49 protein-coding genes (1 of these 49 cut by a window edge) are annotated in these 57,671 nt (G+C 71.0%); 13 read left to right on the top strand and 36 right to left on the bottom strand.

What is annotated here, in order from left to right; translation table 11 throughout:
- Positions 1–93: 93 nt before the first annotated feature.
- Positions 94–1,722 (bottom strand): FAD-dependent oxidoreductase, encoded by a 1,629-nt coding sequence (locus tag BLA60_RS07075; RefSeq protein ID WP_075131910.1) that lies wholly within the window; start codon positions 1,720–1,722, stop codon positions 94–96.
- Positions 1,719–2,249, bottom strand: a complete 531-nt coding sequence (locus BLA60_RS07070) for a DUF5987 family protein (protein WP_075131909.1) — start codon at positions 2,247–2,249, stop codon at positions 1,719–1,721. Before BLA60_RS07070 ends, BLA60_RS07075 begins: the two co-directional genes overlap by 4 nt.
- 371 nt (positions 2,250–2,620) lie before the next feature.
- Here BLA60_RS07070 and BLA60_RS07065 point away from each other — a divergent pair, with 371 nt between their 5' ends.
- On the top strand, positions 2,621–3,358 hold the full coding sequence (locus BLA60_RS07065) for a helix-turn-helix transcriptional regulator (protein WP_342744711.1): 738 nt from the start codon (positions 2,621–2,623) through the stop codon (positions 3,356–3,358).
- A 60-nt stretch (positions 3,359–3,418) separates the two neighbouring features.
- Here the strand turns inward: BLA60_RS07065 and BLA60_RS07060 are convergent, their stop codons facing one another.
- Both BLA60_RS07060 and BLA60_RS07055 read right to left on the bottom strand, forming a co-directional pair.
- On the bottom strand, positions 3,419–4,246 hold the full coding sequence (locus BLA60_RS07060) for an AfsR/SARP family transcriptional regulator (RefSeq protein WP_075131907.1): 828 nt from the start codon (positions 4,244–4,246) through the stop codon (positions 3,419–3,421).
- A 165-nt stretch (positions 4,247–4,411) separates the two neighbouring features.
- Positions 4,412–4,738, bottom strand: a complete 327-nt coding sequence (locus BLA60_RS07055) for a DUF6235 family protein (protein ID WP_075131906.1) — start codon at positions 4,736–4,738, stop codon at positions 4,412–4,414.
- Between the two features lie 67 nt (positions 4,739–4,805).
- On the opposite strand from BLA60_RS07055, the gene BLA60_RS07050 reads away from it, so the two are divergent.
- Positions 4,806–5,420, top strand: a complete 615-nt coding sequence (locus BLA60_RS07050) for a TetR/AcrR family transcriptional regulator (RefSeq protein WP_245811853.1) — start codon at positions 4,806–4,808, stop codon at positions 5,418–5,420.
- Between the two features lie 54 nt (positions 5,421–5,474).
- Here the strand turns inward: BLA60_RS07050 and BLA60_RS07045 are convergent, their stop codons facing one another.
- From BLA60_RS07045 to BLA60_RS07025, 5 genes are all read right to left on the bottom strand, one after another.
- The gene (locus BLA60_RS07045; RefSeq protein WP_075131904.1) at positions 5,475–6,452 is read right to left on the bottom strand and encodes an ABC transporter substrate-binding protein; all 978 of its coding nucleotides are present in this window, start codon (positions 6,450–6,452) and stop codon (positions 5,475–5,477) included.
- Positions 6,453–6,455: 3 nt separating this feature from the next.
- Positions 6,456–7,454: an ABC transporter permease gene (locus BLA60_RS07040; RefSeq protein WP_075131903.1), complete on the bottom strand. Its 999-nt coding sequence runs from the start codon at positions 7,452–7,454 to the stop codon at positions 6,456–6,458.
- Positions 7,451–9,127, bottom strand: a complete 1,677-nt coding sequence (locus BLA60_RS07035; protein ID WP_245811852.1) for a sugar ABC transporter ATP-binding protein — start codon at positions 9,125–9,127, stop codon at positions 7,451–7,453. Before BLA60_RS07035 ends, BLA60_RS07040 begins: the two co-directional genes overlap by 4 nt.
- Positions 9,128–9,366: 239 nt before the next feature.
- Positions 9,367–11,388 (bottom strand): amidohydrolase family protein, encoded by a 2,022-nt coding sequence (locus tag BLA60_RS07030; protein ID WP_075131902.1) that lies wholly within the window; start codon positions 11,386–11,388, stop codon positions 9,367–9,369.
- A gap of 75 nt (positions 11,389–11,463) precedes the next feature.
- Complete coding sequence (locus BLA60_RS07025; RefSeq protein WP_162292914.1) at positions 11,464–12,261, bottom strand: class I SAM-dependent methyltransferase; 798 nt, start codon at positions 12,259–12,261, stop codon at positions 11,464–11,466.
- Positions 12,262–12,331: 70 nt separating this feature from the next.
- Here BLA60_RS07025 and BLA60_RS07020 point away from each other — a divergent pair, with 70 nt between their 5' ends.
- Complete coding sequence (locus BLA60_RS07020; protein WP_075132112.1) at positions 12,332–13,273, top strand: glycoside hydrolase family 113 protein; 942 nt, start codon at positions 12,332–12,334, stop codon at positions 13,271–13,273.
- An 84-nt stretch (positions 13,274–13,357) separates the two neighbouring features.
- Positions 13,358–15,733 carry a hypothetical protein gene (locus tag BLA60_RS07015; protein WP_075131900.1) on the top strand — a complete coding sequence of 792 codons (2,376 nt, stop codon included), beginning with the start codon at positions 13,358–13,360 and terminating at the stop codon, positions 15,731–15,733.
- A gap of 47 nt (positions 15,734–15,780) precedes the next feature.
- On the opposite strand, the gene BLA60_RS07010 is transcribed toward BLA60_RS07015, so the two are convergent.
- The gene (locus tag BLA60_RS07010; protein WP_075131899.1) at positions 15,781–18,267 is read right to left on the bottom strand and encodes a DNA gyrase/topoisomerase IV subunit A; all 2,487 of its coding nucleotides are present in this window, start codon (positions 18,265–18,267) and stop codon (positions 15,781–15,783) included.
- A gap of 13 nt (positions 18,268–18,280) precedes the next feature.
- Positions 18,281–20,332 (bottom strand): DNA gyrase/topoisomerase IV subunit B, encoded by a 2,052-nt coding sequence (locus BLA60_RS07005; RefSeq protein WP_075131898.1) that lies wholly within the window; start codon positions 20,330–20,332, stop codon positions 18,281–18,283.
- Between the two features lie 130 nt (positions 20,333–20,462).
- Here BLA60_RS07005 and BLA60_RS07000 point away from each other — a divergent pair, with 130 nt between their 5' ends.
- Both BLA60_RS07000 and BLA60_RS06995 read left to right on the top strand, forming a co-directional pair.
- Positions 20,463–21,863 carry a 3' terminal RNA ribose 2'-O-methyltransferase Hen1 gene (locus tag BLA60_RS07000; protein ID WP_075131897.1) on the top strand — a complete coding sequence of 467 codons (1,401 nt, stop codon included), beginning with the start codon at positions 20,463–20,465 and terminating at the stop codon, positions 21,861–21,863.
- Between the two features lie 2 nt (positions 21,864–21,865).
- Positions 21,866–24,376 carry a polynucleotide kinase-phosphatase gene (locus BLA60_RS06995; protein ID WP_075131896.1) on the top strand — a complete coding sequence of 837 codons (2,511 nt, stop codon included), beginning with the start codon at positions 21,866–21,868 and terminating at the stop codon, positions 24,374–24,376.
- 1 nt (position 24,377) lies between these two features.
- Here BLA60_RS06995 and BLA60_RS06990 read toward each other — a convergent pair whose 3' ends face one another.
- The gene (locus BLA60_RS06990; RefSeq protein WP_075131895.1) at positions 24,378–25,109 is read right to left on the bottom strand and encodes an SDR family oxidoreductase; all 732 of its coding nucleotides are present in this window, start codon (positions 25,107–25,109) and stop codon (positions 24,378–24,380) included.
- 61 nt (positions 25,110–25,170) lie between these two features.
- Positions 25,171–25,986: a hypothetical protein gene (locus BLA60_RS06985; protein ID WP_075131894.1), complete on the bottom strand. Its 816-nt coding sequence runs from the start codon at positions 25,984–25,986 to the stop codon at positions 25,171–25,173.
- A 93-nt stretch (positions 25,987–26,079) separates the two neighbouring features.
- Between BLA60_RS06985 and BLA60_RS06980 the strand changes: the two genes are divergently transcribed.
- Entirely contained in the window at positions 26,080–26,871 is a 792-nt protein-coding gene (locus BLA60_RS06980; protein ID WP_075131893.1) for a hypothetical protein, read from the top strand.
- On the opposite strand, the gene BLA60_RS06975 is transcribed toward BLA60_RS06980, so the two are convergent.
- From BLA60_RS06975 to BLA60_RS06960, 4 genes are all read right to left on the bottom strand, one after another.
- Positions 26,832–27,695 (bottom strand): alpha/beta fold hydrolase, encoded by an 864-nt coding sequence (locus BLA60_RS06975; RefSeq protein WP_075131892.1) that lies wholly within the window; start codon positions 27,693–27,695, stop codon positions 26,832–26,834. The genes BLA60_RS06980 and BLA60_RS06975 overlap by 40 nt on opposite strands.
- On the bottom strand, positions 27,692–29,176 hold the full coding sequence (locus BLA60_RS06970; protein ID WP_075131891.1) for a flavin-containing monooxygenase: 1,485 nt from the start codon (positions 29,174–29,176) through the stop codon (positions 27,692–27,694). Before BLA60_RS06970 ends, BLA60_RS06975 begins: the two co-directional genes overlap by 4 nt.
- A 32-nt stretch (positions 29,177–29,208) precedes the next feature.
- On the bottom strand, positions 29,209–29,868 hold the full coding sequence (locus tag BLA60_RS06965) for a TetR/AcrR family transcriptional regulator (protein WP_245811851.1): 660 nt from the start codon (positions 29,866–29,868) through the stop codon (positions 29,209–29,211).
- 110 nt (positions 29,869–29,978) lie between these two features.
- Positions 29,979–31,589 carry an MFS transporter gene (locus tag BLA60_RS06960; RefSeq protein ID WP_245811850.1) on the bottom strand — a complete coding sequence of 537 codons (1,611 nt, stop codon included), beginning with the start codon at positions 31,587–31,589 and terminating at the stop codon, positions 29,979–29,981.
- A gap of 291 nt (positions 31,590–31,880) precedes the next feature.
- Here BLA60_RS06960 and BLA60_RS06955 point away from each other — a divergent pair, with 291 nt between their 5' ends.
- Positions 31,881–32,222: a DUF6235 family protein gene (locus tag BLA60_RS06955; protein WP_084734709.1), complete on the top strand. Its 342-nt coding sequence runs from the start codon at positions 31,881–31,883 to the stop codon at positions 32,220–32,222.
- Here the strand turns inward: BLA60_RS06955 and BLA60_RS06950 are convergent.
- The 8 genes from BLA60_RS06950 to BLA60_RS06915 form a co-directional block, all read right to left on the bottom strand.
- Positions 32,212–32,928 carry a maleylpyruvate isomerase family mycothiol-dependent enzyme gene (locus tag BLA60_RS06950; RefSeq protein ID WP_075131889.1) on the bottom strand — a complete coding sequence of 239 codons (717 nt, stop codon included), beginning with the start codon at positions 32,926–32,928 and terminating at the stop codon, positions 32,212–32,214. The genes BLA60_RS06955 and BLA60_RS06950 overlap by 11 nt on opposite strands.
- A 48-nt stretch (positions 32,929–32,976) precedes the next feature.
- The gene (locus BLA60_RS06945) at positions 32,977–34,008 is read right to left on the bottom strand and encodes an NAD-dependent epimerase/dehydratase family protein (protein ID WP_075131888.1); all 1,032 of its coding nucleotides are present in this window, start codon (positions 34,006–34,008) and stop codon (positions 32,977–32,979) included.
- Between the two features lie 11 nt (positions 34,009–34,019).
- Complete coding sequence (locus tag BLA60_RS06940; protein ID WP_075131887.1) at positions 34,020–34,568, bottom strand: flavin reductase family protein; 549 nt, start codon at positions 34,566–34,568, stop codon at positions 34,020–34,022.
- A 1-nt stretch (position 34,569) separates the two neighbouring features.
- Entirely contained in the window at positions 34,570–35,034 is a 465-nt protein-coding gene (locus BLA60_RS06935; protein WP_075131886.1) for an acyl-CoA thioesterase, read from the bottom strand.
- A gap of 8 nt (positions 35,035–35,042) precedes the next feature.
- Positions 35,043–35,873, bottom strand: a complete 831-nt coding sequence (locus BLA60_RS06930; protein ID WP_075131885.1) for a hypothetical protein — start codon at positions 35,871–35,873, stop codon at positions 35,043–35,045.
- Positions 35,874–36,034: 161 nt separating this feature from the next.
- The gene (locus tag BLA60_RS06925; protein ID WP_075131884.1) at positions 36,035–37,336 is read right to left on the bottom strand and encodes a PQQ-dependent sugar dehydrogenase; all 1,302 of its coding nucleotides are present in this window, start codon (positions 37,334–37,336) and stop codon (positions 36,035–36,037) included.
- 3 nt (positions 37,337–37,339) lie between these two features.
- On the bottom strand, positions 37,340–38,860 hold the full coding sequence (locus BLA60_RS06920; RefSeq protein WP_162292913.1) for an outer membrane protein assembly factor BamB family protein: 1,521 nt from the start codon (positions 38,858–38,860) through the stop codon (positions 37,340–37,342).
- A gap of 239 nt (positions 38,861–39,099) precedes the next feature.
- Positions 39,100–39,429: a YciI family protein gene (locus BLA60_RS06915; protein ID WP_075131882.1), complete on the bottom strand. Its 330-nt coding sequence runs from the start codon at positions 39,427–39,429 to the stop codon at positions 39,100–39,102.
- Positions 39,430–39,724: 295 nt separating this feature from the next.
- Between BLA60_RS06915 and BLA60_RS06910 the strand changes: the two genes are divergently transcribed.
- Genes BLA60_RS06910 through aroF form a run of 3 tightly spaced genes read left to right on the top strand, consistent with a single transcriptional unit; the run spans position 39,725 to position 42,110 of the window.
- Entirely contained in the window at positions 39,725–40,522 is a 798-nt protein-coding gene (locus BLA60_RS06910) for a TIGR03084 family metal-binding protein (RefSeq protein ID WP_075131881.1), read from the top strand.
- Positions 40,523–40,559: 37 nt separating this feature from the next.
- A complete protein-coding gene (gene aroH, locus BLA60_RS06905; RefSeq protein WP_170108385.1) occupies positions 40,560–40,973 on the top strand; it encodes a chorismate mutase in 414 nt (137 codons plus the stop codon).
- A gap of 45 nt (positions 40,974–41,018) precedes the next feature.
- Positions 41,019–42,110, top strand: coding sequence for a 3-deoxy-7-phosphoheptulonate synthase (gene aroF, locus BLA60_RS06900; RefSeq protein ID WP_075131880.1), 1,092 nt, complete (start codon positions 41,019–41,021; stop codon positions 42,108–42,110).
- A 64-nt stretch (positions 42,111–42,174) separates the two neighbouring features.
- On the opposite strand, the gene BLA60_RS06895 is transcribed toward aroF, so the two are convergent.
- The 8 genes from BLA60_RS06895 to BLA60_RS06860 form a co-directional block, all read right to left on the bottom strand.
- Positions 42,175–42,951 carry a tryptophan synthase subunit alpha gene (locus BLA60_RS06895; RefSeq protein WP_075131879.1) on the bottom strand — a complete coding sequence of 259 codons (777 nt, stop codon included), beginning with the start codon at positions 42,949–42,951 and terminating at the stop codon, positions 42,175–42,177.
- The gene (locus BLA60_RS06890; RefSeq protein WP_075131878.1) at positions 42,939–43,649 is read right to left on the bottom strand and encodes a beta/alpha barrel domain-containing protein; all 711 of its coding nucleotides are present in this window, start codon (positions 43,647–43,649) and stop codon (positions 42,939–42,941) included. Before BLA60_RS06890 ends, BLA60_RS06895 begins: the two co-directional genes overlap by 13 nt.
- 91 nt (positions 43,650–43,740) lie before the next feature.
- Complete coding sequence (locus BLA60_RS06885; RefSeq protein ID WP_075131877.1) at positions 43,741–44,640, bottom strand: hypothetical protein; 900 nt, start codon at positions 44,638–44,640, stop codon at positions 43,741–43,743.
- Positions 44,641–44,753: 113 nt separating this feature from the next.
- Positions 44,754–47,837 carry a non-ribosomal peptide synthetase gene (locus BLA60_RS06880; protein WP_075131876.1) on the bottom strand — a complete coding sequence of 1,028 codons (3,084 nt, stop codon included), beginning with the start codon at positions 47,835–47,837 and terminating at the stop codon, positions 44,754–44,756.
- On the bottom strand, positions 47,834–49,216 hold the full coding sequence (locus BLA60_RS06875) for an FAD-binding oxidoreductase (protein ID WP_075131875.1): 1,383 nt from the start codon (positions 49,214–49,216) through the stop codon (positions 47,834–47,836). Before BLA60_RS06875 ends, BLA60_RS06880 begins: the two co-directional genes overlap by 4 nt.
- 4 nt (positions 49,217–49,220) lie before the next feature.
- Positions 49,221–49,463, bottom strand: coding sequence for a phosphopantetheine-binding protein (locus BLA60_RS06870; protein ID WP_075131874.1), 243 nt, complete (start codon positions 49,461–49,463; stop codon positions 49,221–49,223).
- 21 nt (positions 49,464–49,484) lie between these two features.
- Entirely contained in the window at positions 49,485–50,879 is a 1,395-nt protein-coding gene (locus BLA60_RS06865; RefSeq protein WP_154814177.1) for an FAD-dependent oxidoreductase, read from the bottom strand.
- A 58-nt stretch (positions 50,880–50,937) separates the two neighbouring features.
- Entirely contained in the window at positions 50,938–52,188 is a 1,251-nt protein-coding gene (locus tag BLA60_RS06860; protein ID WP_075131873.1) for an acyl-CoA dehydrogenase family protein, read from the bottom strand.
- Between the two features lie 278 nt (positions 52,189–52,466).
- Here BLA60_RS06860 and BLA60_RS06855 point away from each other — a divergent pair, with 278 nt between their 5' ends.
- Positions 52,467–53,708, top strand: coding sequence for an extracellular solute-binding protein (locus BLA60_RS06855; RefSeq protein WP_162292912.1), 1,242 nt, complete (start codon positions 52,467–52,469; stop codon positions 53,706–53,708).
- Between the two features lie 57 nt (positions 53,709–53,765).
- Here BLA60_RS06855 and BLA60_RS06850 read toward each other — a convergent pair whose 3' ends face one another.
- The 3 genes from BLA60_RS06850 to BLA60_RS06840 all read right to left on the bottom strand — a co-directional run bounded on the left by BLA60_RS06850 (position 53,766) and on the right by BLA60_RS06840 (position 56,280).
- The gene (locus tag BLA60_RS06850; protein WP_075131871.1) at positions 53,766–54,491 is read right to left on the bottom strand and encodes a DUF2306 domain-containing protein; all 726 of its coding nucleotides are present in this window, start codon (positions 54,489–54,491) and stop codon (positions 53,766–53,768) included.
- 80 nt (positions 54,492–54,571) lie between these two features.
- Positions 54,572–55,462, bottom strand: a complete 891-nt coding sequence (locus BLA60_RS06845; protein ID WP_075131870.1) for a DUF2855 family protein — start codon at positions 55,460–55,462, stop codon at positions 54,572–54,574.
- Entirely contained in the window at positions 55,459–56,280 is an 822-nt protein-coding gene (locus BLA60_RS06840) for an SAM-dependent methyltransferase (RefSeq protein ID WP_162292911.1), read from the bottom strand. Before BLA60_RS06840 ends, BLA60_RS06845 begins: the two co-directional genes overlap by 4 nt.
- Before the next feature lie 198 nt (positions 56,281–56,478).
- Here BLA60_RS06840 and BLA60_RS06835 point away from each other — a divergent pair, with 198 nt between their 5' ends.
- On the top strand, positions 56,479–57,671 hold the 5' portion of the coding sequence (locus tag BLA60_RS06835) for an MFS transporter (protein WP_075131868.1). The gene runs 397 nt beyond the window's last position; the window shows 1,193 of its 1,590 coding nt (coding positions 1–1,193); the start codon lies at positions 56,479–56,481; its stop codon lies off the right edge, out of view.

Here is a 57,671-nt window from a genome sequence, read left to right as displayed (position 1 = left end):
CAAGAACAACGACAGACCGCGTTGAGCCCCTGATCAGAAAGCCTCAACCAGCGTGACATACGCAGGGCGGGTCCTCAATGCTCCATCCGCCGCTCATGCCGCCGGACGGGCGACGCTGTTCGTCACCGCCTTGGGCAGCGGTGCACCGTAAGTAACGTCGACGCCGCGGTCCCGCGCCGCCGCGACGATGCCCGGGATCGCCCGCTCGGCCAGCGCGGCGATGGTCAGCGCCGGGTTGACCGTCAGCGCGGTCGGCACCGCGGAACCGTCGGTGACGAAGATGCCGGGGTGGCCGCGCAGCTCGTGGCGGTCGTCGAGGGCCGAGGTCGCCGGGTCGTCCCCGATGCGGCAGGAGGAGAGGGGGTGCACGGTGTAGGCACCGACCACGTCGTTGGTCCACGGCATGACCGTCGCCAGGCCGTCCTTCTCCAGGATCTCCTTGACCTTGGCGTCGGCCTGGGCCCAGCCCCGCAGCGTGTTGGGGGTCGGGTCGTAGCGCAGCGGACCACGGCCGAGCATCTGCTGGGAGATACGGAAGGAGTTGCCGGTGGGCGGCGGGGCGCCGAACACGCCCTCGTTGTCGTCCTCGGTCATCAGGAAGATCGTCAGCCACGACTTCCAGCGGCGCAGCAGTTCCTTCTTCTCGCGGCCGAACCAGCTCGGCCCGGTGGCGTCCTGGACCTGGGTGAGGATCGTGCCGAGGCCGGGCGGGAAGAACAGTTGCTCCATGGAGAACCGGTCGTACTCCGGCAGGCCGGCGTCCAGGAAGTCCCAGCACGCGACGACCGGGCCCTTGCCGATCTGGTAGGCCTCGTAGGCCTTCCCGTTCGGCCGGCGGATGCCGAGCAGCTCGGCGGCCCGCTCCTCGTTGATGACCGCGTTGTTGAGCCGCTCGCCGTTGCCGGAGAAGTAGCGGCCGACCGCGTGCGGCATCGTGCCGAGGGTCTCCTCGGAGCGTTGCAGGATCGGCGGGGTCGCGCCGGCACCGGCGGCCACGATGACGATCTTGGCGTCGATCTCGCCGGAGCCGGTGGCCACCCGGTAGTCGACGTCGTCGAGGGTGTTGTAGTGCACCCGGTAGCGGCCGTCGCCGGCGTGCGAGATCTTCTGGACCTCGTGCAGCGGACGGATCTCGGCGCCGTGCTGCAACGCGGCCGGCAGGTAGTTCAGCAGCAGTGACTGCTTGGCGTCGAACCGGCAGCCGGCCATCATCCAGTTGCAGTTGGTGCACCGGCTGGCGTCCACGCCGACCGGGACCGGGTTGGCGGTGTGCCCACTGTGGTTGCACGCCGCGGCCCACAGCCCGCCCGAGTAGGTGATGTCGCCCCAGTCCTGCTGGGTCACCGGCAGCACCTCGGAAACCCTGTCGTACCAAGGGTTGAGCGCCTCACGGCTGATCGCGGCCGGCCACACCCGGCGCCCGATCGAGCCCTGCCTGTCGAAGACGAACCCCGGGGCCCGGGGCAGGGCGGCGAAGTAGACCACCGAGCCACCGCCGACGCAGTTGCCGCCGAGCAGGCTCATCCCGTCGCCGGCGACGAAGTCGAAGGCCCTGGTGTAGGAGGAACCGAGGAGGTAGTCGTGGTCGAAGTCCTTGGCGGACAACCATGGGCCGCGTTCGAGGACGGTCACCTTCGCGCCGCCGGCGGCCAGGTGGTAGGCGGCGATGGAGCCGCCGAACCCGCTGCCGATGATCAGGACGTCGGTGCTTTCCGTGGTCATTCGGGGCTCCCCGATTCGGTCGTGTTCGGGTGGCGCTTGGCGAGTTCCCGGTTGTAGCCGAAGTCCGGGAACCGCCACAGGCCGTCGGAGTCCGGCTTGGCGTAGCCCAGGGTGAGCAGGCTGGGAACACCTTCGGCCAGCACGTCCTCGGTCGGCCGGTGGGGAACGATGTCGTAGGCCATGTTGCTGAACATCACCAGCACGATCCAGCCGTCACGCTCCGGGTTGCCCGGGGCGGTCAGCTCGCTGATCAGCTCGGCGCGGTGCTCGTAGGGCAGCGCGACGAACGCGGGCACGTCGTCCTCCAGCGTCAGCCCGGTGCGTTCGGCGTAGGCGCCCGCGTGCGCGTTGAGCATGTCCGACAGCGGCGCGAGGCCCGCGGCCACCCCGGTCGCCGGGTCGACCAGCAGGTCAAGCGCACCGGCCGCGACGGCCCCCGGATCGTCCACGACACCGGCGATCGCCCGATCGTCGGGGAAACGTTTGACGCCCGGAACGATTGTGTCGGCGAATGCCTCCAGAGTCATTTTCTGAGATTCGTCAGAGAATATCGGGGTCGCATCCACGCGAACCTCCAACACGTCACCGAGAGAGTCGGCAGAGATTTCGACATACCGATTGTCGCAACGGCCTCCGAGGGCGGGCATCTCCATCGTTGCCGTCCTGAGCACCGGCTCTGAGCTGGGTCTACGCCACTTCTTGCGTGGACCTTCACTACTACTGACCCCTAGGTGACCCGTAGGTGGTGAGAAAATTGAGCCCATCAGGAGAACAGTTGTCAAGGCTTTCGGCCGAGCCTACCTTGGCATCGAATCGTACTCATGAGCAACCCTTACCTAAGTGGTGCCAGATAATGGGCGATGTAATCGAGAAGGCCGTCGAGCGTGTCATTTGCGCATTGCAGGAGAATCTGGGCGAACAGATCACGATGGACGACATGGCCCGCACGGCGATGTTCAGCAAGTTCCATTTCTCACGGATGTTCCTCCGGGTGACGGGCATCTCGCCCGGTCGTTTCCTGTCAGCCCTGCGCCTGCAGGAGGCCAAGCGGTTACTGCTGACGACCTCGATGACGGTGGCCGACATCAGCCACCTGGTCGGCTACAACAGCATCGGCACGTTCAGCTACCGCTTCCGGGGCAGCGTCGGCGTCTCGCCGACCGAGTACCGCCAGTGCCGGGGCATGGTCGCCCCGCTGGCCGCGCCCGAGCACGACGGCGACGCCGTGCTGCGCGGTCACGTCTGGCAGTCCCGCGGCGGGGCGCCGGGCCAGGTGGTGGTCGGACTGTTCCCCGGGCGGATCGCCCAGGGGCAGCCGGTGAGCCACGTGGTGCTCCCCGGCGCCGGTCCGTTCGAGCTGACCGGGGTGCCGGCCGGGAGCTGGCACGTGCTGGCGCACTCGGTGGACGTCGGCCACGACTCGCCGAACGCCGGTCAGCCCTACGTCGCCTCGTTCGGCCCGGTGGAGGTCTCCCCCACCGGTGGCCCGATCCGCGACATCGACATCTGGCTGCGGCCGAGGCGGATCTTCGATCCGCCGGCGCTGCTCGCCCAGCTCGACGTCGCGATGTGGGCCGCGCGCACCAGGACACGGGCTGCCGGCAGGACTGACCAGGCCGTCCTGCCGGGGGCCTGACCACTCTGCGCCCGGCGGGGTCGTTCGGGAGGTGTTCCCGAATGACCCCGCGTGAGCGTGTCAGCTGGCGATGGCGTCCGGCGCCCAGGTGTTCACCATGAAGCGGGGGTCGTCGACGATGGAGTCGCCGGTCAGGATGGCCCGGTGCAGCTGCTGGAGCCGCTGCGACGGGTCGACCCCGAGGTGGTCACGGATGTTGGCCGACATGTCGCGGTAGACCTGGAGGGCCTGACCCATCCGTCCGGAGCGGTACAGCGCGATCATGTACTGCGCCATGAAGTTCTCCATGTACGGGTGGCGTGCGCAGAGCGCGGCGAGGTCACCGAGCAGCTGGTGGTGGCGGCGCAGGTAGAGGTCGATGTCCACGCGCAGGGTGAGGTCGGTCAGCCGGCTCTCGGCCAGCCGCATCACCTCGATCTCCAGCTGCGGCCCGGCGGGGACGTCCACCAGGACCGGCCCACGCCACAGGGCGAGTGCCTCGGAGAGCAGACGTTCGGCCTCCTCGTACCTGCCGGCGGCCCCGGCGATCCGCCCGGCGGTGGCCAGTCGGCCGTACTGGACGAGATCGACGTGATCGGGGTCGATCTGCAGCACGTACCCGGTGTGCCGGGTCGCGACGATCTCGCGGGCCAGGTTCTGCTGGCCGGCGGGTAGCGCCTCGCGGATCAGCTTGCGGACCTGTAGGACGTAGGTCTGCAACGTGCCGGGGGCGCTGCGGGGCGAACCGGTGCCCCACAGCTCCTCCATCAGCGTCGTGCTCGTGACGACCCGACCGACGTTGATGGCCAACATGGCCAGCAGCTGACGCGGCTTGCTCGCCGACGGGACGACGGACCTGCCGTCGACCGTCACCTCGAGTGCGCCGAGTACCTTGATTTCAGCACGCATGCTCTACTCATTTCGCCGTGGGTATTCACGTCCCCGTTATGGCGCATTCCGTTACACGTCTCTGCACGCAGAGTACGGTGACCGCGAGCGATCACAAATCTCCTGGAATGCGCCTGAGCGGGGAAAACGGCGCGTGAGTGGCACTGGGGCACGACCGGAGAGGGGTTACGCGGCGTGCCAGGGGGCGGACTGGAGGTCGGAGAGCCGGCCGCAGGGCCCGATCCCGACGACCCCGAACGAGTCGTAGCAGTTGACCCGGATCTTCATCGCGAGGTCGTCCTTGACGATCACGAAGAACTCGTTGGGCCGGCGGTAGTCGTCCACGACCCGGTAACGGTTGAACAGCGACCGGTCGACCATGGCGAACAGCGCCTCGTAGACGACGTTGCGGCGCGCCTGGCTGGCGGTCTCGGCCCACCGCTCGATGACCTCGATCCCGGTCTCCAGCCGGAAGCAGGTGGGGTGGTTGACCTGGTTCGGTTCGTTCTGCATGACCCCTCCTGGATTCCATAACGATGTTCTGCTATTAAACATATCGGCGTTATGAAACACTGTCAAGGTGAGCACCCGGCATCAGAAGGACAGAGCACGCTCGGAGATGGTCGAGGTCGCGGCGCGACTGCTCGCCCAGGGAGACACCCTGACGGCGCGAAGACTGTGCTCGGAGATCGGCTCGTCGACCATCACGGTGTACACGCGCTTCGGCAGTATGGGCGGCGTCGTACGAGCCATCGTCCACGACGGCTTCGCCCGCCTGGCCGACATGCTCGCCCAGGTCGGGCGAACGTCGGACCCGGTGGCCGACCTGGCGCTCTACGGGCGGGTGTACCGGCACGCGGCCCTGACCAACCCGCACCTGTTCGCGGTGATGTTCGGCCGGGGCGCGGGGCGCGTGGAGGGGCGGTACGCGATGGGGCGGGTGGTGGAGTGCGTGTCCCGGTGCGTCACGGCGGGCCGGTTCCGCGAGGTTGACGCGGGGTTGTGCGCGCACCAGCTGTGGATATCGGTGCACGGGTTGGTGATGCTGGAGAACGGGGGGTACGTGGCCGGAGGGCTGGCCGAGCATCTGGTGTCGTTGCTGGTGGGCGCCGGCGACTCGTTCGAGTCCGCGTCGGAGTCGGTGCGGGTCTCCGGCGAACGGTTCGGTGCCCTTCAGTCGTCAGGCAACGGGTGACCCGAACGGGGAGAAGCGGCCGCGATCAACCACCGCGGCCGCCCCGAAAACCCTTTACTCGTAAAGAACCGCGGCGATCTCCTCGGAATCGACGTTCGTCTTGTCGTACCACCGGAACCCGGTGTCGACCGTCTTCGGCAACGACTCCCCGTCAATGGCCTTCATCGCCGCGATGACCAACTCACGACCCATGTTGACCGGGTCCTGGGTCACCGCCCCGGCCATCGCCCCGTCCCGGATGGCGTCGACCTGGGCCTTGCCGGAGTCGAACCCGACCAACTGGAGACCGGACTTGCCGCTCTCCTCGACACCCTTGATCACGCCGATGGCCGAACCCTCGTTGGACGCGTAGATCCCCACCAGATCGGGATTCGCCGAGATGATCGACTTCGTGATGTTGGCCGACTCCAGCTGGTCCCCGCCACCGTACTGCGGGTCCAGTACCTCGATGTCCGGGGCGTTGGCCGCCATCCACTCCGTGAACCCGTCCCGGCGGTCGATCCCGGAGCGGCTCGTCTGGTCGTGCACGACCATCGCGACCTTGCCCTTGTTGCCGACCAGCTCGGCCATCCGCTTGGCCGCTTCGGCCGCGGCCGCCTTGTTGTCGGTCGACACCGTGGTCAGGGGCACGTCACTGTCCACACCGGAGTCGAAGGCGATCACCGGGATGTCCTGGCTCTTGGCCTGCTGGAGCAGCGGCTCGGCGGCCTGGCTGTCGAGCGCGGCGAAGCCGATCGCGTCGGGGGACTTGGCCAGGTCGTTGGTGAGCATGTTGACCTGCTCCTCGACGTCGGCCTCGGTGGGCGGGCCGACGAAGGTCACCCTGGCGCCCTGCTTCTCGGCCTCTTCCTCAGCGCCCTTCTTCACCGCCTGCCAGAACTGGTGCTGGAAGCCCTTGGACACGATGGCGATGTACGGCTGCTCACCATCTCCACCACCGCCCCCACCGGCATCGCCGGACTCGCCGCAGGCGGTGAGTGAGACGGCCATGGCAGCGCCGGCCAGCAGCGCGCCAGCCCTGTGCATCTTCATCGATCAGGCCTCTTTCTTCCGGAGAATGTCGGTGTAGACGGCCACGAGGATCACGCAGCCGAGGATGACGCTCTGCCACTCCTGGGGAATGGACATGATCTGCAGCCCGTTGTTCAGCGTCGAGATGATCAGCGCGCCGATCAGCGTGCCCACGATCGAGCCCCGGCCGCCCGACAGTGACGTGCCGCCGATGACCACCGCCGCGATCGCCTGCAGTTCGTAGCCCATGCCGGTCGCCGGTTGGGCCGAGCCGAGCCTCGCGGAGATCATGATGCCGGCCAGGCCGATGAACAGGCCGGCGAACGCGTAGATGATGATCTTCCATTTCCGCACGTCGATGCCCGACAGTGCGGTGGCCTCCTCGTTGCTGCCGATCGAGTACGTGTACCGGCCGAGGACCGTCCTGGTCAGCAGGACCCCGGCGATGATCGCCACCACGATCAGCACCAGCACCGCGTTGGGGAGCTCGACGCCGGGAATCAGGTTGCCGGTGGAGATCTTGGTGTAGCCGGGCTCGTCGGAGAAGTAGATCGGCGCGCTGTCCGACAGCACCAGCGCCAGCCCCTCGGCCACCAGCATCATCGCCAGCGTCGCGATGAACGGTGGGATCTTCAGTACCGCGATCGCCACCCCGTTGACCAGTCCCATCAACCCTCCGAAGAGGACTGTCGCAACGAGACCGATGCCCAGCGGCAGGTCCAGCTTGACGATGAACACGCCGGACATGACCGCGCACAACGCCATCCCGGTGCCGATCGACAGGTCGATCCCACCGGTGATGATCACGAACGTGGTCCCGATCGCCAGCGTCCCGATCACCACGGTGGAGAACAGGATCACCACGAACCGGTCGTAGGTGAAGAAGTACGGGCTGGCGATGGAGAAGAACGCGAAGATCACGATCAGGCTCGCGAACGCCAGCAGCTGCTGCAGACGCCCCTTCGCCGCCGTCACGAACCCGCTGCCGAGCGACCCCCGCGCAGGCGTCCTCGTCGAGGTCATGCCCCACCCTCCCTGTCAGCCAACCGCTCGTCCGCGCCGGTCTCCGCGCCGGTTTCCGCGCCGGTCTCCGCGCCGGTCTCCGCGCCGGTCTCTGCGGGATCGAGGCCGAGCTCGACGGCGTCCCGCGCGTTCTCGTCGGGACGCAACGTCGCGAAGTGCATGATGTTCTCCTGGGTCGCCTCGTCGGCGTCGAGGACCGTGGTCACCCGGCCCTCGCTCATCACCACCACGCGGTGGGACATCCGCAGCACCTCGGGCAGCTCCGAGGAGATCATGATGATCGACTTGCCCTGCTCGGCCAGTTCGTTGAGCAGGGCGTAGATCTCCTCCTTGGCGCCGACGTCGATGCCCCGCGTCGGCTCGTCGAAGATCAGGATGTCGCAGTCACGCGCCAGCCACTTCGCGATCACGACCTTCTGCTGGTTGCCGCCGGAGAGGAACTTCGTCGTCTGGTCCACCGACGGGGTCTTGATCCGCAACGACTCGGTGTAGGAGCGGGCGGTGGCGCGCACCGCCCGGTCGTTGACGAACCCGCCCCTGGCGAAGCGGCTGCGCAGCGCGCTCAACGTCACGTTGGTCTTGACGTCCTTGTCCAGCAGCAGCCCGTAGCGCTTGCGGTCCTCAGACAGGTACCCGATGCCGTGGGCCACCGCGTCGGCCGGGTTGGCGATCCGCACCGGCCGCCCCCGCAGCGTGAGCACGCCGCCGGTCACCGCGTCGGCGCCGACGATCGCCCGCGCGGTCTCGGTGCGCCCGGCGCCCATCAGCCCGGCGAAGCCGAGGATCTCGCCGGCGCGCAGGTCGAAGGTGACGTCCTTGAGCTGGGTGGTGTTGCGCGCCGCCCGCGTCGACAGCCCGGTGACCTCCAGCAGCACCTCGCGGCCCGACCGCACGCCCTGCGGGCCGGCGTTCTCGGCCAGGGTGCGGCCGACCATCATCGAGATGATCTCGCTGGTGGTCGTGGACCCGACGTCGACGGTGTCCACGTAGTTGCCGTCGCGGATGACGGTGACCCGGTCGGCGATCCGGCGGATCTCCTCCATGCGGTGGGAGATGTAGATGGCCCCGGTGTCCGGCAGCACGAAACGTCGGATCAGTTCGTGGAGGGTGGCGACCTCGGCGTCGTTGAGCGCCGCGGTCGGCTCGTCCATGATCAGGACCTTGGGGTCGTAGGAGAGCGCCTTGGCGATCTCCACCATCTGCTGGTGGGCCACGGTCAGCTTGCCGACCACGGCGTTGGGGTCCAGCGGCAGCGACAGCCGCTCGATCAGCTCGCTGGCCCGGCGCACCAGCCGGCGCTCGTCGAGCAGCATCCCCCGGCGCGGTTCGCGGCCGAGGTAGATGTTCTGCGCGACGCTCAGGTGCGGCACCAGGTTGAACTCCTGGTGGATGATGCTGATGCCCAGCTCGGTGGCGTGCCTGGGTCCTGTGATCCGCAGCGGCTGCCCGGCCAGCGCGAACGTGCCGGAGTCCGCGGTGTGGATGCCGCTGAGCAGCTTCATCAGCGTCGACTTGCCGGCGCCGTTCTCGCCGACGAGCGCGAGCACCTCGCCGGCGCGTAACTCCAGGCGCATGTCCTCCAGCGCCCGCACGCCGGGGAAGGACTTGTTGACCCCCGCCACCTCCAGCAACGGCGGCCGGTCGGCGCTGGACTCCGTCGTCTGGGTCAGCACCCCGCCTCCCTTCGGTCGACGCCGGCGACGGGCGCACGGTATCGCCCGGCGGTGACCGGTGGTAGGACGCGGTGGGGCTCGAACCTGGCGAGCCGGAGCGCGACGATGCGAGCCACGTCGGGGAGGTTAGACATCGGATGTATTAACCGTCAAGGTTATCGCTGGCTCTGACAGCACACTGCAACGCAGTGCGCCGAGCCCGTCACCCAGCCCACAGATTCGTCAGATGTCTGCGGTGATCAGAACGCCTCCGCGCGCTCCCAGGTTCGCAGGTACGTTTCCGCGCCCCGCGTCAGGTCGTCCATGATGGCGTCCGCGTCGGACCCGGCCGCGATCCGCAGGTCGGCCAGCCAGTCGGGCAGCAGACCGTAGTGGGCCATGCCGTCGACGTTGAGGTCGTAGGTCCGCTCCCCGGTGCGCTGACGGTCCACCGTGGACCCGCCGTCGAAGGTCGGGAACGGGTACTCCAGCGGATGCGCCGCCGCGTCACCCCGCGGTGGCGGCTGGTGACCGAACCCGCCGGTGTCGAACCCGGCCCCGGTGCCGAAGTCGGCGTTCGGCCCGGCCGCGTCGCGGACCTTGCGCCACTCACCGACGAACTGGCTGGTGCCGTGACCGTACGGGCCGGCGATACCGCCGAGCGCGAGCACCCTCGGGTAGTAGCTGGGGTCCAGCCACGAGTGGCTGGACACGACACCCGGGTAGTCCCTGGCCTCCAGCACGTCCAGCGCCTGGTCCATGGCCTTGACGCCCATGTGGTCGATGTCGATCAGCATGCCTCTGGACATCATGCCGTCCATCGCGTAGCGACCCAGGTCGGTCAGGCCGTTGATGTTGCAGTGCGGCGCGCTCGGGTACACCGGCAGCGTCACCCCGGGTGGCAGCAGCGCGGCCAGCGGCCCGGCGAGGATGTCGCTCTCCACCGAGATCGTGTTGTCGTGCGCCGGCCCGGTGCAGGTTTCGGCCTCCCAGAACCGTCCGGTGGAGTAGAAGTTGGCGGCGTTGACGACCACCCCGGCGGTGCCGCCGTCGAAACGCACCCCGCACAGCGCATTGTCGAACTTGTGGCAGACGAACATCCGCCGCACGCCCAGCCCGTACAGTTCGTCGAGCCCCGCGTCGATGTCGGCCCGGTCGCACAGCGGCGTGCCGTTGCGGACCCCGCAGCCGAACGGCTGGGACACCTCCACCCCGAGCACCACCGCGAGCTTGCCCTGCTCGATCACCGTCCGCGCCTGCGCCGGATCGGTCACGATCCGGAACCAGCCGCGGCCGGGGCCGCCGTTCTGGTCGTCGATGAACCGTTCCAGCTCCCGGATGCGCTGGGACTGCAGGCGCACGGAGGACATGTCGTCACAGGCGTTGCGCTTGAGCGGGTAGATCTCGCACAGGGCGGCGTTGTTGACGAACAGGTTGGTGTAGACACGCAGGCCGCCGCGCCAGGCGCGCTCCAGCCAGCGGTAGTAGGAGGCCTCGTGGGTCCAGGAGTTGTGCTTGGGCCAGTCGGTGAACGTCGGCCAGCCGGTGGTGTCGTGGGTGAAGGAGGGGTAGCCGCCGCCGGCGATGTTCTCCCACCACGCGCCGAGGCCGTTGGGTTCGTGGTCGGGACAGTCGGTCAACGCGTCGGTGATCCCGTACCTGCTCCACGGCTGTCCACAGTGGATCTCCCCGCCGATGAACTCGAACGAGGTCAGGTGGTTGTGCAGGTCGACGATCCCACGCACCTGGCCGTCGGGCGTGGTGCCGGACAACGGGGTCCCCTCGATGTTGAGCTGCGCCTCCGGGGCGGGCGCGCAGTTCGTGGCCGGCACCAGCGCGAACCGCGTGCCCGACGAGCGCAGCGCGAGCGTGCGCAGGATCGGGTCGACCGCGACCTCCCGCCCGTCGGCGACCGCGGCGACCCGCGCCCCGTCCCCGTCGGCCACCAGACGCCAGTCGGTGCGCGGCCCGGCGGCCGGCGCGGCCAGCACCCCGAGGACACCGAGCCCGGTGCCGAGGAAGTCCTGGCCGGTGCCGTAGAGCAGGAAGGTCTGGTCCCCGGTCCGCTGGAGCCGGAAGGGCTGGCCGGCGTCGCCGCCGGTGGCCTGGTAGCCGCCGAGCGCGTTGCGCACCACGAACTTGCCCGACGGTGCGCGTAGCGCGACACAGTCCCCGTCGGCGGCGGACAACTCGGGCGCGGCCGCTGTCGCGGCGGGCGTACTCCCCGCCACGAGGGCGACGATCGCCACCAGAACCAGACCCACGAACCGGCTGCGCACCATTGCTACTCCCGGGTAAAGGTGAGGTCTTATCACCTTCGCCGGTCCGGGCCGGCCCGTCAAGCACTCCCCGGTACGTCAGGCCCGCGCCGTGCCCGCCAGGATCTCCCGACGGTCGACGAACGCGTCCGGCGGAAACGACGCCAGCCGTGCCCGCACCGCCCGGACGCACTCCGCCCTGGCCGCCCCGTCCAACCCGGCGAGCCGCCGCGACGACGAGCCGACCGTCCGATGCTGCTCGACGAAGTCCTCGACACCGGGCCGATGCGACCACGCCACCGGCCCGACCCGGATGTCGCCGAACCCGGCGGCGGCGAGCACACCGGTCAGCTTGTCGACCGTGTTGACGTCGACGTGCCGACTGACCAGCGTGTCCTTCGGCGCGCCTGCCCGGTCCAACTCCTCGGTCCACACGTCGACCGCCGGCACCGGCGGATCGGCCCCCCAGACCGCGACCCCGACCGTCCCGCCCGACGCCAGCAGCCGGTACACCTCCCGCGCCCCCGCCGCCGGCTCGGGCAGGTGGAACAACATGAACGCCGCCACCACCACATCGAACACCCCACCGCCGAACGGCAACCGCGCCCCATCAGCGACCACCCGGGGGAAATCGCCGGGCGCCCGCCGCAACATCCCCACCGCCCGATCCGCCCCCACGACCACCGCGTCCGGCGCGTGCCGGCGCAACGCCGGCAACAACGTCCCCACCCCCGACCCCAGATCGAGCACCGACCCCGCCGACCGCAACGGCAACCGCTCCAGCAGAGCGAGGCTCACCGGGTGCAGCACCCCCGCCCACCGCCGCTCGTAGTGCTCCGCACTCCTGGAGTAGTGCGCGGCCAACGCCCGCACCGCGTCCTGCGACGTACCGGTCATACCGATACCGTAACGCCGCACCGGCCCCGACTCGATGGGAGCGCTGATCAGGGCGGGTAGCGTCGGCGGCATGCGTGCGCTCGGGATCAACTACGACACCGGTTTCCTCCCCGGGGACGAGCTGTCCCGGACGGTGTTCACCGCCGACGGTGTTCGGCATGACCTGGCGGTGATCGCCGGGGAGTTGCACTGTGACGCCGTGCGGATCTCCGGGCGCGAACCCGATCGGCTCGATGCCGCCGCCTGGCAGGCCGCGGACGCCGGCCTGGAGGTGTGGTACGCGCCCTTCCCGGTCGACCTGGCGGAGGACGACCTTGTCCCCTACCTCACCGAGTGTGCCCGGCGGGCCGAGGTTCACCGGCGGCGCGGCACGGACGTCGTGTTCGTCGCGGGGTGTGAGTTGTCGGCGTTCGGGAAGGGGTTCATTCCCGGACGGACCTACGGCGACCGGATGACGGCGATGGCCAACGCCGACCTGGAGTGGTGGTCGACGCTCGGGCCGGTTCAGGACAGGCTCAACACCGTTCTGGCAACGGCCGTGGCCGCGATACGTCCGGTTTTCGGCGGCCGGATCAGTTACGCGTCCGCGCCGTGGGAGTTCGTCGACTGGGAACCGTTCGACGTCGTCGGGGTGGACGCCTACCGGGCCGAGTACAACCTCGACTCCTTCCGGGACGAGCTGCGCCGCCACCGCTCGCACGGCAAACCCGTCGCGGTGACCGAGTTCGGCACCTGCCCCTACCGGGGCGCGGGGCTGCGCGGCGGAATGGCGTGGGACGTCCCGGCCGACGCCGTCCCCGACGAGGACGAGCAGGTCCGCTACCTCACCGAACTCCTCGACCTGTTCGACGAGGAAGGTGTCGACACCGCGCTGTGGTTCACCTTCGCCGGGTTCAGCCGCCTCGGGGACGCCGCCCTCGGCTCCTACGGTGTGGTCCGCATGCTCGACGACACCCACTGGGAACCCCGGCGCGTCTTCGACGCCATGGCCTCCCGGTACCGCCGCAGCTGACCAGGGAACTCGGCCGTTCGGACGCGTGGTTCGTCCATCTGGGATCAGTAAAATCGGGGGAAAACGCCATCCTGGGGGCACGTCATGCGAAGATCGCTGAGATCCGTCCTGATCGCCACGCTCGTGGCACCGCTCGTCCTCGTCGGCCAGTCGGCCACCGCGCACCAGCCCGCGCCGGCCGCCACCGCCTCCCTCTACCAACCCACGACACCGACCCGGGTCCTCGACACCCGCACCGGCGTCGGCGCGCCGACCGGCAAGGTCGGCCCGGTCTCCACCCTCACCGTGGACCTCTCCACACACCTCCCGACCGACGCCACCGCCGTCGTTCTCAACGTCACCGGGATCTCCCCGGGCGCCGCCACCCTCGTCACGGCCCACCAGGCCGGCACCGCCCGGCCGTCGGTGCCCAACCTGGTCCTCACCGGCACCGAGATCCGCAGCAACCTGGTCACCGTGCCCGTCGGCGCCGACCGGCGGATCAGCCTCTACAACAACGCCGGCAACCTCGACCTGACCGGCGACCTGTTCGGCTACTACCGCACCGGCGGCGGCCACCTGTTCCAACCGCAGGACGGTGAGCGGGTCACCACCCTCACCCTCGGCCCCCGCCAGACGACCACCGTCGACCTCACCGAGTACGTCGACCAGACCGCCACCGCCGCCACCCTCAGCCTGACCGCCGCGCCCAGCGCGTCGACCTTCCTGACGGTCTGGGACGGCGGCCCCCGGCCCGAGGTGTCCAGCCTCAACACCGCCCAACGGGCCACCAACCAGGCGACCGTCGTCCTCAACGCCGGCCGCCTCGTGTCGATCTACAACCACGCCGGCACCGTCACCCTCGACATCGACCTCGTCGGCTTCCACGGCGTCCGCTTCGGCGCCAAGTACGTCCCCGTCACCCCGACCGTCGTGTTCGACACCCGGTCCGGCGTCGGCACCCGCGACCACCGCGTCGGCCCGGTCACCTCCGCCGCCCCGGCCGAGATCCTGCCCGGCACCGCGCTGCCGGACACCGCCATCGCCGCCCAGCTGACCCTGGCCACCCTGGACCCGACCGGCTCGACGGCCGTGACCCTCGACGAACGCGACACCGACCCCGGCACGACGGACCTGACCGCGCAGCCCGGCCGGGTCACCCCCGGTCCGGTCACGACCACCGTCCTGCGCGAACACCCGAACCAGCGCGCCTACGTCCACACCCGCGACAGCAGCACCCACGTCGTCGCCGCCCTCACCGGCTACTTCACCGGCTGGGTCCCCGGCTGCGTCGACCACTGCGCCTACGCCGAGGGCCCCAACCTGGGCGAACTGGGCATCGGCACCACCACCACGTCCGCCCCGCCGAGCAACACCGGCCTGTACTTCCCGGTGACCGACGCCGGTGACGGCTGGGCGCTGACCTCCGTCGGGCAGCTGTGGCAGTGGGGCTCCGACAGCCGCACCGGACCCGTCGGCTGGCGCGACGGCCGCAGCACCATGCCGGTGCCCACCGCGCCGTTCCGCGACGTCGAACAGGTCTGGTACCAGGAGGACGAACAGCGCGACAGCATCATCCTCCGGCGCGCCGACGGCACCCTGTGGGGCTGGGGCCAGCAGGGCTACTACCGGTTCAACGACAGCACCGACTACAACCACATCCACCGCACCCCCGTCCGGGTGCACGACCTGACCGACGTCGTCGCCCTGGACTCCAGCCGCCAGACGACCTTCGTGGCGAAGAGCGACGGCACGGTCTGGTCCTGGGGCGTCAACTACGGCGGCCAACTCGGCTTCCCGGACAACGAGGTCCCCCTGCGGCGGACACCCCTCCAGATCCCCGGCCCGGCCGGCGTCGTCGACCTGCACGCCGCCCGCGCGATCTACGCCAGGACCGCCGAGGGCACCGTGTGGTCGTGGGGCCTCAACACCGACGGCGAACTCGGCACCGGATCGACGGCGGTGACCGGCACCCCCGCCCAGATCCCCGGCCTGACCGGCGTGACCTCGGTGACCACCGCCGACTACGGCACCGCCTACGCGGTCGCCGCCGACGGCGCGCTGTGGGCGTGGGGCGACAACAGCCGAGGGCTGCTCGGCAACGGCACCGTCGGCGGATCGTCGAACGTGCCGGTCCGGGTCACCGCGATCGACAAGCCGGTCGCCGAGATCGTGACGAAGGACCAGCGGGTGTTCGCGCGCACCACCGACGGCGACGTGTGGGCGTGGGGCGACAACCGCGACGGCGGCCTGGGCAACGGCGAACTGTGCACCGACTCGTGCACCGTGCCCACCCCGCGGCGCATCGCGCTCACCGGCATCACGCAGGTCACGGCCGGTCAGGCGGTCGCCCCCGACGGCTCGGTGTGGCGCTGGGGACACCTCGACGCGGAAGGCCAGCGGGTCACCGTGCCGACCCGGCGCACCGACGTGTCCGATGTGGTCGCCCTGCGCGGCGGCCTGTTCGTGATCCGACCCTGACGATCGGGCGGTCGGTGCCGTTCCCCCGGCACCGGCCGCCCGACCAGCTAACCCCGCTCGACCAGCCGGCCGACCATGTCCGGCCCGGGATGCGCCGTCCCCGACCCGTCCCGCCGCACATCCGGCTCCGGCAGCTCCACCGACGACCCGTTCTTCGCCACCCCGGCCGGCCGAGGACCGACCCAGCCCAGCACCAGCCGCGACTCGCCCTTGAGGAACCGGTGGGTCCGCACCCCGCCGGTCGCCCGCCCCTTCGCCGGGTACTTCGCGAACGGCGTCACCTTCACGCTCTGCCCCGTCGCCGTGACCACCATCGGCTCGCCGTGCTCGTCGTCGTCGGTGCGCAGCGCCCCGAAGAACACCGCCTCCGAGCCCGCCGTCAGGTTGATGCCGGCCATCCCGCCGCCCTTGAGGCCCTGCGGGCGCACCAGCGACGCCGGGAACCGCAGCAGCGACGAGTCCGAGGACAGGAACACGCACGTCTCCGTGCCGTCGGCCAGCCAGACCGCGCCCAGAACCTCGTCGCCGTCCCGCAGCCCGATCACGTCGAACTCGTCGGAACGCACCGGCCAGTCCGGCGCACACACCTTCACCACCCCCGAGCGGGTGCCCAACGCCAGCCCCGGCGACCCCGCCGCACGCTCGCCCAGCGGCGCGATGCCCACGACCCGCTCGCCCTTCTCCAGCGGCACCAGCTCGCTGGCCGCCATCCCGCCGCCCAGCGACACCGTGCCGGCGTGCTCGGGCAGCACCGGCAGCGGCAGCACGTCGGTCTTGAACGCGCGGCCCCGGCTGGTCACCACCAGGATCTGGCCGCGCGCCGTGCTGTGCACCAGCGCGGCGACCGCGTCGTGCCTGGCGCGCCCGCTGCGCCGGCGCGCCTCGGTCGCCTCCTCGGACTCGGCCGCCGTGCGCGCCACCAGCCCGGTGGCCGACAGGATGACCTGGCACGGGTCGTCGGCGACCTCCAGCGGGCCGGCCGGCTTCGACGCGGCCAGCACCTCCTTGAGGTCGCCGTCGATCAGCGCGGTCCGCCGCTCCCCGGCGAGGTCCTTGGCGACCTTGGCCAGTTCGGTGGACACGACCTTGCGCAGCACCGAGTCGTCGTCGAGGATCGTGGACAGCTCGGCGATCTCGGCGCGCAGCCGCTCCTGCTCGTCCTCCAGCTCCAGCCGGTCGTACTTGGTGAGCCGGCGCAGCGGGGTGTCGAGGATGTAGGTGGCCTGGACCTCGGTGAGCTTGAACCGCTTCATCAGGCCTTCCTTGGCCTCGGCGGCGTTCTCACTGGTGCGGATCAGCCGGATCACCTTGTCGATGTCCACCAGGGCGATCAGCAGACCCTCGACCAGGTGCAGCCGCTCCTCCCGCTTGCGGCGCCGGTACCGGGTGCGGCGGGTGACGACGTCGTAGCGGTGCCGCAGGAACACTTCGAGCAGCGCCTTGAGGCCAAGGGTGCGGGGCTGCCCGTCGACGAGCACGAGGTTGTTGATGCCGAAGGACTGCTCCAGCGGCGTGAGCCGGTAGAGGTCGGCCAGTAACGCCTGCGGGTTCACCCCGACCTTGCACTCGATGACCAGCCGGGTGCCGTTCTCACCGTCGGTCAGGTCCTTGACGTCGGCGATCCCGGTGAGCCGCTTGGACTTCGTCACCTCGTCGGTGATCTTCTCGATGATCTTCTCGGGGCCCACGGCGTAGGGCAGCTCGACGACGGTGATCGCCTGCCGGCCGCGGCTGCCCTCCAACAGCCCGATCTCCACCTTGGCGCGCATCCGGACCACGCCGCGCCCGGTCTCGTAGGCGCGCCGCACCTCGTCCAGGCCCAGCAGCATGCCGCCGGTCGGCAGATCGGGGCCGGGGATGAACTCCATCAGCTTGTCGAGAGTCGCGTTGGGATGGTTGATCAGCCACCGCGCCGCCCCGATGACCTCACCGAGGTTGTGCGGGATCATGTTCGTCGCCATCCCGACCGCGATCCCGGACGTCCCGTTCACCAACAGGTTCGGGAACGCCGCCGGCAGCACAACCGGCTCCTCCAACGACCCGTCGTAGTTGGGCCGGAAGTCCACGGTGTCCTCACCGAGCTCCCCGACCAGCAACATCGCCTCCCGCGACAACCGGGATTCCGTGTACCTGCTCGCGGCCGGTCCATCGTCTGGGGAACCAAAATTTCCGTGCCCGTCGATGAGCGGGGCGTTCATCGAGAAGTCCTGGGCGAGGCGGACCATGGCGTCGTAGATGGCCATGTCGCCGTGCGGGTGGTAGCGGCCCATGACGTCACCGACGACGCGGGAGGACTTCACGTAGGGGTGGGTCGGCCGGTACCCGTTGTCGTTCATGGAGTACAGGATCCGGCGGTGGACGGGTTTGAGGCCGTCGCGCGCGTCGGGCAGGGCGCGGGAGTGGATGACCGAGTAGGCGTACTCCAGGTAGGAGTCCTCGATCTCGGTCTTGAGCGAGTTGTCGAAGACCTGGGCGCCCGCGCGGTCGAAGGCGGCAGGGTCGACCCGGGTCGTGCGGGCCTTGCGGCGTGCCATGTCGTTCCTGTCCTCAGATGTCGATCGCCGACTGGTCCACCCTGGCGGAGGACTCGACCAGCCACGCCCGCCTCGGTTCGACCTTCTCCCCCATCAACAACTCCAGTGCCGCCTCCGCGGCCTCGGCGTCGTCGAGGGTGATCCGGCGGACCGACCTGGTCGCCGGGTTCATCGTGGTCTCCCAGAGCTCGTCGGCGTCCATCTCGCCGAGCCCCTTGAACCGGGGCACCGGCGTGATGATCTGCCGCCCGGCCTTCTCCAGCCGGGCGACCGTGGTCTCCATCTCCCGCTGGGTGAAGGTGAAGATGGTCTCCGCGTTGCGCCCCTTGGTGGTGATCTTGTGCAACGGCGGCATCGCGGCGTACAGCCGCCCGTCCTCGATCACCGGCCGCATGTACCGGGCGAACAACGTGATCAGCAGCGTCCGGATGTGCGAACCGTCCACATCGGCGTCCGCCATCAGGATCACCCTGCCGTAGCGCATGGTCGACAGGTCGAACGTGCGCCCACTGCCCGCCCCGAGCACCTGCACGATCGACGCGATCTCCGCATTGCGCAACGTGTCGGCGAGACTCGCCTTCTGCACGTTGAGAATCTTGCCCCGTAACGGAAGCAGCGCCTGGTACTCGGACACCCGCGCATGCCGCGCGCTGCCCAGGGCGCTGTCGCCCTCGACGAGGAACAGCTCGCTGCGGGCGATGCCGGTGGCGCGGCAGTCGACGAGTTTCGGGGGCATGGCGGCGCCCTCGAGGGCGGTCTTGCGGCGGGCGGCGTCCTTCTGTTGTTTCTGGGTGAGGCGCACGCGGGAGGCGTCGACGACCTTCTGCAGGACCGTTTTGGCCTCGGTCTTGGTTCGGCGGTTCTCGGTCCACGCCTTGATGTGTTGTTCGACGATGCCCTGCAGGACCTTGGTGATGCCGGCGGTGGACAGCTCGTCCTTGGTCTGGGAGGTGAACTGGGGTTCGGGCAGGCGCACGTGCACCACCGCGGTCATGCCCTCCTGGACGTCCTCCAGGGTGGGTGGGTCCTCCTTGGGTTTGAGCAGGCCCCTGGTCCGGCCGATGGCGTCCTGGACGGACTTGAGGACGGCGCGGTCGAAGCCGCGCCGGTGGGTGCCGCCGTGGACGTTGCGGATGGTGTTGGTGAAGCATTCGACGGTGCGGTCGTAGCCGGTTCCCCAGCGCAGCGCGACCTCGACCTCGGCCCGGCGTTCCACTTTGGACTGCATGACGCCGTTCTCGTCGGCGGCGTTCTCGCGGTAGGTGCCCTCGCCGGTGATCATCAGGGTGCCGGAGACGGCTTTCTCGTCGCCGGGGGCGAGGAAGTCGACCATGTCGGCGATGCCGTTGGGGTAGGAGAACGTCTCCTCCTCGATGGCGCCGTCGGTGGCGTTGCGCAGCACGTAGGTGACGCCGGGGACGAGGAACGCGGTGTTGCGCAGCTTGCTGCGCACGGCCTCGATGTCGAGCGTGGCGTTGTTCTCGAAGTAGCGCGTGTCGTGCCAGTAGCGGGTGGACGTGCCGGTCGGCTCGCCGCGTTTCATCCGGCGTTCGACCTGGAGGCCGGACTGCTTCTTGAACTTGGCCTTGGGGCCAGGCCCGTCGAACACACCGGGGACGCCGCGCGCGAACGACATCTGGTGGACCTTGCCCTCGCGGCGCACGGTGATGTCGTAGCGGTGGGACAGCGCGTTCACCGCGGAAGCGCCGACGCCGTGCAGGCCGCCGGAGGTCTTGTAGCCGGTGCCGCCGAACTTGCCGCCGGCGTGCAGGCGGGTGAGCACCAGTTCGACGCCGGAGAGTTTGGACTTGGCGTGCGTGCCGGTGGGGATGCCCCGGCCGTCGTCGTCGACCTGGACGCTGCCGTCGGCGTGCAGGGTGACCACGATCTTGGTGGCGTGGCCGGCGACGCCCTCGTCCGTCGAGTTGTCGACGATCTCGTTGACGAGGTGGTTGATGCCGCGGCTGTCGGTGGACCCGATGTACATGCCGGGGCGTTTACGCACCGCCTCGAGTCCCTCGAGATGCGTCAGATCGTCGGCCCCGTAGAAGGTCTCCGCAGTCACCCTCAGCTCCTGTGTCCCATTGCCGCGCCATGATCGACCAACCCGGTCCGCGGCGCGCACCACCGTAGATGAGGGTATCCGCAGGCCCCGACAAGACTACGCATTTGCTCTGGCGGCCATACTGATCACCATGCTGGTGACCCTGTCGACAACCCACCGCCCCGCCAGTGACCTGGGCTTTCTACTGCACAAACACCCCGACCGGGTTCAGTGTTTCGACGTGGCCGCCGGGGTGGCGCACGTCATGTACCCGGAGGCTGACCAGTCGCGGTGCACGGCGGCGCTGGTGCTGGAGGTCGACCCGGTGGAGCTGGTGCGCTCGGCCAGGGGAACGGCCGGTGAGGGGTTCTCGCTCGGCCAGTACGTCAACGACCGGCCCTACGCTGCGTCCTCGCTGCTGGCGGTCACGCTGGGCAAGGTGTTCGCCACGGCGATGAAGGGCCGCTGCGACGCGCGCCCGGAACTGGCGGCGACGGCGATCCCGCTGGAGATCCGGGTCCCGGTGCTGCCCTGCCCCGGCGGCCCCGACCTGGTGCGGCGGCTGTTCGCCCCGCTGGGCTGGGCGGTCATCGCGACCCCGGTCGAGCTGGACCCGGCGTTCCCGGAGTGGGGCGTGTCCCGCTACGTCGACCTGCGGCTGGCCGGGACGCTGCGGCTGGCCGAGGCGCTGTCCCAGCTGTACGTGCTGCTGCCGGTGCTCGACGACGCCAAGCACTACTGGGTCTCCGGCGACGAGGTCGACAAGCTGATCCGCGCGGGTGGCGCGTGGCTGCCGGGCCACCCGGAGCGGGAGCTGATCACCGCCCGCTACCTGGCCCACCAGCGCGGCTACGCCGCCGAGGCGCTGGCCAGGCTCGACGCGCTGGACGACCGGCCGGGGGAACCGGACGAGCGGGAACCGGACGGGCACGACTCCGCTGACCGGCGGGTGCCGACGCTGGCGCAGGCGCGGCGGGCGGCGATCCTGGCCGAGCTGGCCTCGGCCGGCGCGACCCGGGTGGTGGATCTGGGCTGTGGGGAGGGAAACCTGCTGCGTGAGCTGGTCGCCGACCGGTCGTTCACCGAGATCGTCGGGGTGGACGTGGCGGCGCGGGTGTTGCGTGCGGCGAACCGGCGGCTGCGCCTGGACGAGCTGCCCGACCAGCGGCGGGTGCGGTTGTTGCAGGGCTCGGTGACCTACGCCGACGACCGGCTCGCCGGGTTCGACGCGGTCGTGCTGTCCGAAGTGGTCGAACACGTCGACCCGCCGAGGCTGGGGGCGCTGGCGGCGGCGGTGTTCGGCACGGCCGCGCCGACGGCGGTGATCGTCACCACACCGAACGCCGAGTACAACGCGTGCTGGGAGTCGCTGCCGGCGGGCCGGTTCCGGCATCCGGACCACCGTTTCGAGTGGACCAGGGCGGAGTTCGCGGCCTGGTCGGACGGGGTGGGCGCCGAGTTCGGCTACCGGGTGCGGCGGGTGCCGGTCGGGCCGGTGGACGAGCGGGTCGGGGCGCCGACGCAGCTGGCCGTGTTCACGAGGGGGGCGTAGCGATGCCGACGCTGGCGATTCCGGAGTTGAGCCTGGTGGCGCTGGTCGGCGTGTCCGGGTCGGGCAAGTCGACGTTCGCGGCGCGGCACTTCGCGCCGACCCAGGTGCTGTCCTCGGACTTCTTCCGCGGCCTGGTCGCCGACGACGAGAACGACCAGTCGGCCAGCGCCGACGCGTTCGCGGCGCTGTACCAGGTGGCCGCGCTCCGGCTGCGGGCCGGGCGGCTGACGGTGGTCGACGCGACCCACCTGCACCGGGAGGACCGGGCGCGGCTGGTGGCGGCGGCCCGCGAGCAGGACGTACTGCCGGTGGCGGTGGTGTTCGACCTGCCGCCGTCGGTGGCCAGGGAGCGCAACGCGGGACACCGGGCGCTGCCCGACCAGGTACTGCGCCGCCAGCAGGACGCGCTGCGGCGGTCGGTCCGGGGGCTGGGCCGGGAGGGCTTCCGCAAGGTCCACGTTCTGTCCTCTGTGGACGATGTGGCGGCGGCGCGGGTCGAGTGGGAGAAGGCCTACAACGACCGCCGGGAGCTGACCGGCCCGTTCGACGTGATCGGCGACGTGCACGGTTGCCTGATCGAGCTGCGGGCGCTGCTGACCAGGCTGGGCTACGTGGTGTCCGACGATGGCGCGTACCACCCGGGCGGTCGTACGGCGGTGTTCGTCGGCGACCTGGTCGACCGGGGACCGGCGACCCCCGGGGTGTTACGCCTGGTGATGGGCATGGTCGAGGCCGGAACGGCGCTGTGCGTGGCCGGCAACCACGAGGCGAAGCTGGTCCAGGCGCTGGACGGGCGGAAGGTGCGGATCGCGCACGGCCGGGCGGAGTCGCTGGCGCAGCTGGCGGCCGAGCCGGCGGAGTTCCGGGCGCGGGCGCGGGAGTTCATGTATGGCCTGATCAGCCATTACCGGCTGGACGGCGGGCGACTGGTGGTGGCGCACGCGGGGTTGAAGGAGCAGTACCAGGGGCGGTCGTCCGGCCGGGTGCGCGCGTTCTGCCTGTACGGCGACACCACCGGCGAGACCGACGAGTACGGCCTGCCGGTGCGGCTGCCGTGGGCGCAGGACTACCGGGGTGCGGCGGCCGTGGTTTACGGGCACACCACCACGACCGAGGCGGAGTGGGTGAACAACACGATCTGCCTGGACACGGGGTGTGTGTTCGGCGGGGAGCTGACGGCGTTGCGCTGGCCGGAGCGCGAGCTGGTGTCGGTGCCGGCGGAGCGCGAGTACTACGCGCCGGTGCGTCCGCTGGCGCCGCTGGTACCGCAGCGCCCGCCGGGCCTGCTGCGCCTGGACGACGTGCTGGGAGCGCGCACGGTCGAGACGCGGCTGCTCGGCCACCTGAAGGTGCCGGAGGAGAACGCGGCCGGGGCGCTGGAGGTGATGAGCCGCTTCGCCGTCGACCCGCGCTGGCTGGTGTACCTGCCGCCGACGATGGCCCCGCCCCAAACCTCCACTGTGGACGGAATGCTGGAGCACCCGGCGGAGGCGTTCACGAGCTACCGGTCGGCCGGCGTGGCGAAGGTCGTCTGCGAGGAGAAGCACATGGGCTCGCGGGCGGTGGCCGTCGTGTGCCGCACCCCGGACGCGGCCCGCACCCGGTTCGCCGTCGACGACGGCACCGCCGGCGCCCTGTACACCCGCACCGGCCGCCCCTTCTTCGACGAGGCGACGACCGCCAGCCTGCTGGACCGCGTCCGCCGGGCCGCCGAGCCCCTGTGGTCGGACCTGGACACCGACTGGCTCGCGCTGGACCTGGAACTGCTCCCCTGGTCGGCCAAGGCCGGCGCCCTGCTGCGCGACCAGTACGCCCCCGTCGGCGCGGCAGCCAGGACGGTGTTACCGCAGGTCAACGAGGTCCTGGCGGCCACAGCCAAGCGGCTGGGGCCCGGTGTCGTGGACGACCTCGCGGCCCGCCAGAGCCGGCGACTGCACAATGCGCAGGTTTACACGCGGGCCTACGGCCGGTACTGCTGGCCGGTCGACGGCCTGGACGGGATCGCGCTGGCCCCGTTCGCCGTCCTGGCCGGTGCCGGCGGCGCGTACGCCGGACAGGACCGGGACTGGCACCACCGCGTGCTGGACACGCTGGTCGCCGCCGACCCCGAGCTGTTCCGCCCGACCAGACGCCTGTCCGTGGACGTGACCGACGAGACGTCCGTCGCCGCCGGCATCGACTGGTGGACCGAACTCACCGCGACCGGCGGCGAGGGGATGGTCGTCAAGCCGTTCGAGGGGCTGGCGCGGGGGAAGCGGGGGCTGGTGCAACCGGGCGTGAAGTGCCGGGGGCCGGAGTACCTGCGGATCATCTACGGGCCGGACTATCCCGACCACCTGGACCGGCTGCGTCAACGGTCGCTGGGGCGCAAACGTTCGCTGGCGTTGCGGGAGTACGCCCTCGGTCTGGAAGCCCTGGACCGGTTCGTCGACGGCGAACCGTTGTGGCGCGTCCACGAGCCCGTGTTCGCCGTCCTGGCACTGGAATCCGAGGCGGTGGACCCCCGCCTGTGACCTAGCCCCGGCCGATGTAGGGCATGGTGGTGGCCATCAGCGTCAGGAACTGGATGTTGGCCGACAGTGGCAGTTCGGCCATGTGCAGCACCGCGTCGGCGACGTGTTGGGGGTCCATGACCGGTTCGGCGCGCACCGTGCCGTCGGCCTGGGGGACTCCGGTGGAGAAGTCGGCGGTCATGGCGCTGGCGGCGTTGCCGATGTCGATCTGGCCGCAGGCGATGTCGTGGGCCCTGCCCTCCAGCGACAGCGCTTTCGTCAGGCCGGTGACGGCGTGTTTCGTCGCCGTGTAGGCGACCGCGCCGGGGCGGGGGACGTGCGCGGACACCGAGCCGTTGTTGATGATGCGGCCGCCGCGCGGAACCTGGGTGCTCATCAGGCGGAACGCTGCCTGGGCGCAGCGGAACGTCCCGGTCAGGTTGGTGTCGACGACCTGTTGCCAGTCCTGTTCGGACACGTCGGTCAGGGGGCCGCCGGTGCCGAAGACGCCGGCGTTGTTCACCAGGACGTCCAGTCGGCCGTGGATGGTGGCGACGTGGTCGAACAGCGCTCGTACCGACGACCCGGACGTCACGTCGGCGACGAACGGTGTGGTGCCGGGCACGGCGGCCAGGGTCTCGACGTGGCGGCCGGCCACCACCACCTCGTAGCCGGCCTCGGCCAGGGTGGTGGCGATCCGGCGGCCAAGACCGCTGCCGCCGCCGGTCACCAGTGCGATCCTGGGTGTCGACATGGGTCATCGATACCACACGGGCCGGTGCGGCCCCGGGAGAAACGGGGCCGCACCGGGGTGCTCAGCCCGGGATGAGCCGGCGCGGGCCGATGATGGCGGCGACGCCGCTGATCACGTAGCCCAGCGCGGGCCCGTAGGCGCCGATGCTCAGCGACTCGGACTCGGGCGCGAAGTCCTGCACGGCGTAGATGTGCACGCCGGCGATCACCAGCAGCACGATCCCGGCGATCCGCCGGAACCACACCATCGCCGTGCGCAGCATGAAGATCACCAGCACCAGCACGGCGACCGCGACGACCACGGTGGTGAGTTCCTGGCGGGACAGGTCGACCCCGCCCTCGCCGAACATCTCCAGCAGGCCGTAGCGCAGCACCAGGTAGCCGACCCCGACGATCGCCAGCCCGGCCCACACGAACTTCATCGCCACCGACTCGAGGACCGAGACGAGGGCGAGCAGCACGCCGAGCGCCGCCAGCGGGTAGGTGAACAGCACGACGTACCAGCCGCCGAAGCCGCTGGCGCCGGCGTCGGTGACCGCGTCCCACAGTTCGGGCAGCGAGATCGGCTCGCCACCGGCGGCCGAGGCCGACACCCACGGCAGGATCAGCAGGCACAGCACCTGCACGACCAGCCCGAGCACCGTGAGAACCAGGCCGATACCCGGGATCCGGAAGCCACCGCCGCGCTCGTCGTCGTAGGACGGCGGCGGCCCCGCCGCTGGTCTCTGCGGCGGCTGGCGGTAGGGGTCCTGCTGCTGGTAGGGCTCGCGGTAGCCGGGCTCCTGGTACCCCCCGTACTGCTGCTGCGGAGGGTACGCCGGCGGCCGGCCGTACGGCTGCCGCCCTGGTTCGCCCTGGTACGGGCCGGATGGGGACATGCGGGCACCGTACCCGCCGAACGCCGCGAGGAATACCGTCGGTATCGCCGAACCGTCCGCGAGCGGCCCGGTCGCGCGTTACCGTCGGCCGGCATGGGGTGGTTCCGTCGCAAGTGCCCGATCGACGCGGAGGTCGGCACCTGGATCGAGGAGTCGTTCGCCTGGTTCCGCAAGGAGTTCGGCGACGATCCGTTACACGCGGACCCGCTGTTGCCGACACCTGCCGTGATCCCGAGGGACTATTCGGGCACAGCGGACGAGGTCCGCACACTGTTCGACGCGTTGCGCGAACGGCTGTCCGTCGATCCGTCCGTGGTGCGGTTGACGTTCCAGGACGAGGACCTGGCCGCGCTGATCTCGACGGTCGGGGTGACCCGCCCACCGGTGGAGTGCTATCGGCGGGAGCAGGGCCTGGTCCTGGTTCAGGTCGACAGCTACTACGCCGCCGACCCGTTCCGGATCGTCGCGCGCCTGGCCCACCAGTTGGCACACGTGCGGCTACTCGGTGAGGAGCGCGTCACCACCCGGCGCCGCGACCACGAACAACTCGCCGATCTGCTCACCGTCTACTACGGCGCCGGAGTCTTCAGTGTCAACGCCAGCTTCGAGGCCAGGTCGATCATCCAGTTCACCGACCGCGACAACCCGAACAGGGCAGGGCAGTACGTCAACGTCTTCCCCCAGTACATCGACGTCAGACGCCAGATCGACCGCATCGGCTTCCTGTCGGAACCCCAGTTCTGCTACGCCCTGGCCTGCTACGCCTGGCTCCGGGAAGAAGGCTGGCCCGACTGGGCCAGCCACCTCCAACGCGACCCGGCCAACTCGCTCAACGACGGCCTGCGCTACCTGGACGACACCGCGCGACCAGGCGAACTCCCCTGACCGACGTCCTCGACCCAGAACGTCCGGACCAGCTCGGCGAACTCCTCGGCCCGCTCGATCTGCGGCATGTGCCCGGTATCGGCGAACAGCTGGGTCCTCACGTGGGGCAACGCGGCGTGCGCGTGGTCCAGGTGACTGGCCGGAAGGATCAGATCGTCGGATCCCCACACCACCAGCGTGGGCACCGGCGCCGCGGCGACCGCCCGGAGGACCGCGTCACGCCACAACCGCCGCACGCCCCGGATCGTGCCGAGGGAACGGCTGAGTTCGAGCATGACCCGCGCCCCGTGCGGTCGACCGGCCAGCGTGTATCCACGCGTGACACGTTCGTCGGTCACGTACCGGCGGTCGCGGAAGATCGCCCGCTCGGCCCGGTAGGCCGCCGTGCGGGAGGGCCGCAGCAGCAGACGTCCCAGTGGCCGCACCGCCAGGATCCGCAACGCGACGGTCACCTCGCGCCCGAAGCCCGCGCTGGCCACCAGGACCAGGCTGCGTACCCGGTCCGGCCGGCGCAGCGACAGCAGCATCGCGACGGCCCCGCCCAGCGAGTTGCCGATGACGTGCATCGGCCGGGTCTCCCCCAGTGCGTCGAGGAAGGCCAGGACGTGGTCGGCCAGCGGCGGCAGGGTGGTGCGCCCGGGCAGCGGGTCGGACTCGCCGAAGCCGGCCAGGTCGAGGCTGATCACCCGGTGGCCGGCGAGCAGCGCGTGCTGTTCGGTCCAGTCGTCGAGGCTGCGCATGATCCCGTGCAGCAGCAGCACCGGCGGGCCGTCACCGGTGTCCCGGTAGTGCACGGTCCGGCCGTCGACCTGGAGCGTGCTCACCGCGTCTGTCCACTCAGGACACGGGCGGGGGTCTGGTCGAACACCATCTGGTCGTCGACCGGTCCGTACCGCATCAGCAGCACGTCGCGGGGGTAGTTCTGGTAGAGGCGCCACGGCGCCGAGCGGCCCTGTTTGGGCAGTGCGTCGATGCTGCGCAGCACGTAGCCGGAGTGCAGGTCGACCAACGGAACCTCGGCCGACGTGCCGGGCGGCGGTGCCGGTGTCGCGCTGCGGTGGCCGGTGGCCGCCAGGTGGTTGAGCAGCCGGCACACGTACCGGGCCACCAGGTCCGCCTTGAGCGTCCACGACGCGTTCGTGTACCCGATCGTCAGCGCGAAGTTCGGCACGCCGGAGAGCATCATCCCCTTGTACGCCAACGTGTCTCCCAGCTCCACCGGCTGGCCGTCGACGGTCAGCGACATCCCGCCGATGGCCAGCAGGTTCAGGCCGGTGGCGGTGACGACGACGTCGGCCGGCAACTCGTCGCCGGACTCCAGGGTGATGCCGCCGGCGGTGAAGCCGGCGATGCGGTCGGTCACGATCGACGCCCGGCCCTCGCGCACCGCGCGGAACAGGTCGCCGTCGGGGACGAAGCACATGCGCTGGTCCCACGGGTCGTAGCGCGGCCGGAAGTGGGTGTCGACGTCGTAGCCGGCCGGCAGCACCCGCTGGGCTGCCTTGCGCAGCAACGACTTCATCACCTTCGGGGCGCGCCGGGAGAGCTGGAACGCGGCCTGCGCGGACAGCACGTTCTTCCACCGCACGATCGGGTACAGCACGTTCAGCGGCAGCCGGCCGCGCAGCAGCCTGGCGATCGGGTCGACCGCCGGCAGTGACAGTACGTAGCTGGGCGAGCGTTGGAGCATCGTGACGTGGGCGGCGGTGTCGGCCATCGACGGCACCAGGGTCACGGCCGTCGCGCCGCTGCCGATCACCACGACCCGCTGGCCGGTGTAGTCGAGGTCGGCGGGCCAGTGCTGGGGGTGCACGACCGGGCCGGCGAACCGGTCGAGGCCGGGCAGGTCGGGGGTGTAGCCCTTGTCGTAGCGGTAGTAGCCGGAGCAGACGAACAGGAACGTGCAGGTCAGGACGACGTCACGGTCGCCTTCGGGGGTGTGGTGGACCGCGTGCACGGTCCACCGGTTGTCCTCGGAGGACCAGTGCGCGGCGACGACCTTGTGGCCGAAGCGGATCCGGCGGTCGACGCCGTACTCGTGGGCCGTGTCCCGAACGTACTCGCGGATCGACGGACCGTCGGCCATCGACTTGGACTTGGTCCACGGCCGGAAGGAGTAACCGAGGGTGAACATGTCGGAGTCGGAGCGCACCCCGGGGTAACGGAACAGGTCCCAGGTGCCGCCGATCGCGTCCCGGGCCTCCAGCACCGCGTAGCTGCGGTCGGGGCACTCGCGGGACAGGTGACAGGCGGCGCCGATGCCGGAGAGCCCGGCACCCACGATCAGCACGTCGACGTCGTTCACTACTCCACAGTAGCCCGCGACGGGCCGCGATTCTACGCCCTGATCCCCAGCTCCGCGTCCAGCCGCTGCGCCGACTCGGCGACCGAACGGGTCGCCAGGTCAAGGCCGTCACCAGCGCCGACGACCAGCGTGACGAGCTGGCTCTCGAAGCACTCCTGGGCCCCCCACGGCTCGATCAGGTAGTCCCCCAGCTCCAGGTTGACCAGCCCGTGCATGGCGAACCACATGTGGTGGGCGACCATCCCCGGGTCGGCCTGGCGGAAGCGCCCCTGCTCGACGCAGCGGCCGACGCAGCCGACGATGCTGGCCAGCACGTACCGGCCGTGCTGGCGGTCCTCCTCGCTGAGCTCGAAGCCCGACAGCGACTCGCCGCCGAACATCACCGCGTACAGGTGGGGGTTGGCCAGCGCGTTGCGCCGGTAGGCCCGGCCGTGCACGCACAGGTCCGAGACCGGGTCGTCGGTCTCCTTGATCTGGCTGAAGTAGTCCTGGAGCCGGGCGAAGCCCTCGTAGACGATCTCCCGCACCAGCCCGCTCATGCTGCCGAAATGGGTGTACACGGCCATGGTGGAGGTGTCCGCGTCGGCCGCCACCCGCCTGGTCGACAGCGCCTGCGGGCCGTCCTCGGCGAGCAGGCGCGCGGCGACCTCGATGAGCGTCGAACGAACGTTCGGATCCGGTTTCCTCGGCACGTTTTTACGGTACATAACGGTGCTATCACCTCGCTATCGGTCCACCCAGGCCACCCGGAACAGCCGAACGCCGGGCCCCCACCAGGGCCCGGCGTCGACGACCAGCGCTCCTACTTGACCTGGTCCGATGCCCCGACGGCCGCACCCTCGGCCGCCTGCGCACCATCCGGATCCTGGTCCTGGCCCTGCTCCTCGACCTCGCTCATCGGTGGCACGTGCTTGAGCGTGCCGATGATGAACACGGCCGCGGCCACCACCACGACCGCCGCGACCCAGCCGAAGACGTTCACCCCGGAGGTGAAGGCGTCCCTGGCCACGTCGAGCAGGTCGGTGCGGGCCGGTTCGGCGAGCTGGCCGGCCTCGGCGACCGCGCCGGCGACGTTCTCCCGGGCGGCGTCGGCGGCCGCGGCCGGGACGTCGGCGGGCATCGTGGCATCGAGCTGGCTGATGTAGACCAGGGAGCCGACGCTGCCGAGCAGGGCGACGCCCAGCGCGGCGCCGGCCTCGTTGGACACCTGGGCCATCGACGAGGACTGGCCGGCCTTCTCCGGCGGGGCCGCGCTGATGACCAGCCCAGTGCCCAGCGACACCAGCGGCCCGTCGCACAGCCCGATGATGGCGTAGCCGATGATCAGCGGCAGCGGCCCGGAGGTCGCGTCGATCTGGGAGAACCAGATGAACGCGGCCGCGACGCCGAACAGGCCGTAGCCGATGAGGTAGGCCGGGCGGACCCGGCGGGCGACCAGCGGCGCGATCATGGAGCTGGCGACGGCGACGACCATGCCCGGCAGCAGGCACAGCGCGGCCTGCAGGGGGCTCAGGTTGGACACCGAGGTGAAGAACTGGGTCATGAACAGCAGGCAGGACGCGCCGACGATGCCGTAGAGCAGCAACCCGACCAGCATGGTGCTGAACTTGCGGTTGCGGAACATGCTCAGGTCCAGCATCGGGTTGGCCAGGCGCAGCTGGCGTTTGGCGAACACGATGCCCAGCGCGACACCGGCGAGGCCGATGGCGGTGGACAGCGGTTCGAGGCCGTAGCGGGACAGCTCCTTGATGAAGTAGATGAACCCGAGCATCGCGCCGAGGGACAGTGCCGCGCTGGCGAGGTCGAGTTTGGGCGCGTCGGGACTCTTGAACTCCGGCACGAGGATCGGCAGCAGCACCAGCAGCACCACCATGACCGGCACGGCGATCAGGAACACCGAGCCCCACCAGAAGTGCGCGAGCATGAACCCGCCGACGACCGGGCCGAGGATCGAGCCGAGGGCGAACGAGCCGGCCCAGATGCCGATCGCCTGGCCCATCTGCGCCGGGTCGCGGAACATGTTGCTGATCAGCGCGAGCGTCGAGGGCGCGAGGGTGGCGCCGGCGAGGCCGAGCAGCGCGCGGGCGGCGATGAGCAGTTCGGCGGTGGGCGCGTAGGCGGCGATGATCGAGGCGACGGCGAAGAAGATCGCGCCCAGCTGCAGCAGCCGGCGCCGGCCGATGCGGTCACCCAGTGTTCCCATGGTGACCAGGAAGCCGCCGACGACGAAGCCGTAGATGTCCAGGATCCAGAGTTGTTCGACGGTGCTCGGCCGCAGGTCGGCGCTGAGGTCGGGGAGCGCCAGCAACAACACGAACATGTCGAAGGTCATCAGCATGGCGGCCAGGGACAGTACGGCCAGTGCAGCCCATTCCCGTCGGCCGGCCCGTGCCGGGATGTCGATTGTGCTCACGTTCCGATTCCTCTCCCTGCTCAGTCCTGGTCGCTGGTCAGCCGATCGGCCGACTGGATAACGGTTCCGCCAATGGGGACCGCACGACAAACTGACCGGTCTCGAACGTGGTCATCGCGTCTCTCCGTAATTACTTCTCCGTTCTGGACATGCTCGCAGTAGTCGGACGGAACGGGCTTCTCCGAGGATGCTCAGGCATCTTGACAATGGTTATATAACGGCGCTATGTTCTTGTTGAACACTGTTATGCATACGGATTCGCCCGTGAGGCAGGCAGGGAAAGTAGGCGTCATGAACCGCCCGACCGACGGTGCCGAGCCGATGAGTTTCCGCCTCGACACCGGGATCGACGTGCTGGAGACGTGGACCGCCCACTCCGAGGAGGACGACCGGTCGCTGGTCTACCAGGCACTGTTCGCCATGACCGACCAGTCGCTGTTCCGCACCCACCGCATCGTCGACGACTTCCAACGGCTCAACGAGTTCTTCGTCCTGCTGCGCGAGGACCTCGTACTCAAACTGCGCGTGCACTGCTTCGACTCGTTCGGCGTCGTCTACGTCGGACCGTCCGCCAAGGCCCCCGGCCTGGTCATCCCCCAGCGCGAACGCCGGGGCCGCCGCGTCACGCCGTGACCGGGTCCTCCACCGGCTGGCTGGGCGGGGTGAACGGGCCCCAGGTGAACGCCGGCAGCCAGCGGTGGGACTCCCGGCTCCAGCCGAGCCGGGTGATCTGCTCGTGGGTGCGGCGCCCGGCCAGCGAGCGGTAGATGTCGTACCGGGCGCCGCTCAGCGTCGCCACCGGCTCACCGATCCCGGCCTGCCACTGCCGGCCGTCCACCTCGACCAGGATCGCCGGCAGGTCGTGCGCGGCGACCTCGGCGGAGAAACCACTCAGCAACACCTCGAACGCCCGCAGGAACGCCGGGTGCTCCTCGGGCAGCGGCGCGCCCAACGCGTAGCGCAGGTCCAGCTCGTGGGTGAAGGCGTCGAGCACCATGAGGCTGCCCCGGCGCCCGCCGCGCTCCTCGATCAGGTACTCGGCGTGCTCGCCCATCCGGCCCCACTCGGCCACCAGCCCGGCGACGTCGGTGTCGGCCGAGGACCGCTCGGGTTTGACCCAGCCCGACATCCGGCCGATCGCCAGCGAGGAGATGCCGACCAGGTGCGCCACCAGGTCCCGCACGGTCCACTCAGGACACGATGGGATCCGCAGGTCCTCCGGCACCGAACGGCCGGCGAACAGCGAGGTGACGCCGAGGCGGGCGGCGCGGTAGGCGACGTGGTTGGGCACGCGCCCGTCCGTCAGCTGCTGCGCGGCGCGATCCAGGTTGGTGTCCATCGGACTCCCCGTAGGTTTCGGCTCAAGGTGTCGGCTCAAGGTGTCGGCTCAGATGGGTTGGGTCGGCTCCAGCTCGGTGACGGCCGCCCCGGCGGCCCTGGCCGAGAGCAGGCCGTCGCGGTGCAGCCAGCGCACGGTGTCGGCGAAGGTCCGCGCCACCGGGCGCGCGGCGATCCCGTTGGTACCGGCCGAGTCCGCGACCCGCGTGGCACACGCGCAGGTGTAGACGGCGCCGTACTCGGCCGGGATGTGCCAGGGCCACACCCGCTGCACCAGGTCGGTGAGCAGGCCCAGCGGCAGCATCGCCCGCGCCGGGAGGTAGGCCGTGGGCAGCGCCCGTCCGGTCACCTCACGCAGGACCCGCACGTACTGCCGGGTCGTCAGGTAGGTACCCGGTCCGAAATGGCGGTTGGCGCCCGGCCGGTCGAACAGCGAGGCGTGCAACGCGGCGGTGTCCCGCACGTCGCCGATGGGCATCCCGCCGGTCGGCCAGATCGGCATCAGCCCGCGCAGGGCGTTGCGCAGCCGGGTGGCCTGGTCGCCGAGCTTCGGGTCGTGCGGCCCGAGCAGCGCCGGCGGATAGCTGATGACGACCGGCGCGCCGTCGTCCTGGTGGCCCCGCGCGACGGCCTCGGCACTCGCCTTGCTGGCCAGGTAGGCCTCGCGCGGACGGCCCACCGGCGAGGTCTCGTCGATCACCCTGGACCCGGCGCCGAACAACGCGCCGACGGTCGACACGTGCACCGTCGGCCCGACCCCGGCGCGGCGGGCGGCGTCCAGCACGATCGTGGTGCCGGCCACGTTGGTGCGCCGGGTCGCGGCCCGCGAGCGGCTGTCGAACGAGTACACCGACGCGGCGTGCAGCACCGCGTCCGTGCCGCGCACCAGCCGCTCGACCGCCGCCCGGTCGAGCACGTCGCCCACGACCAGGTCCACGTCCACCACGCCGAGCGGGCCCAGGGCACGCTCCACCGTGGACTCGTCGCGGACCAGCAGGCGGACCCGGTGGCCGGCGTGGCGCAGCGCGGCCACCGAGTGCGAGCCGACGAAACCGGTGCCGCCGGTGACGCTGACCAGCATGGGAGCTCCCTTCAGGCGGTACGCGGTGCCGGCACTCCCTGGTGGAACCCGCCGCCGAAGAACAGCAGCGCGTCGCCGGTGCGCCGCGCGGCGTCCAGCACGGTGCCGAGGAAGATCGAGTGGTCGCCGCCGTGGTAGACCTCGGTCAGCTCGCACTCCAGCCAGGCCAGCGCCCCCGCCAGCAGCGGCGAACCGGTCACCCGGCCGGGGAACCAGTCGACGTCGTCGAACTGCGCGCGGCCCTTGGGCCGGCTGCGGCTGGCGAAGTAGCGGGCCAGCCGCTCCTGGTCGGCCGACAGCACGTTCACCCCGAAGTGCTTGGTGCGCAGGATGACCTCGTGCATCTGGGTCGTGCGGGCGATGCAGCACAGCACCAGCGGCGGGTCCAGCGACACCGAGCTGAACGCGTTGGCGGTCATGCCGTGGCAGTGCTCCCCGCCGGCGGTGAGCACGGTGATTCCCGTGGCGTAGTGGGACATCACGTCCCGCAGCACCTGCGGCGACGGGGTGGCCGGCAGGTCGGGTGACGGCACGGGGGTCAGGTGGCGTTCGGATGTCATGTCAGCCTCCCGCCGACTGCCGGACCGGGGCGCCCTGGGTCTCGGTGAACGGTGCCAGCGCGTCACGTAGTTGGGCCGGGACGCGGGCGGGAACCGTCTCGTTGTTGGGTCCGCGCATACAGGCGATGCGCTGTCTCCCACGGGCGACCAGGCTCTCGTGGTCGTTCCTGAGCAGGTAGTAGTCGAACACGAACTGGATCTGGGTCTGGGTCAGTTCGTCCAGACTCATCCGGATCGACAGGTCGTCGAAGGCGGTGATCTCGGCGAAGAACTCGCACTCGGCCTTGAGGGTGAACAACTTCAGGTCGTCGTGCATGATCTCGGCGAGCACGTCCGGCGCCACCTCCAGGAGGAACTTCTCCCGGCAGTGTCCCTGCCAGCGCAGGTAGTTCACGTAGTACACGTTGCCGACGAAGTTCGTCTCCTCGAACCCGACGGTGTGGCGGACCTCGTAGTATCCGGCCATGGGGTCGATCACTCCTCTCCCGACAGGACAGCGACGACCACCGGGTCTGGAACGTCGTTGACGGTGGTCACCCAGGTGGCGATCCGCGCGTCTCCCGCGGACAGCACCGCCCAGCCGTTCTGCTCGACCCGGTCGAGCGTGAGGGCCTGGGTTGTCGAACCGGTCTTGCGCAGGCATTCCAGCGCGCACCACACCCGCGTGCCGGCTGTTGACTCGGACTCGCCGGCCTCGACGGTCAGCAGGTCCCGTACCGGGAGCTGGTCGCGGCCCAGCAGGCCCGCCCAGGTCAGCCGGTCACGTTCGACCACGGTCTCCAGGTCGCACCCCAGCCGCCCGGTGCCGGTGACCACGACCAGCGTCAGCCCGGCGCAGTGCGACGCGGACACGCTGGCGCCGTCGATCTCCGGTTTGCCGTCTGGCCGGTGACGCACCCGCACCGGCCGGCCAAGGGCACGGCTGGCGGCGAGGTCGGTCTGGGCCCGGCGACCGGCCGGCCCGACCGCGTCCACCGGGTCGGGTTCGACGGCGACGGCGCGGGTGCCGCCGAGGATGGTCTCCAGGGCGCGTTCGAGGTGGCCGCCGAGCGCGGTGGGGGCCCAGGGCCCGGTGACCGGCAGCCCGTCGATGATCCCGGCCAGCTCGCCCAGGGTGACGGTCGCGAGGTTCGTGGTGGCCGGCAGCGGGCGACCGAGCAGGCGGGCGGTCTCGGTGGCGATCCGGCCGACGGTGATCGGGCCGAGGTGCAGATCGTCCCGCGGAAGGGTGGTGGCGCCGACCGACTCGACCGGCAGTTCCATCCGTTCGGCCACCAGCCGCCGCAGGATGTCCAGAGTGGACACCTGATGATCCACTGTGGACGCAGGGGTACTCACACGTCACCGCCCGTTTCGCCGACTCGCGTAAATACTGCACTCAGCGTGCATCACCGGCCCACGGCGCGCCTACTTCGGCAATGCTGTGGGCCGGCGAAAACACCAGGTGTGGCACTGCGGAAGAACCCTCAACCCGCCCAGTGCTCGACGCGCCACAGACAACCCGACGCCGCCGTCGCCACCACCCCGTCGTCGGACATCTCGAACTCGCCGAAATCCAACACGTACAGGGCGCCGTCCGGCCCGAACGCCACGTCGATCGGCCGGTTCAACGGCAGGCCCGTCGGGATCCGGTGCGCCGACCAGTCCCGAGGATCCACCCGCAGCAGGTCACGGCCGACCGGTGGACCGCCCGCCGGCAGACACATCGGCGCCTCGTCACCGAACAACGCCATCACCAGCTGACCGGCGTGGGCCGGGGCGTCCTGCGGGACCACGGCGAACTTCGTGGCCGCCACGTGCGGCTCGAAGGTCACCACCGGCTGCTCCGGCGGCGGCAACTCGTCGTGGTTGGCCAGCACGAAACTCGGCTGCGGCCCCCGCTCCGGGCGGAACTCCGGATCGGTGACCGGCCGCCCGCCGATATAGTCCGGCCAGCCGTACCAGGCGCCGTCGCGCACCTCGAACAGGAAGTCCGGTGCGTTGCCGATCGGCCGGCTGCCCCGGTCGTCGGCCCCCTGGTCCAGCGCCAACAGCCGGCCGTCGGGCAGGAACCCGAGACCGAACGCGTTGCGCAGGCCCCACGCCACCAACTCCAGCCCGCTGCCGTCCAGCTCACAGCGCATCACCGCCGCCGTGCACGGCAACGTCGCCGGGATCCGCATACCGGCCTCGGTCGGCGTGCCGAACTGGACGAACGCGCCGGTCGTGGCGCGGTCGCCGTCCAGGTCCGGCAACGGGTTGTCGGTCTCCACATCCGTCCCGGCGAGCACGACGTCCATCCCCGGCAGGTCGTGCGCGTGCGGCAGCCGCCGCAACCAGCCCATCTCGTAGGCGTCCAGACCGATGATCCCGAGGTTGGCCATCGCGCCCTGCGAGAAGTACAGCTTGCGGTCGGCACCCACGACCGGGGAGTTGGTGTGGTAGTTCCCCGGCCCCGGCATCCCCTCGACGATCGTGGTCGCACCGCCGTACGGGTCGAGCCGGCTGATCCGCCCGGCGCCGCCCTCGGACACGTAGAGCCGTTCCTCGTGCCAGGACAGGCCGGTCAGCGGGCCGGCGAGCCCTTCGGCGACCAGCGTGCGGCGCGACCGGCCCCGGTCGGTGTCCAACCGCCACACCCGGCCGCCGACCGGGGCGCCCCCGAAGGGCAACCCCGACTCGGCGACGTAGATCCGGCCGCCCGGGTCGAAGGCGAGGCTGGTCGGGAACTGGAGCCCGGCGGCGACGACCGCCGGCGCCGGCCTGGTCCATCCTTCGGTGGCGGCCATGACCTACCGTCCCTTCCGGTCCAGCTCGTAGGCGACGATCTCCGCCCGCTCCCCCGGACCCTGCGGCCAGCCAGAACCGGTGAGCACGTACCGGTCGTGGATCGCCACGGCCGAGTTCGTGTGCGCCGGCAGCTTCGCCTGCCAGGCCGTCCTGCCGGTGCGGGTGTTGACCGCGTGCAGGGTGCCGTCGAAGGTCGTGGTGAACACCAGGTCGTTGGTGACCGACGCGGCGCCGTAGGGCGAGGCCGGCAGCGGGTGGCTCCACTTGATCCGGCCGGTGGCCAGGTCCAGCGCCACCAGCTCACCGGTGCCCTCGGTGAACGCGGCCATCTCCGCCGGCGGGGCCTGGGTCACCCAGGTCGCGCCGTAGTTGTTGACCGACGCGTAGATCGTGTCCCGGTCCACCGCGATCGGGGAGATCACGCCGCCGAGCACACCCGGGAACACCTCGAACGGCATCTGCGGCAACTTGTCGGTCTCGCCGTTGAGCGCGTACAGGTTGTCGTCGTCGTGCCCGTTGTGCCTGCCGACCGGGGTCTTCCACAGGGTCTTGCCGGTGCGCGGGTCCATCTGGAAGATGTAGCCCATCTTGCCGGACGCGATCAGCACCTCCCGGCCGCGGACCTTGGTCAGCACCGGCGAGTTCTGCAGGTCCCAGTCGTAGAGGTCGTGCGGCAGGACCTGGTTGTGCCACATCACCTCGCCGGTGCGCCGGTCCAGCTTGACCACCGAGTTGGTGTACAGGTTCGGGCCGGGCCGGCTGCTCGCCCACGGGTACTCGTCGGTGCCGACGAACGGCGCCGGGTTGCCGACCGCGATGAACACGTTGCCCTGCGAGTCGTAGGTCGGCGGGAACCACACGCCGCCGCCGGAGTTCATCTCCGGGTGGCCCCACAGGTCCAGCGGAACCGTGTTGAACTTCCACTTGGTCGCGCCGGTCCTGGCGTCCAGCGCCCACAGCACCCCCGCGCCGCCGCCACCGAAGAACGCGTCGGCGTTACCGGGGCCGGTCGACACGTACACGGTGCCCCGGTCCACGCCCGGGGTCATGTTGATGCCCTCCACGTCACTGCGGATGAGCTTGCGGCTCCACAGTTGACGGCCAGTGCGGGCGTCCAGGGCGAACGCGTGCGAGGTCGTCGCGGCGTGCACCCGACCGTCGACCACGTTCACCCCGTTGGGGCCGTTGATCGGCGAGTTGAACTTGGTCGTCCACCGGACCTTGCCGGTGCGCAGTTCGATGCTGTAGACGTTCGAGTCGAGGTCCTGGGTGTACATGGTGTCGCCGACCACGACCGGTGTGGTGGCGTAGACGCCGGGCCAGCGCTCCGGCGGGGCCGGCACCTGCACCGGTGTGCTCCAGGCGACCGTGAGGGAGCCGACGTTGCGCGAGTTGATCGGGCCGCGCACGTGGCGGGTGTTGGCCTTGTCGGCGTTGGGCGCCGACCAGCCCCGCGCGGCCGGCCGGTGCGATTCCGAGCCGGCATTCGGGGCGGGAACGGAGTATCCGGTGAGAACCACCATCAGGCCCACCACCAACACACTGAGAAATAATCGAGTCACCGGCCGGCGGGAACGGATCCGACTGAGGCGCATGGCAACCCCTTTAATGGTCGTTTGGGTTCTCATGCAGGACGGTACCCATGCGCATAGATTCGGTGTTCTCCCCGCGTGCGCGGTTCCCACCCTCCACAAGGGAGCAGCCCGGTCGACCCGCCGTCAGGCGGATCAACCGGGCTGCTCTAAGGCGCCGGTGGGGACGGTCACTCCTCCCCGAGCAGCGGACGAACCTCCACCGCACCGTCCATGATCGGGACGAACCCGGCCACCTCGGCGGCGTGGTCGATGTCCCGAGCCTCGATCACGAAGACGCCGGTGAGCTGGGACTTCCCGGACTGGAACGGGCCCTCGCTCACCTTGTCGCCACGGACGGTCCTTGCCGTCGCCGACGGCTGGGTCGCGTAGGCGGTCACGATCTTGGCGCCGGCCCCGTCGACCTTGCCCTCGACCGCCTCGTGCCCCGCGAGAATCTCCGGCGGAAATTCCTCGAACGGAATCTCCTTGTCGTAAATCAGCACGGCGAACTGCGGCATTCTGAATCTCCTCGTTGTGTGGTTTCACACCCGGCTGGGTACTCTAACATCAGCGAGGGCGATCAGCACGACGAATGCCGAGCACCCCCTCATCAACCGTATGGCCGGCGCACCCGACTCCATTGATATCCGCGCCGCCGGCGGCCGCGCATCTTCCATCGTGCGGTCCTCGCCCCGGATGGTCTTCGCACCGGGAGAGAAGACACCGGCGGAATGGCGGAGGCATCCTGATTTTCGCCGTCCCAAGGTCACCGGACGTGGCGCGGGCGTGAATCGTGGTGAGAGGACAGACGCAATGACCGAGCAGCGAGACGTCTTTTCCGATCTGACGGCCGAGGCCGGGGTCGTCGACCAGCTGGTGTCCGAACTGGACGAGGCCGGCTGGGCACTGCCCACACCGGCTCCGGGCTGGACGGTCGCCCACCAGATCGCCCACCTCGCCTTCATCTTCCGCCTCGCCGGCACCGCGGCGTCGGACGCGGAACTGTTCACGGCCATGACCGCCTCGGCCGCCGACGACTTCGAGGGCGCGGTCAACGCCGCGCTCAACCTGTACCTGCCCGACCAGCCCGAGGTGCTGCTCACCCGGTGGCGCGACGAGCGGGACACCGCCATCAAGGCGCTGGCCGCGGTGCCGGGCGACCAGGTCGTCCCGTGGCTGGTGCGCCCGCTGCCCCCGTACGTGCTGGCCTGCGCCGGCCTGATGGAGGTCTTCGGGCACGGCCAGGACATCGCCGACACCCTCGGCGTGACCCGTGAGCCGACCGACCGACTGTGGCACCTGGTGCTGTTCGCCACGCTGGTGTGGGACTTCGGCTACCAGTCCCGCGGCCTGACCCCGCCGGACACCCAGTTCCGCTTCGAGATCACCGCGCCGTCGGGCGAACTGTGGGCCTTCGGCCCCGAGGACGCCGACCAGCGGATCTCCGGGCCGGCGCTGGACTTCTGCCTGCTGGTCACCCGACGGCGCCACCGCGACGACCTCGCGCTGGTGGCCACCGGTGAGCACGCCGACCACTGGTTGGACATCGCGCAGGCCTACCGAGGCCCCGCCGGCCCCGGCCGCACCCCCGGCCAGTTCTCCGGCAGCTGAGGGCCCGCACCCGAAGCGACGAGAAAGGTGCGATGCCATGATCGCGGTACGCGCCGTTCGCGGAGCCGTCCAGGTCGACCGGGACGACCCCGACGTCATCTTCGACGAGACCTGTTCGCTCGTGCTGGAGGTCATCCGGCGCAACGACCTGGCTCTCGACGACATCATCAGCATCTTCTTCACCATGACACCGGACCTGGCCAGCGGGTTTCCCGCGGCGGCGGCCCGCGCGGTCGGCCTCACCGACGTCCCGATGCTGTGCGCCACCGAGATCGGCGTGCCGAACTCGATGGAACGGGTGGTTCGGCTGCTCGCCCACATCCAGACCGACCGGCCGCCGGCCATGGTCGAGCACGTCTACCTGCGCGGCGCCGTCAAGCTCCGCCCCGACCTGGTGCGCGAGCGGCGCCCAGGTACCCGTGGCCCCGGCGGTTCAACGGCGACCGGCTGAGGCGGCCCACCCGAACGAGTTCGACAAGAATGAGGTATCGCCACAATGGTGATCGTGATGGCGCCGGACGTCACACCCGAGGACATCGACGCGGTCGTACGGCTGGTCGAGTCGACCGGCGGTGAGGCGTTCGTCAGCCGAGGCGTGACCGGGGTGTTCGACCCGGCCACCGATCGTGAGCAGGTACGGGTCACCCGGGTCGTCATCGGTCTGGTCGGCGACATGGAGCAGTTGGCGGAGCTGAACCTGCGGGAGATGCGCGGGGTCGCCAAGGTCACGCTGGTCTCGTCGAAGTTCAAGCTGGTCAGTCGTGAGCACCACCCGCAGCGGTCGGTGGTCGACGTGGCCGGCGTCCCGATCGGCCCGACGACCATGACCCTGATCGCCGGTCCCTGCGCGGTGGAGACCCCGATCCAGACCCTGGCCGCGGCCAGAATGGCCAAGGCGGCCGGCGCGACCCTGCTGCGCGGCGGCGCGTTCAAACCCCGCACCTCGCCGTACGCGTTCCAGGGTCTCGGCGAACGCGGCCTGAAGATCCTGTCCGACGTGCGCGACGAGATCGGCCTGCCGATCGTCACCGAGGTCGTCGGCGTCGAGGACGTGGACATGATCGCGTCGTACGCGGACATGCTGCAGATCGGCACCAGGAACATGCAGAACTTCCCGCTGCTGCAGGCGGTCGGGGCGACCAGGAAGCCGGTGATGCTCAAACGCGGCATGAACGCCACGATCGAGGAGTGGCTGATGGCCGCCGAGTACATCGCCCAGCGCGGCAACCTGGACATCGTGCTGTGTGAGCGGGGCATCCGGACGTTCGAGACCGCGACCAGGAACACCCTGGACATCTCGGCGGTGCCGGTCGTGCAGCGGATGTCGCACCTGCCGGTGATCATCGACCCGTCGCATTCGGGTGGGCATCGGGATCTGGTCCTGCCGTTGAGTCGGGCGGGGATCGTGGTCGGGGCCGACGGGTTGATCATCGACGTGCATCCGCAGCCGGACCGGGCGTTGTGTGACGGGCCCCAGGCGTTGATCGCCGAGGATCTGCGGGAGTTGTCGCGGATGGTCGGCGAGTTGAGCGCGGTGATGGGCCGGGAGCCGGCGGACACCGAGCAGGAGCGACGACTGGCCGGCTAGTCGTGGCGGTGCGGAGGGGACAGGGGGCTGGTGCCCTGCCCCCTCCTCGGCCCGCCGAGACTGGTCACGGGAGTGCCGTGGCGGTCTTCCAGCGCTGGACGGCCCCGGTAGCCCAGGGCGTTCGTTCCGGTGGGGGCCTGGTCGTCAGGCCTCGGTACAGTTCGCTGCCCAGGACCACGCCGGCCGCGTGGGGCACCACCGCGCGGATGTCGTGTTCGGTGCGTAGGCCGAAGCCCGCCAGGAAGGGTCTGGTGGCGGTGGCCGCTGTGGCTTCGGCCGCCCGGTGTGCCTCGGTGCGGTTGAGGAGATCGCCGGTGCGGGGGGCGAGCGGGCGGTAGGTGAGGTGCCTGGCCGTGGCTTCCAGGCGGTGCGGTGACCCGGTTCCCTGGCGGATCAGGGGGATGGCGCTCAGGTCGGTGTCCGCCACGGTCGCCGAGGTCAGGTCCCCGTCGGGATCGGTGAGGACCAGGCCGTCCACCCCGGACTCCTGGCAGGCCGACAGGACTCCGTGCGGGCCGAGGTCGGTGACCGTCGACGGGTACACCAGGGTGATCAGCGGGGTGTCGGGCAGGCGGGCGCGCAACTCCCCCACCAGTTTCCAGGCCTGGTGTGGTGTGTGGTCCCGGGCGCGGTCGAAGGAGTGGGCGATCTCGGCGCCGCGCGGGGCGGTCGACGGGGTTGGTATCCCCAGCTCCAGCACGTCGGCGCCGGCCTGTGCCACGGCCACGGCGAGGTCGTTGGGGGTCACCGGGTCGCCCACGGTCAGGTAGACGACCAGCAACCGCTCACCGCGCCCCGCCGTCCGCCGCAGCCGCGCTCCGATGCGGTCTACCTCGGCCACAGCCTGGCGCCGTTCAGTTCCTTGGCCAGCTCCGTCGGGTTCGCGCTCTGCGCCAGCGCGGTACCGACCAGGACCGCTTCGGCGCCCGCCTCGCCCGCTCTGGCGACGTCCGCCTTGGTGTAGAACGAACTCTCCGAGATCACGAACACGTCGTGCGGGATGGTGGCGATCAGTTCCTCGGTGCGGCTGACGGTTCCGGTGTCGAGTTCCAGCGCCACGATGTCCCGGTTGTTGACCGCGATCACCACCGCGCCCAACGACACGGCCTCGCGGATGTGGTCCTCGTTGTGGACGCCGAACACGACCTCCAGGCCCAGCCGCACGGCACGGTCTCGTAATCGCTCGACCTGGCCCGGCGCGACCGTGTTCAGCGACAGCTGGATCGCGTCGAAACCGGCGTTCACCGACTCGTCGATCTGGCTCAGGGTGCTGAAGAACTCCTTGCGCATCAGCGGAAGCGCGGTTCGCGCGCGGATCCTGGCCGCCAGGTCGATCCCGCCGGCGAAGTACACCGGATCGGTCGGTGTGGACATCGCGGCGACACCGCCCTCGATGAGGGCGTCGAGGTACCCGTCCAGATTGCCCGGGGCGATCAGTTCGCCGTCGCGCGGGGAGCGGAACTTCACGTCGGCCATCACCGCGCACCGCTCGTTGAGCCGGGCCGTCTTGAGCACCTCGTACAGACTGCGGTCTTCCATATTTCTCCTCGGGTGTTATGGAATAACACAGTTATGGTGTCAACCGGGAGCACCCCGGCACACCTTCGAGCGTGCGGTCAATCCACTGTGGTCAGGCGATCCTGGACCGGTTCTCCGGTTCCGGTTCGCGCACCGACGACACGGCACGCCACGCCCGGTCGAACACGGCCAGCGCGTCGGCCAGCCCGCTCGCGCGCGGCGGCGACAGCCGGGCGCGGTGTGCGGTCAGCTCGCGGACCGCCCGCGTGTGCGCGGCGCCCCGACCGCGCGTGTGCTCCCGGATGACCTGGAACCGGTCACGGGGCAGGGTCGCGAGCAGGCGCACGATGACGGCACTGGCGGCCAGCCTGGCGGACGCGTCGTCGACCTGGGTGACGGCCTCGGCCAGCTCGCCCCGGCGCAGCGCGTGCACCGCGCGTTTCAGGCGCGCGCCGAGCCTGCGGTACAGCAGCTCGGTGACCTGCGCACAGCGGATGACCACGATCTCGTCGTGCAGGGTGGTCATCGGCAGCACGGCCGCGCCCACCGCCGTGCGCAGCGCCGGCGGGGTGCGGCGCAGGACCGTCCTGGCCAGCTCGGCGGCGGTGGCCACCAGCGCGGAGGTGTCGGTGATGTCAGGGATTCGGGCGCGGGCGCGGGGAGCCAGGTCACCGGACCGGGCGACCGCGCGCACACCCGCCAGGGTGCGCAGGCGCTGGGCGGGCGTCGGGCGCGCGGCCAGGGCTGTCGTCTCGACCAGCAGCAGATCGGCCAGCAGGGCGGCGATCAGCTCGTCGAACGCCGCCTCCGGGTCGCGCTGGGCGGCGGCCGCCTGCTCCAGGACCGGGACGGCGGCGTAGGTGTCGAACCCGGGACGCTCGTGGTCGAGCAGGCACGGCAACCACGCCGCCAGCAGCGGGTCGGTGGGCTCCACGGCACGCAGGGCGGCGAGCAGGGCGGGGTCGACGGCGGGGCGGCCACACGCCTGGACGTGTGTCACGACGTCGCGCAACGGGAACTCCGCGCCGGCCGCGAGGGCACGGGTCGCGCGGTCGAGACAACCCTGGCCCAGCGCGGGTTCCAGCGCGCACGAGTTCGTGCCGCCGGTACCGACCGCCGCCCCGGTCAGAGGTCGTTCCCGACCAGGAAGGAGGACTGGGACTCGACCAGCGCGGCCAGACCCGCGACCGTCGGGTTGGCGAAGAACTCCAGCGCCTGGACACGGGTCCCGTAACGCTCCCGCAGCGCGTCGAGCACCCGGGGCACCAGCAGCGAATGGCCGCCGGCCGCGAAGAACTGGTCCTCCACAGTGGACACGTCGACCCCCAGGCCGGCCCAGATCCTGGCCACGCCCTGCTCCACCGCCGACTCCGGGGCACGCACGGCGGCCGGCCGCACCGGCCCGGGATCGGGCAGCAGCCGCCGGTCGATCTTGCCGCCGACGTTGCGCGGCATGGCGATCATCGTCCGGAACAGCACCGGCGGCATCGCCTTGCCGAAGCGCCGGCGCAACGCCACCCGCCACGCGTTCGCCGCGCCGGTCGTCTTCCCGTCCTCGGTGCGCCGGGGCACGACGTAGGCGACCAGGCGGCGGACCAGCCGGTCGGAGTCGGTCACCGCCACCAGCGCGCACTCGGCGACCGACTCGTGCTCGGCCAACGCCGTCTCGATGTCGGCCAGCTCCAGCCGCACCCCGTTGAACTTGACCTGGAAGTCGCCCCGGCCACGGAACTCCAGCGCGCCGTCCCAGCGGCGCCGGCCCTGGTCACCGGTCCGGTAACAGGGACCGTCCAGGCCGAACACGCCGGTGCCCGCCAGCTCCCGGAACTGGTCGCGCTCCCCCGCGGCGGCCCCCAGGTAGCCGGAGGTGACGTGCGGGCCACGGATGACCAGGTTGCCGGTCACCCCGGCCGGGCAGGGCCGGCCCTCGTCGTCGAGCACCAGGACCTGACGTCCCGGGATGGACCGGCCGATCGGCGCGGTGCCGTGCACCGGGCCGCCGATCTCGTGCCAGGAGGCCAGGATCAGCTCGGTCGGGCCGTACAGGTTGACCAGCCGCACGCCGGGCAGCGTCGAACGCAGCCCGCCCGCCAGGTCGCCGGGCAGCGGCTCGCCGGCCAGCAGCAGGTGGTTGACCGCCCGCAGCTGCTCCGGGCGGCCCCGGCCGCGCACGACCTGCAGGATCTCCCGCACGAAGCTGGGCACCGTCTGGAAGACGGTGATCCGCTCGTCCTCCAGCCAGTCGACGATCTTCTCCGGGTTGGCCCGGATCCGGTCCGGCACCGGGCACACCGTCGCGCCGGCCAGCAACCCGCTGAACAGCTCCCCCAGGCTGGCGTCGTAGCCCGGCGCGGCCCACTGCGCGACCCGCGCGCCGGGGCCGATGCCGAACTCGCCGGCGAACCAGGTGACGAACTGGGCGAGCGTGCCGTGGGTCTGCGGAATGCCCTTGGGCCGCCCGGTCGAACCGGAGGTGTAGGCGACGTAGGCGCCGGCCTCCGGGCCGGGGGTGGCCGGGCGCACCGGGTCGCCGGCCGGCAGGTCGGCCACGTCCAGCAGCCGGCCGCCGTGCTCCTCGGCGTACCAGGTGGCCAGCGTGTCCTCCCCCGCCGCGCCGTCGAGCACCAGGCACGCGGGACGCAGCTCGGCGAGCACCGAGCGGCCCCGGTCGCCGGTGTCGCCACCGCCGAGGCACACCAGCCGCGCGCCGGCGTCGAGCACCGCGAGCACCGCGGCGACCTGGTCGGGGCCGGTCGCCATCCGCACCAGCACCGGCTCACCGGCGACGTCCGGGCCCAGCGCCGAGGCGATCCTGGCGGCCCTGGCCACCAGGTCGCGGTAGGTGACCCGCTGGCCGGCCCAGGACAACGCGGGCGCGTCCGGGGTGCGGGCGGCGGCCCGGTGCACCAGCACGTTGACCGCGTCCTGGCCGGGCGGGCCGGCGTCGATCAGGTCGGCGGCCCGGGCGGCGGCCAGCAGCGCCTGCTCGCCCTCCAGCGGCAGCGCGACGGCCGGGAGGGCCGGGTCGGTGAGCGCGGCGGTGAGCAGGGTGTGCAGCTGGGCGAGGACCTGGGTGGCCGAGGAGGGCTCGAACAGGCTGTCGCGGTAGGTCAGCGCGCCGGTGATCACCTCGTCGACCCGGTCGACGGTCAACGTGAGGTCGGCGCGGGCCGGGCCCGGCGTCACGTCCACCGCGGTGACCTCGACGCCGGGCAGCGCCAGCGAGGGCTCCGAGCCGTCGTTGAGCACGAACATGGCGTCACAGAACGGAACCCGCCGGGGATCGCGGTCGACCGGCAGGGCGCCGACCAGCTCCTCGAACGGCAGCTCGCCGTGCGCGAGGGCCTCGTCGGTGGCGGTCGCCACCCGGGACACCAGCTCGGCGAACGCGGGCCGCCCGTCGAACGACGCGCACACCACCAGCAGGTTGCGGAACTGGCCGACGGTGCCGGCGAACTCGCGCGGGCGCAGCACCGCCGGCACGCCGACGGCGACCAGCTCCTCGCCGCTGTAGCGGTGCAGCAACGTCTGGAACGCGGCCAGCAGCACAGTTCCCGGCGCCACACCGACCTGGGTGGACAGCCGGGCGAGCGGACCGGCGAGCTCGGGCCAGGAGAACCGCAGCTGGCCGACCTCGGCGGCCGGGGTGCGCGGGCGGGTGCGGTCCACCGGCAGGTCCAGCGGCGGCGGCAGCGGTGTGAGGCGTTCGCGCCACCACCGCACCAGCTCCTCGCGGTCCTGCTCGTGCTGGTTGCGGGCGTGGCGGGGGTAGCCGGGCGGCGGGGTGCCCAGGGGCCGGCCGGCGTAGGCCGCGGCCAGCTCACCGACGATGACGGCCAGCGACTCCTCGTCGCAGACCGCGCGGTGGACCACCAGGTCGACGCGGTGCTCGCCCTCGCCGGTGGTGGTGACCGACAGCCGGGCCGGCGGGCCGTCGGCCAGGTCGACCGGGCCGGACGCGCACGCCTCGACCGACGCCTCGGCGGCCACCCGCCGGCGCGGCACGCCCTCGCGCGCCACGATCGTGGTCCGCAGGCTCTCGTGGCGGGCCAGCACGCCGCGCCACCCCGCGCGCAGGGCGGCGGCGTCGAGGTCGCCGCGCACCCGGTAGGCCACGTGCAACGTGTCGGCCGCCGCGCCGGGCGCCAGTTCGGTCAGGAACCACAGCCCGTTCTGCGCGCTGGACGTGACGGCCTCGTCGGTGCTCACCACTGTTCCCTTCTGGTCCCGGCACTGGCGTTCGGGGTGATGTCCCCGGCGAACAGGCCGGTCGGGTCGATCCTGGCCCGGACCCGGTCCACCGCCGCGACGTCGGCCGGGTCGAGGTGGCCCTGCGGCTGCTCGTGGCTCTCGACGAACGTGGGCGCGGTCCGCCCGGTGTCCCACGGCGCGAGCGCGGTCCGCACCCGGGCGAAGTACGCGCTGATGGCGGCGTCGGTCAGCCCGGCCTCTGGCACGGCGGTGCCGGAGTAGACGAACCGCGCGTCCAGGTGGTTGAGCACGCCACCGTCCGGGTTCGGGGTGGCGATCGCGCCGCCGAGCTGACGCAGCCCGGAGACCACCATCGGCGAGCCGGAATCCGCGCCGAGCACCGCCAGCAGCTCGGCGGTCCCGGCCTCGCCCGGTTCGTCGATCAGGAAGTGGTCGCCCCGGTAGGGCACCGGGTCGGGCGGGTCCATGTGGATGCCGAGCACCGAGGTCGGCGAGGTGGTCTGCCACTCGTCCAGCAGCGGCTCGGCCACCGCCCGCAGCGGTTCCACCAGCTCGGCGGCCTGCTGCTCGGCGCGGGTCGGGTCGTCGCCGGCGGTGCCGACCACGACCCCGTCGACGGCGAACACCGGGCCGGCGCTGAGCACCGGCGGCACGTCGGGCAGCGGCGGGAAGTTGAGGAACCGCAGGGACGTCGACGCCTCCGGCGGCGCGTCCTGGGTCCACTTGAGCCACACCGGCAGCAGCCGGCCGGCGTGCTCGGCCGACCAGAACGTGGCGCCGGTGACGACCGTGCTCGCCGGGAACAGCGCCACCTCGATCGCGGTGACCACCCCGAAGCCGCCTCCGCCGCCGCGCAGCGCCCAGAACAGGTCCTGCTCGGTGGCGGCGTCCGCCCGGACGGTGTCGCCCTCGGCGGTGACCAGTTCGACCGCACGCACGCTGTTGGCGGCCAGGCCGACCTTGCGGCCGTAGTAGCTGATCCCGCCGCGCAGCAGGTAGCCGACGACGCCGACGGTGCCCGCCGAGCCGTGCGGGGGCACCAGCCCGTAGGGGGCGACCGCGGCGAGCACGGTCTCCCACGTGGTGCCGGCGGGCACCCGGGCCACCCTGGCGACCGGGTCGACCTCGACCTGCCCGGCCAACTGGGTGCGGACCAGCAGCGCGCCGGTCATCGGCGCGTCGCCGCCCGAGGAGTGCCCGGTGCTGTGCACCCGCACGCCGAGCCCCTCGGCACGGGCGTGCCGCAGTGCCGCGCGGACGTCCTCGACGGTCCGCGCGGTCACCGCGAGCGCCGGCCGTGCCGGCGAGGCCAGGTTGAACACCCTGGTCGCCGAGGTGTAGGCCGGGTCCCCTTGCCGGGAGAGGAAGGCGTCCATGGCGTCAGGCCGCGGCGCGCCCGGCGGCGACCACGGAGGCGACGAACGAGGCCAGGTTCGGGTCGTCCTCGAAGATGTCGCCGACGTCGATCAGGATGCCCAGCTCGTCCTCGACCCGGGACACCAGCCGGACCGCGGTGATCGACTCGCCGCTCAGCTCGAAGAACGACGCGTCGTCCTGTCCACTGGGGATGGTGAGCACGTCCCGCCAGATCGCCTCGGCCGTCCTCGCGATGCTCTCGGTCATGACTGTCCTTTCGCGGTGTCCTCAGGCGGCGCGCGGCAGCCCCGGGTCGTCGGTCCGGTCGGCCGGCGGCGCCGGGGTGCCGGTGGTCCTGGCCGGCTTGGCGTTGCGCAGGATGCGCAGCAGCATCTTCGGCTTCATCAGCGACTCCGGGCCGGCGACCATGCCGGCGACCCGCATGAACGCCTTGGTGACCTCGCCGTCGCGGGCCGCGGCGGCCTGCACCTTGGCGACGAACGCGTTGGCGATCCGCAGCTTGAGCGGGCGGTGGCCCTCGACCTCGGGGAAGGTGAGGTCCCCGCCGGCCGACATGTCCCACGCCCCGCCGATGACCTTGGCGATGTCCTTGTGGAACCGGCGCGGTGCGACGACGCCCCGGCGCAGGTGCTCACGCAGCACGGTCGCCTCGATGGCGGCGACGGTCATGCCCTGGCCGTAGAGCGGGTTGAAGCTGCACGCCGCGTCGCCGAGCACCACGAACCGCTCGGGGAAGCGGGCCAGCCGCTCGTAGTGGCGCCAGGTGCTGGCCGGGTAGCGGAAGCCGACGATGTCACTGACCGGTTCGAGCTTCTTGACGATGTCGTAGATGTCGGGCACCGCCAGCGACTTGACGAAGTCCAGGAAGCCCTCGGGGTCGGTCGGCGCGCTGTCGCCCAGCACGCCGGAGACGGTCAGCACGGCGCGACCGTCCTCGATGCGGGTGAGGAACCCGCCGCGCGGGGTGACCGGCGAGGTCGTCGGGTTGATCGACAGGTCGCCGTCGAAGACCGACTCGTCGGGCACCCGGTAGAGCCGGCTGGTGTAGCTGACGTTGATCTTGACCCGGTCCTCGGGCGGACGCTCGTAGCCCAGGGCCTCCAGCCACGCCGGGGTGCGCGAGCCACGGCCGGTGGCGTCGACGACGAAGTCGGCCTCCAGGACCTCCTCGGCGCTCTCGCCCTGGCGGTGCACCCGCACGCCGGTGACCCGGTCACCGGCCTGGTCGGTGACGATGCCGACGATGTCGGTGCGCTCGACGAACCGCACGTTCGGCAGGGCGTTCACCCTGGCCCGCACGTGGCCCTCCAGCACCGGCCGGGCGGCGGAGATGCAGCTCAGACCGGCGTCGGCGGGCTGGAGTTTACGGCCGCCGAAGAACCAGCGCACGTCGCCGCCGAGGTCACCGGTGGGGATGCCGGCGGCGACCGCGCCGGCGTAGAAGCCGGGGAAGAACTCCTCCAGGATCTGCTGGCCGCGGGCCAGCAGACCGTGCACGTGCCGGCCCTGCGGCACGCCACGCCGGGCGGCGGTCACGCCGACCAGCTCGTCGCGGTCGACGACCACGACCTCGGCGTAGGACTCGGCCAGTACCCTGGCCGCGACCAGTCCGGCCATGCTCCCGCCGAGCACGACCGCCCGATCACCCAGGTGATCCACCACGGGTGTACCTCCTCGCTCGTCGCTGGCGGGCGGCCAGCGGGTCACCGACGCCGGCCGGTCAGCCGGCGAGTTCGTCCGGCAGGCCGAAGTGCGCCCTGGACAGCTCACGCTGGGCCTTGGCGGCCAGGAACACCGCCGAACCGGCGTGGGTGTGCAACATGGACATGTCGCGCCAGATCCGCTCCAGGCGCTCGCCCCGGCGCACCGAGCTGGACCCGGCCGTCGGCAGCAGGTGGCCCTCGACGGCGCGCCAGCACAGCTGCTCGACCTGGCGGGAGATCCCGGCCAGGCGCATCTCCAGCTCGCGGGTGAACGCGGCGGGACCGGCGGCGCAGGCCTCCTGCCACAGGCGCACCGCGCCCAAGATCCCGACCTCGGCGGTGGCGATCATGCCGGTGGCCTCGCCGTACCAGTACTGGTAGTCGGGGTCCTCGAACCGGGTCACGACCGGGGGGAACAGTGTGGTGCGGGTGCGCATGAGGTCCTCGAACGCGTCCAGCGCCGCCTTGGCGATGCCGACGGCGAGCACGGCGCTCTCCAGGTTCATGAAGCTCAGCGGGCCGCCGCTGTACTCGACGTTGCCGTGCAGGCGCAGCCCCGGGGTGCCGTCGGCGACCGAGTACTGGCTCATGTGGCCGGGCAGCGTGTAGTGGTCGGGGATGATCGCGTCCTCGACGGTGATGCTGTGCGAGCCGCTGCCGCGCAGGCCGAGCTGCTGGCCCCAGTCGTCGAGGCGGCGCCACTGCTCGCGCGGGGCGATGAACAGCATCGGCTCCAGTTGGCCGGAGGCGCCGGGCGCCAGGGCGTGGCCGACGAAGTGGGTGGCGTAGGGGGCGCCGGAGCAGTAGCCCCAGGTGCCGTTGACCTTCCAGCCGCCGTCGACCCGCTCGGCGGTGCCGCTGGGCATGATGGTGGCCGGGGCGAGGAAGTCGCCGCCGGCGAACAGCTCGTCCTGGGCGCTCTCGGGGAAGACGGTGGCGACCGCGAGGGCGTGCGCGGCGCCGAGGGTGTACATCCACCCGGTCGACGGGCATCCCCTGGTCAGCGCGATGGCGACCTTCACGAAGGTGTCCACACCGAACTCGTAGCCGCCGTAGCGGCGGGGGACGAGAATCCGGTAAAGACCCGCCTTCGAGAACGCCTCGTGGGTGTCGGTGGCGTAGAAGGTGCGGTTCTCTGTCTCGGCCTGACGCTCCACCAGCTCCGACGCGAAGGCCTCCGCGCGAGCGACCACGTCGGCCGGGGTCAGCTCGGGCTCGGGCGGGAGCGGAAAGCCGTGCTCGGGAAAATTCGCGGCGACGACTGACATTGTTCCGCACGTCCTTTACCTGGAATCGATGTGCTCGACCAGCGTCACATTCGCTGGTGACCGGGCGCATCTCCGCGATTGCCCCGGCGGCGGGACCGGGCACTGCCGAAGATGTGGGGCGGGGCGGCGGCGACCCACCATGAGCGTGGTGACCGGCGCACCCCGAGTGCGTCGGCGCTGTCGCATGCTGTCGTACCAGTGGAGGATCCATGTCGCCGCCGAGGGTTGAGATCGACGTAGTGTTGTCGGAGTATCCGTTTCCGGATTTCCTCGGACCGGTGCGAAAGCGGGCGGCGGAGTTCGAGCAGGCGCATCCCGAGTACGAGATCACCATTCAGGGCTGCTATTACGAGGACCTGCCGGCGGAGGTTTCCCGCCGGACGCTGGCCGGCCGCCCCCCGACGATCGCGTCGTACTACTCGGGAGCGTCCCAACAGGCGATCGACACGGTGCGGGCCGACGGCCGCCCCCTGTTCACCTCGGTGGGCCGAGAAGTCGGCGACCGCACCGAGATCCTCGGTGAGCCGGTCATCCTGAACGACCTCATCGAGGCCTGCCAGACCTTCTACAGGATCAACGACGACCTGGCCGCCGTCCCGCTCACCCTGTCGACGATGTTGTTGTACAGCAACATGACGATGCTGCGGGCCGCCGGCCTGTCGACGCCCCCGCGAACCTGGGACGAGGTGAGCGCGGCCTGCGAGGCACTGACCGGCGGGCCGGCGTACCCCATCACCTGGCCGGACGACGGCAAGCTGTTCCAGCACTGGATCACCCAGCAGGGCGGGGCGATGCTGGACGCCGACAACGGACGGGCCGGCCGGGCGTCCCGGGTGGACCTCACGTCACCGGGACTGCTGGCCCTGGTCGACTGGTGGCACCGGCTCAACCGCGGCGGCTACTACCTGTACACGGGAACGTTCGAGGACTGGGCCGGCAACGGCGCCGCGTTCGTCGGCGAACGGGTCGCCCTGCGGGTCGACTCGTCGTTCGCGATCAACTTCATGGGCGGGCCGGAACGCGACGGCCTGGAGGAGACCGTGACCCTGTTGCCGCACAACGACCGCGTGTCGCCGGTGGGCAACTGGATCGGCGGGGACGCGATGTGGCTGGCCGACGGGTTGGACCCGGTCGCCCGGGACGGGGCGCTGGCGTTCATGATGTACCTGAACTCGCCGGAGAACGCCGCGCAGTGGCACCGGGCCAGCGGCTCAACCCCGGTCACGGAATCCGCTGTCGCGCTGCTGGCGGAGGAGGGCTGGTTCGACAACCATCCCGCGCACCGGGTGGCCGTCGAGCAGTTGCGGCGGGCCACCGTGTCGGCGCCGGTGATCCCCGGCTCCCACGGGGTGCAGACGGCGATCATGGCGGCGATGGAGGACGTGCTGGTGCGGGCCGCCGACCCGGCGACCCGGTTCGCGCGGGCGCAGGTCGAGGCCCAGGCGGCACTGGACGCCTACAACGCCACCTGTCTCGCCGGTGTCGAGCGTGACCCCACCTGGCTGCGGGTCGGCACCTGAGCGGTGAGGCACACAGGACTGCCGGGTGCCCGTCGGGCACCCGGCAGTCGACGAGGATCAGGCCTTGACGAACACCCGATCGGCGGGCCGCTCCACCGGCCGCCGCGCGGTCCGGTTCAGCCACCACTGCACCAACATCAGGTTGACCACCCACCCGAACCACCGGGCGGTCTCCAACAGGTACGTGATGTCCCCGGTGAACCCCATCTCCAACGCCGACCGCACGATGAACAACCCCCACACGTTGTTCATCACCAGCGCGAAGCTGTACAGCATGTACCGCCGGTGCTTGGCCCACCGGTTGCGCCGGGCCGCCACCCACCCGGCGATACTGAACGCGAACCACAGCACGGTGGCCATGGTCACGCCGACCTGACCGGGCACCGGCGCGAACGGCACCAGGATCAGCCCGAGCACGGCCGCGATCACACAGGCCACGACGTAGATCCGCCCGGTCCACCGGTGCAGTCCGGGGTTGCGCCGGCGCAGCTTCGGCCACACCTGCAGACACACCGCCAGCATGGTGATGGTCCCGGCGATGATGTGGATGATCAGCAGCGGGTAGTACGCGGGGAACCCGTCATGCGGCGGAACGGGCGCCTCGGCCTCGGGGGTCCCGACGAACGGGTTCACCTGGAGGTACAGGAAGGCCGCCGTCACGATCCACAGTGGAATCATCCAGGGCCGCCGCCAGAACGGGGTGGCCGGGGGCGCGGTGCGCTGTCGTGGTAAGTCCGCCGGCTCAGGAGCCGACGGCCGGACCTTGTCGATGTTCTGTGTCACGATCGCTCCTGGTCGCGTGGGGAATCGACTACAGCGTCACACCGGCCCGCCGCCGCGCGCATCTTCGGCTGTGCCACCCCTCACGGCAGGAACACGTCGGCGAACCCCGGCTCGCCGTACCGTTGCGCCACCGCGTCCGGTCCACTGTGGCGGGACACGCTCACCCAGCCGGCGGCCGTGCGCAGGAACCGGTTCTGGGACGCGCGGTAGCGGTCGCGCCACCGCGCCGGCACGGCCGAGGGCCGGGCGTGCCCGGCGAGCACGGTGTGCGCCAGGTCGTCGTGGAGTACCCGGTGGATCCGGCCGACCAGCCGGGGGTCGCCGGTGAGGTCGACGAGGACCGCGGGGGCGAGCAGCGGGGCGGCGGCGAGGTCGTCGGGGGTGACGGCGTCGTCGCAGCCGCCGGGACCCCGGGTGAACTCGACGGCGTCCGGGGTGGTCAGGCCGACGGTCAGCAGGTCGGTGTCGCTGGCCAGCAGGTCGGCCAGGACGATGCCCGGCACGCCGTCAGCGCCGGTGAGCAGGACGGACTTGGCGCCGCGCAACGCCGCCCGCTCCAGGACGAGCGCGAGGGGGAACGCGGTGGCGAAGGCCGCGCCGAAGACCGTGCGCAGGTCGGCGTGATCCGGTTCGGCGGGCAGGAACGGCGCCAGGTACGCGTGCTCGGTGTCGACGAAGCCGTTCCCGGCCGGCGCGGCGGACAGGACGTGGTCGCTGCCGGCCGGGACGACGCCGTGGACGCGGTCGCCGACGGCGATGCCGGCGACCCGGGACTCCGCCACCCGCGCCTGGGCCCACACCGCCGGACGGCGGAACCCTGGCGGGGCGGGAAAGACGTCACCGAAGCCCAGGTCGGCGGTGAACCGCTCGACCGTCAGCCGGACCTCACCGGGACGCGGACCGACCACCGTGGTGGCACGGAGGCGAACCAGCGTGGGGTCGGCCACCGCGCACAGCAGCTCCCAGGTCACCGCGACAGGGGCTTGCGGGCCGAGACGATCACGTAGCCAACCTGGTCCTTGCGCGGCGCGAAGAACCCGTGGTGCAGCCGGGAGAACTCGGTCACCGCGTCCTCACCGAACTTGGCGGTGACCTCGTCGCGGCGGCTCAGCGCCGCCTCGACGTACTTGGCCTTCTTGCCGAAGACCCTCGGCCCGCACTGGGTGTACTCCTCGACCTCGAACCCCGCCGCCCGGGTGTGTTCGAGCCACTGGGCCAGCGTCGGTAGCCGGTGCAGCTTGAGGGTGTCCATGAACTTCGCCAGCCGCACCGGGTCGCCCTGGGCGCCCAGGCTGAAGTCGGAGAAGGAGATCCGGCCGCCGGGCCGCAGCACCCGGTACAGCTGCGCCAGCACCCGGTCGAGGTCCTGGGCGTTCTGCAGCGACTCCAACGCCAGCACGGCGTCGAACGTGTCGTCCGGAAAGGACAGATCCATGAAGTCGCCGTACTCGAACCTCGCCAGCTCGCCGGCACCGGCGTCGGCCGCGCGCTCGGTGGCCCTGGCGATCTCGTAGTCGCTGACGGTGATCCCGGTGACCCGCGCCCCGAACCCGGTCGCCAGGTGCACGGCGGTCTCACCCGGACCGCAGCCAGCGTCCAGGACGTGTTCGCCGGCGCGCAGGCCGAGGGTGTCGGTGACCTTGCGGGTCAACCGGTGCACCGCCTCGGTCAACGACGCCGGGTCCGCGCGGTCGTACCAGTACCACATGTGCAGCTGGCCGTCGCGCAACTCGTCCCCGATGGGGGATCGCCGGTCGTAGTGCTCGCCGATGTCGGCCGCGTCACTCATGTGTCCGCCCAACCTCGCGGGAACTGACCGATCCATGGTGGCCGGGACAAGGCGTGCGGGACATCTCGACGAATGCGCGATCCGTCCGGAGTGGTCGTCACCGGCCCCTTTTCCACTTCTTTGGGCACCGGCGGAGAAGCGTAAACAAACAACAAAGAGCTACCAATTGGACGACATCGTGACGAGAGGACTGACATTGTGACCGTCAACGAACTGTTACCCGGAGCCGGGCGGCGCCCGTGGGCCGGGCTCGCCGTGCTCTGTCTGGCCAACCTCGTGATCGCCGTCGACATCTTCGTCCTGATGCTCGCGGTACCGCACATCGGCACCGACCTCGCGACGAGCGCCACCGAAACCCTGTGGATCTTCGACATCCACGGCTTCATGGTCGGCGCCTTCCTGATCACCATGGGCGGTCTCGGCGACCGGATCGGCCGCCGCCGGCTGTTCCTGATCGGTTCCGCCGCCGTCGGCCTCGCCTCCGTCGTGTGTGCCTACGCGCCCAACCCCGAGGTCCTCATCGCCGGGCGGGTGCTGCTGGGCATCGCCGTCGCCACACTGCCGCCGTGCAGCCTGGGCCTGATCCGCACCATGTTCCCCGAGCCGAGGCGGATGGGCGTCGCCATCGGGTTCTGGGCCGGTTCGTTCACGGTCGGCGCCATCGTCGGCCCGGTGCTCGGCGGCGCGCTGCTCGACCAGTTCTGGTGGGGTTCGGTGTTCCTGATCGCCGTGCCGATCCTGCTCGTCGTCCTGGTGGCCGGACCGGCCTCGCTGCCAGAGCACCGCAACCCCGACGCCGCCCGCCTCGACCTGACCAGCGCCGCGCTGTCGCTGGCGACGATCCTGCCGATCATCTTCGGCATCAAGGAGGTCGCCCACGACGGCTGGGGCCTGACGCCGGTCGCCGCGCTCGTCGTCGGGCTGGCGCTGGGCGTGGTGTTCGTGCGCCGGCAGCGGCGGGTCACCAACCCGCTGATGGACCTGAGCCTGTTCCGCAACCGCGCCTACAGCATCGGCCTGGGCAGCCTGCTGACCTACGCCATGCTCACCGGCGCCACGCTGATGTTCGTCACCATGCACTTCCAGATGGTCGCCGGCCTGAGCGCCCTGGAGTCGGGGCTCGCGCTGGTTCCCGGCATGGCGCTGTCCACGCTGAGCGTGACGCTGGCGCCGGTGCTGGCCCGCTGGGTCCGCCCGGCCTACCTGATCGGGGCCGGCCTGGTCGTCGTGGTGCTCGGCCTGTTCCTGGTGACCAGGGTCGAGCCGACGTCCGGGCCGGCGGTGCTGATCACCAGCTTCGCCGTGTGGTGTGTTGGCAGCGGGTTCGTGCTGGCCATGGGCATCAGCCTGGTGGTCGGTTCGGTGCCGGTCGAGAAGGCGGCGTCCGCGTC

The sequence above is a fragment of the Actinophytocola xinjiangensis genome (assembly GCF_001921215.1).
Lineage (GTDB): Bacteria > Actinomycetota > Actinomycetes > Mycobacteriales > Pseudonocardiaceae > Actinophytocola > Actinophytocola xinjiangensis.
The sequence above is the reverse complement of the archived record's forward strand: the minus strand, read 5'-3'. Positions and strand labels throughout refer to the sequence as shown.

Bases quoted from the DNA above. Each gene is read 5' to 3' on its own strand.
- BLA60_RS07075 (WP_075131910.1), bottom strand. From the start codon at position 1,722: ATGACCACGGAAAGCACCGACGTCCTGATCATCGGCAGCGGGTTCGGC.
- BLA60_RS07070 (WP_075131909.1), bottom strand. From the start codon at position 2,249: ATGACTCTGGAGGCATTCGCCGACACAATCGTTCCGGGCGTCAAACGT.
- BLA60_RS07060 (WP_075131907.1), bottom strand. From the start codon at position 4,246: ATGCGTGCTGAAATCAAGGTACTCGGCGCACTCGAGGTGACGGTCGAC.
- BLA60_RS07055 (WP_075131906.1), bottom strand. From the start codon at position 4,738: ATGCAGAACGAACCGAACCAGGTCAACCACCCCACCTGCTTCCGGCTG.
- BLA60_RS07045 (WP_075131904.1), bottom strand. From the start codon at position 6,452: ATGAAGATGCACAGGGCTGGCGCGCTGCTGGCCGGCGCTGCCATGGCC.
- BLA60_RS07040 (WP_075131903.1), bottom strand. From the start codon at position 7,454: ATGACCTCGACGAGGACGCCTGCGCGGGGGTCGCTCGGCAGCGGGTTC.
- BLA60_RS07030 (WP_075131902.1), bottom strand. From the start codon at position 11,388: ATGGTGCGCAGCCGGTTCGTGGGTCTGGTTCTGGTGGCGATCGTCGCC.
- BLA60_RS07025 (WP_162292914.1), bottom strand. From the start codon at position 12,261: ATGACCGGTACGTCGCAGGACGCGGTGCGGGCGTTGGCCGCGCACTAC.
- BLA60_RS07020 (WP_075132112.1), top strand. From the start codon at position 12,332: ATGCGTGCGCTCGGGATCAACTACGACACCGGTTTCCTCCCCGGGGAC.
- BLA60_RS07015 (WP_075131900.1), top strand. From the start codon at position 13,358: ATGCGAAGATCGCTGAGATCCGTCCTGATCGCCACGCTCGTGGCACCG.
- BLA60_RS07010 (WP_075131899.1), bottom strand. From the start codon at position 18,267: ATGGCACGCCGCAAGGCCCGCACGACCCGGGTCGACCCTGCCGCCTTC.
- BLA60_RS07000 (WP_075131897.1), top strand. From the start codon at position 20,463: ATGCTGGTGACCCTGTCGACAACCCACCGCCCCGCCAGTGACCTGGGC.
- BLA60_RS06995 (WP_075131896.1), top strand. From the start codon at position 21,866: ATGCCGACGCTGGCGATTCCGGAGTTGAGCCTGGTGGCGCTGGTCGGC.
- BLA60_RS06990 (WP_075131895.1), bottom strand. From the start codon at position 25,109: ATGTCGACACCCAGGATCGCACTGGTGACCGGCGGCGGCAGCGGTCTT.
- BLA60_RS06985 (WP_075131894.1), bottom strand. From the start codon at position 25,986: ATGTCCCCATCCGGCCCGTACCAGGGCGAACCAGGGCGGCAGCCGTAC.
- BLA60_RS06980 (WP_075131893.1), top strand. From the start codon at position 26,080: ATGGGGTGGTTCCGTCGCAAGTGCCCGATCGACGCGGAGGTCGGCACC.
- BLA60_RS06955 (WP_084734709.1), top strand. From the start codon at position 31,881: ATGAACCGCCCGACCGACGGTGCCGAGCCGATGAGTTTCCGCCTCGAC.
- BLA60_RS06950 (WP_075131889.1), bottom strand. From the start codon at position 32,928: ATGGACACCAACCTGGATCGCGCCGCGCAGCAGCTGACGGACGGGCGC.
- BLA60_RS06945 (WP_075131888.1), bottom strand. From the start codon at position 34,008: ATGCTGGTCAGCGTCACCGGCGGCACCGGTTTCGTCGGCTCGCACTCG.
- BLA60_RS06940 (WP_075131887.1), bottom strand. From the start codon at position 34,568: ATGACATCCGAACGCCACCTGACCCCCGTGCCGTCACCCGACCTGCCG.
- BLA60_RS06935 (WP_075131886.1), bottom strand. From the start codon at position 35,034: ATGGCCGGATACTACGAGGTCCGCCACACCGTCGGGTTCGAGGAGACG.
- BLA60_RS06925 (WP_075131884.1), bottom strand. From the start codon at position 37,336: ATGGCCGCCACCGAAGGATGGACCAGGCCGGCGCCGGCGGTCGTCGCC.
- BLA60_RS06920 (WP_162292913.1), bottom strand. From the start codon at position 38,860: ATGGTGGTTCTCACCGGATACTCCGTTCCCGCCCCGAATGCCGGCTCG.
- BLA60_RS06915 (WP_075131882.1), bottom strand. From the start codon at position 39,429: ATGCCGCAGTTCGCCGTGCTGATTTACGACAAGGAGATTCCGTTCGAG.
- BLA60_RS06910 (WP_075131881.1), top strand. From the start codon at position 39,725: ATGACCGAGCAGCGAGACGTCTTTTCCGATCTGACGGCCGAGGCCGGG.
- aroH (WP_170108385.1), top strand. From the start codon at position 40,560: ATGATCGCGGTACGCGCCGTTCGCGGAGCCGTCCAGGTCGACCGGGAC.
- aroF (WP_075131880.1), top strand. From the start codon at position 41,019: ATGGTGATCGTGATGGCGCCGGACGTCACACCCGAGGACATCGACGCG.
- BLA60_RS06890 (WP_075131878.1), bottom strand. From the start codon at position 43,649: ATGGAAGACCGCAGTCTGTACGAGGTGCTCAAGACGGCCCGGCTCAAC.
- BLA60_RS06875 (WP_075131875.1), bottom strand. From the start codon at position 49,216: ATGGACGCCTTCCTCTCCCGGCAAGGGGACCCGGCCTACACCTCGGCG.
- BLA60_RS06870 (WP_075131874.1), bottom strand. From the start codon at position 49,463: ATGACCGAGAGCATCGCGAGGACGGCCGAGGCGATCTGGCGGGACGTG.
- BLA60_RS06860 (WP_075131873.1), bottom strand. From the start codon at position 52,188: ATGTCAGTCGTCGCCGCGAATTTTCCCGAGCACGGCTTTCCGCTCCCG.
- BLA60_RS06840 (WP_162292911.1), bottom strand. From the start codon at position 56,280: ATGAGTGACGCGGCCGACATCGGCGAGCACTACGACCGGCGATCCCCC.